45 protein-coding genes (1 of these 45 running past the window's edge) are annotated in these 57,671 nt (G+C 46.8%); 8 read left to right on the top strand and 37 right to left on the bottom strand.

The features are described from left to right. Positions 1-133: 133 nt before the first annotated feature. On the bottom strand, positions 134-913 hold the full coding sequence (gene pdaA / locus BMW94_RS21675; protein ID WP_091000996.1) for a delta-lactam-biosynthetic de-N-acetylase: 780 nt from the start codon (positions 911-913) through the stop codon (positions 134-136). Positions 914-1,069: 156 nt separating this feature from the next. Further along, positions 1,070-1,468 (bottom strand): hypothetical protein, encoded by a 399-nt coding sequence (locus BMW94_RS21680; protein ID WP_091000997.1) that lies wholly within the window; start codon positions 1,466-1,468, stop codon positions 1,070-1,072. A gap of 148 nt (positions 1,469-1,616) precedes the next feature. Here BMW94_RS21680 and cysC point away from each other — a divergent pair, with 148 nt between their 5' ends. After that, a complete protein-coding gene (gene cysC, locus BMW94_RS21685; protein WP_091000998.1) occupies positions 1,617-2,255 on the top strand; it encodes an adenylyl-sulfate kinase in 639 nt (212 codons plus the stop codon). 109 nt (positions 2,256-2,364) lie between these two features. On the opposite strand, the gene BMW94_RS21690 is transcribed toward cysC, so the two are convergent. From BMW94_RS21690 to BMW94_RS21725, 9 genes are all read right to left on the bottom strand, one after another. Then, a complete protein-coding gene (locus BMW94_RS21690) occupies positions 2,365-4,266 on the bottom strand; it encodes an ABC transporter ATP-binding protein (protein ID WP_091000999.1) in 1,902 nt (633 codons plus the stop codon). Between the two features lie 3 nt (positions 4,267-4,269). Continuing rightward, positions 4,270-5,460 (bottom strand): nucleotidyltransferase domain-containing protein, encoded by a 1,191-nt coding sequence (locus tag BMW94_RS21695; RefSeq protein ID WP_091001000.1) that lies wholly within the window; start codon positions 5,458-5,460, stop codon positions 4,270-4,272. Continuing rightward, positions 5,450-5,932, bottom strand: coding sequence for a lasso peptide biosynthesis B2 protein (locus BMW94_RS21700; RefSeq protein ID WP_091001001.1), 483 nt, complete (start codon positions 5,930-5,932; stop codon positions 5,450-5,452). The genes BMW94_RS21695 and BMW94_RS21700 overlap by 11 nt, the downstream gene beginning before the upstream one ends. Before the next feature lie 4 nt (positions 5,933-5,936). Continuing rightward, positions 5,937-6,236: a lasso peptide biosynthesis PqqD family chaperone gene (locus BMW94_RS21705; RefSeq protein ID WP_091001002.1), complete on the bottom strand. Its 300-nt coding sequence runs from the start codon at positions 6,234-6,236 to the stop codon at positions 5,937-5,939. After that, positions 6,223-7,179, bottom strand: a complete 957-nt coding sequence (locus BMW94_RS21710) for an HPr kinase/phosphorylase (protein ID WP_091001003.1) — start codon at positions 7,177-7,179, stop codon at positions 6,223-6,225. Before BMW94_RS21710 ends, BMW94_RS21705 begins: the two co-directional genes overlap by 14 nt. Positions 7,180-7,323: 144 nt before the next feature. Further along, positions 7,324-7,464 (bottom strand): paeninodin family lasso peptide, encoded by a 141-nt coding sequence (locus tag BMW94_RS30255; RefSeq protein ID WP_175480803.1) that lies wholly within the window; start codon positions 7,462-7,464, stop codon positions 7,324-7,326. A gap of 37 nt (positions 7,465-7,501) precedes the next feature. Then, positions 7,502-9,433 carry an asparagine synthase-related protein gene (locus BMW94_RS21715; RefSeq protein ID WP_091001004.1) on the bottom strand — a complete coding sequence of 644 codons (1,932 nt, stop codon included), beginning with the start codon at positions 9,431-9,433 and terminating at the stop codon, positions 7,502-7,504. Beyond that, positions 9,430-10,698: a sulfotransferase family protein gene (locus BMW94_RS21720; protein ID WP_091001005.1), complete on the bottom strand. Its 1,269-nt coding sequence runs from the start codon at positions 10,696-10,698 to the stop codon at positions 9,430-9,432. The genes BMW94_RS21715 and BMW94_RS21720 overlap by 4 nt, the downstream gene beginning before the upstream one ends. 395 nt (positions 10,699-11,093) lie before the next feature. Then, positions 11,094-12,434, bottom strand: a complete 1,341-nt coding sequence (locus tag BMW94_RS21725) for an MFS transporter (RefSeq protein WP_091001006.1) — start codon at positions 12,432-12,434, stop codon at positions 11,094-11,096. Between the two features lie 262 nt (positions 12,435-12,696). On the opposite strand from BMW94_RS21725, the gene yhbH reads away from it, so the two are divergent. Both yhbH and BMW94_RS21735 read left to right on the top strand, forming a co-directional pair. Further along, the gene (gene yhbH, locus BMW94_RS21730) at positions 12,697-13,863 is read left to right on the top strand and encodes a sporulation protein YhbH (RefSeq protein WP_091001007.1); all 1,167 of its coding nucleotides are present in this window, start codon (positions 12,697-12,699) and stop codon (positions 13,861-13,863) included. Next, positions 13,860-15,299, top strand: coding sequence for a SpoVR family protein (locus BMW94_RS21735; RefSeq protein WP_091001008.1), 1,440 nt, complete (start codon positions 13,860-13,862; stop codon positions 15,297-15,299). Before yhbH ends, BMW94_RS21735 begins: the two co-directional genes overlap by 4 nt. A gap of 64 nt (positions 15,300-15,363) precedes the next feature. On the opposite strand, the gene BMW94_RS21740 is transcribed toward BMW94_RS21735, so the two are convergent. The 7 genes from BMW94_RS21740 to BMW94_RS21770 all read right to left on the bottom strand — a co-directional run bounded on the left by BMW94_RS21740 (position 15,364) and on the right by BMW94_RS21770 (position 27,852). Next, positions 15,364-17,835, bottom strand: a complete 2,472-nt coding sequence (locus tag BMW94_RS21740) for a bifunctional diguanylate cyclase/phosphodiesterase (RefSeq protein WP_091001009.1) — start codon at positions 17,833-17,835, stop codon at positions 15,364-15,366. A gap of 297 nt (positions 17,836-18,132) precedes the next feature. After that, positions 18,133-19,800, bottom strand: a complete 1,668-nt coding sequence (locus BMW94_RS21745; RefSeq protein WP_091001121.1) for an ABC transporter substrate-binding protein — start codon at positions 19,798-19,800, stop codon at positions 18,133-18,135. 116 nt (positions 19,801-19,916) lie between these two features. Continuing rightward, the gene (locus BMW94_RS21750) at positions 19,917-21,686 is read right to left on the bottom strand and encodes a sensor histidine kinase (protein ID WP_368086928.1); all 1,770 of its coding nucleotides are present in this window, start codon (positions 21,684-21,686) and stop codon (positions 19,917-19,919) included. Between the two features lie 12 nt (positions 21,687-21,698). After that, positions 21,699-23,315 (bottom strand): response regulator, encoded by a 1,617-nt coding sequence (locus tag BMW94_RS21755; protein ID WP_175480804.1) that lies wholly within the window; start codon positions 23,313-23,315, stop codon positions 21,699-21,701. Positions 23,316-23,573: 258 nt separating this feature from the next. After that, positions 23,574-24,578, bottom strand: a complete 1,005-nt coding sequence (locus BMW94_RS21760; protein WP_091001011.1) for a LacI family DNA-binding transcriptional regulator — start codon at positions 24,576-24,578, stop codon at positions 23,574-23,576. 129 nt (positions 24,579-24,707) lie between these two features. After that, on the bottom strand, positions 24,708-25,712 hold the full coding sequence (locus tag BMW94_RS21765; protein ID WP_091001012.1) for a globin-coupled sensor protein: 1,005 nt from the start codon (positions 25,710-25,712) through the stop codon (positions 24,708-24,710). Between the two features lie 244 nt (positions 25,713-25,956). Then, on the bottom strand, positions 25,957-27,852 hold the full coding sequence (locus BMW94_RS21770; protein WP_091001013.1) for a PrkA family serine protein kinase: 1,896 nt from the start codon (positions 27,850-27,852) through the stop codon (positions 25,957-25,959). A gap of 361 nt (positions 27,853-28,213) precedes the next feature. On the opposite strand from BMW94_RS21770, the gene BMW94_RS21775 reads away from it, so the two are divergent. Next, entirely contained in the window at positions 28,214-29,059 is an 846-nt protein-coding gene (locus BMW94_RS21775) for a DUF2161 domain-containing phosphodiesterase (protein WP_091001014.1), read from the top strand. A 100-nt stretch (positions 29,060-29,159) separates the two neighbouring features. Here the strand turns inward: BMW94_RS21775 and BMW94_RS21780 are convergent, their stop codons facing one another. The 3 genes from BMW94_RS21780 to BMW94_RS21790 form a co-directional block, all read right to left on the bottom strand. Further along, positions 29,160-29,786: an FMN-dependent NADH-azoreductase gene (locus BMW94_RS21780; protein ID WP_091001015.1), complete on the bottom strand. Its 627-nt coding sequence runs from the start codon at positions 29,784-29,786 to the stop codon at positions 29,160-29,162. A gap of 239 nt (positions 29,787-30,025) precedes the next feature. Continuing rightward, complete coding sequence (locus BMW94_RS21785) at positions 30,026-31,249, bottom strand: aminotransferase-like domain-containing protein (RefSeq protein WP_091001016.1); 1,224 nt, start codon at positions 31,247-31,249, stop codon at positions 30,026-30,028. 141 nt (positions 31,250-31,390) lie between these two features. After that, positions 31,391-32,047, bottom strand: a complete 657-nt coding sequence (locus BMW94_RS21790) for a response regulator transcription factor (protein WP_091001017.1) — start codon at positions 32,045-32,047, stop codon at positions 31,391-31,393. A gap of 442 nt (positions 32,048-32,489) precedes the next feature. On the opposite strand from BMW94_RS21790, the gene BMW94_RS21795 reads away from it, so the two are divergent. Together BMW94_RS21795 and BMW94_RS21800 are read left to right on the top strand one after the other, a co-directional pair. Continuing rightward, positions 32,490-32,900, top strand: coding sequence for a hypothetical protein (locus BMW94_RS21795; RefSeq protein WP_091001018.1), 411 nt, complete (start codon positions 32,490-32,492; stop codon positions 32,898-32,900). Beyond that, entirely contained in the window at positions 32,897-33,961 is a 1,065-nt protein-coding gene (locus BMW94_RS21800; RefSeq protein WP_091001019.1) for a phosphodiester glycosidase family protein, read from the top strand. The genes BMW94_RS21795 and BMW94_RS21800 overlap by 4 nt, the downstream gene beginning before the upstream one ends. A gap of 345 nt (positions 33,962-34,306) precedes the next feature. On the opposite strand, the gene BMW94_RS21805 is transcribed toward BMW94_RS21800, so the two are convergent. The 7 genes from BMW94_RS21805 to BMW94_RS21835 all read right to left on the bottom strand — a co-directional run bounded on the left by BMW94_RS21805 (position 34,307) and on the right by BMW94_RS21835 (position 45,438). Then, the gene (locus tag BMW94_RS21805; protein ID WP_091001020.1) at positions 34,307-35,323 is read right to left on the bottom strand and encodes a LacI family DNA-binding transcriptional regulator; all 1,017 of its coding nucleotides are present in this window, start codon (positions 35,321-35,323) and stop codon (positions 34,307-34,309) included. 99 nt (positions 35,324-35,422) lie between these two features. Beyond that, positions 35,423-38,794, bottom strand: coding sequence for a GH36-type glycosyl hydrolase domain-containing protein (locus BMW94_RS21810; RefSeq protein WP_091001021.1), 3,372 nt, complete (start codon positions 38,792-38,794; stop codon positions 35,423-35,425). Between the two features lie 35 nt (positions 38,795-38,829). Further along, the gene (locus BMW94_RS21815; protein WP_091001022.1) at positions 38,830-40,995 is read right to left on the bottom strand and encodes a glycoside hydrolase family 3 N-terminal domain-containing protein; all 2,166 of its coding nucleotides are present in this window, start codon (positions 40,993-40,995) and stop codon (positions 38,830-38,832) included. Positions 40,996-41,129: 134 nt separating this feature from the next. Further along, complete coding sequence (locus BMW94_RS21820; protein WP_091001023.1) at positions 41,130-42,728, bottom strand: type 2 periplasmic-binding domain-containing protein; 1,599 nt, start codon at positions 42,726-42,728, stop codon at positions 41,130-41,132. Between the two features lie 53 nt (positions 42,729-42,781). Further along, positions 42,782-43,684, bottom strand: a complete 903-nt coding sequence (locus BMW94_RS21825; protein ID WP_024629050.1) for a carbohydrate ABC transporter permease — start codon at positions 43,682-43,684, stop codon at positions 42,782-42,784. An 18-nt stretch (positions 43,685-43,702) separates the two neighbouring features. Then, positions 43,703-44,662: an ABC transporter permease gene (locus tag BMW94_RS21830; protein WP_063564249.1), complete on the bottom strand. Its 960-nt coding sequence runs from the start codon at positions 44,660-44,662 to the stop codon at positions 43,703-43,705. Positions 44,663-44,673: 11 nt separating this feature from the next. Further along, the gene (locus BMW94_RS21835) at positions 44,674-45,438 is read right to left on the bottom strand and encodes an alpha/beta hydrolase (protein ID WP_091001024.1); all 765 of its coding nucleotides are present in this window, start codon (positions 45,436-45,438) and stop codon (positions 44,674-44,676) included. A gap of 466 nt (positions 45,439-45,904) precedes the next feature. Here BMW94_RS21835 and BMW94_RS21840 point away from each other — a divergent pair, with 466 nt between their 5' ends. Then, on the top strand, positions 45,905-46,822 hold the full coding sequence (locus tag BMW94_RS21840; RefSeq protein WP_091001025.1) for a serine hydrolase domain-containing protein: 918 nt from the start codon (positions 45,905-45,907) through the stop codon (positions 46,820-46,822). Further along, positions 46,819-47,250 carry a GNAT family N-acetyltransferase gene (locus BMW94_RS21845; protein ID WP_091001026.1) on the top strand — a complete coding sequence of 144 codons (432 nt, stop codon included), beginning with the start codon at positions 46,819-46,821 and terminating at the stop codon, positions 47,248-47,250. The genes BMW94_RS21840 and BMW94_RS21845 overlap by 4 nt, the downstream gene beginning before the upstream one ends. Positions 47,251-47,344: 94 nt before the next feature. On the opposite strand, the gene BMW94_RS21850 is transcribed toward BMW94_RS21845, so the two are convergent. From BMW94_RS21850 to BMW94_RS21890, 9 genes are all read right to left on the bottom strand, one after another. After that, positions 47,345-47,599, bottom strand: a complete 255-nt coding sequence (locus BMW94_RS21850; protein ID WP_024629045.1) for an AbrB/MazE/SpoVT family DNA-binding domain-containing protein — start codon at positions 47,597-47,599, stop codon at positions 47,345-47,347. Positions 47,600-47,769: 170 nt separating this feature from the next. Then, a complete protein-coding gene (gene trmL / locus BMW94_RS21855; RefSeq protein WP_091001027.1) occupies positions 47,770-48,234 on the bottom strand; it encodes a tRNA (uridine(34)/cytosine(34)/5-carboxymethylaminomethyluridine(34)-2'-O)-methyltransferase TrmL in 465 nt (154 codons plus the stop codon). A 137-nt stretch (positions 48,235-48,371) separates the two neighbouring features. Beyond that, a complete protein-coding gene (gene serC / locus BMW94_RS21860) occupies positions 48,372-49,460 on the bottom strand; it encodes a 3-phosphoserine/phosphohydroxythreonine transaminase (RefSeq protein WP_091001028.1) in 1,089 nt (362 codons plus the stop codon). 233 nt (positions 49,461-49,693) lie between these two features. Further along, a complete protein-coding gene (glnA, locus tag BMW94_RS21865) occupies positions 49,694-51,118 on the bottom strand; it encodes a type I glutamate--ammonia ligase (protein ID WP_091001029.1) in 1,425 nt (474 codons plus the stop codon). Between the two features lie 414 nt (positions 51,119-51,532). Further along, a complete protein-coding gene (gene aroF, locus BMW94_RS21870) occupies positions 51,533-52,597 on the bottom strand; it encodes a 3-deoxy-7-phosphoheptulonate synthase (RefSeq protein ID WP_063564242.1) in 1,065 nt (354 codons plus the stop codon). A gap of 231 nt (positions 52,598-52,828) precedes the next feature. Continuing rightward, a complete protein-coding gene (locus BMW94_RS21875) occupies positions 52,829-53,782 on the bottom strand; it encodes a 4-hydroxy-3-methylbut-2-enyl diphosphate reductase (RefSeq protein ID WP_091001030.1) in 954 nt (317 codons plus the stop codon). A 68-nt stretch (positions 53,783-53,850) separates the two neighbouring features. Beyond that, positions 53,851-55,311 carry a sensor histidine kinase gene (locus BMW94_RS21880; RefSeq protein ID WP_063564240.1) on the bottom strand — a complete coding sequence of 487 codons (1,461 nt, stop codon included), beginning with the start codon at positions 55,309-55,311 and terminating at the stop codon, positions 53,851-53,853. A gap of 1 nt (position 55,312) precedes the next feature. Beyond that, positions 55,313-56,002, bottom strand: a complete 690-nt coding sequence (locus BMW94_RS21885) for a response regulator transcription factor (RefSeq protein ID WP_091001031.1) — start codon at positions 56,000-56,002, stop codon at positions 55,313-55,315. Between the two features lie 195 nt (positions 56,003-56,197). After that, positions 56,198-57,671: the 3' portion of a S1C family serine protease gene (locus BMW94_RS21890; RefSeq protein ID WP_091001032.1), read on the bottom strand. 227 nt of this gene lie beyond the right edge of the window; 1,474 of the gene's 1,701 nt are visible here — the last part of the coding sequence; its start codon lies off the right edge, out of view — the gene reads right to left on this strand; its stop codon occupies positions 56,198-56,200.

A 57,671-nucleotide genomic window follows, 5' to 3' on the forward strand; every position in this document is an offset into this window, starting at 1 on the left:
TGGAATTTGAAAAAGCTACCGCCTGCAAAATACAGACAGCAGCTTGAAGTTGCCTAACCTTTTTTAAATTGTCCTTTACAAGGGGTACATTTTATAGCTAAGGATGCCCTTTTTTTAGTGTAAACATGTAACATTAATAACTTTTTGTTTTCAGGTCATTCAAACTTTTGAACGCATAGCCTTGCTTACGTGCCTCATCAATGATGGAGGCGAGCGCCTCCGTGTTATCCTTCGACACAGAGTGAAGCAGAATGACTGCTCCCGGATGAAGCTGTTTCAGGACTTGCTGACGTGCATACTCTGTACCACGTTGCACTTTGGTATCCCAATCTTTATAGGCAACGGACCAAAACACATTAATGTAACCTTGGGCGTGGCTCTCTGCGAGCGTCCGGTTGTTGAAAATGCCACGTGGTGGACGCAAGAAGGTCGCTTGCTGTCCAGTTAACCGATTGACCTCAGATCGTACCTGCTCAAGCTCTGTTCTTATTTTTTCATTGGAAACCCGGGTCATATCGGGATGGCTCCAGGAGTGGTTTCCCACAATATGGCCTTCTGCCGACATTCGCTTTACCAATTCAGGCTGGTCTTTCAGATAATGTCCGGTGACAAAAAAAGCAGCTGGCACTTTTTTGTCGCGCAGAACATCCAATATAGCTGGCGTAAACCCATTTTCATAGCCGTTATCAAACGTAAGATACAGCTCTTTCTGTTTCGTATCCCCCAGGAAAATGGCATCGTTATGCTGCAATATCTCCTTGAATCCTTCCTGATCAATGGAAGGCAACTGGCCGTTTTGGCTTTTTTTGAAGCCAAAGTGATAAGCTCCATTTATTGGCGATGCTTCAGTATGTGCCGGTAGTACACCGAACGTTAATATAGCCAGCAGCATGTAAAGAACCATTCGCTTCATTGCTATCCGCTCCTGTTCCTGAAAATTCGGTTTGTCGTTTCCTATCACGAACACCTTCAGGTAATATGCCACAGGAACAGCTAATGTATGTAATTTTTTGATTACAGATCACTTCACCTACATACACCAATGGGGCCACACTTCTCATTTTTCCATTCAAAACCGTTTATTGTCTCGCTCGGGATGTTGAAACAATTCAAGTAATGTCTGAGGTTTCCCACTGGAAGCCAGCCACTCTTTAACCATTTCTATCGCACGTGTCTGACCGTCACCACTATCCCGCCAGGTTAGCAGTTCAATAACTTTAATAATGAGGGCAGACATATTATGGTTATCATGTTCAGAGCGATCTGCCCGCAATTTATGATATAGAGCCTCCTGTTCCCAATCAAGCAAAATCTCGTCACCAATGGTAGGCTTCATCAAGGTGTATGCCCTGCCACATCCTGAACAGCGAACCGCACTGATCTGCTCTTGAGCAAAGATGACCTGGATATCCTGATCGCAATCCGCGCACTGGAAATAAACCTGTATGTTGTGTATGTTATTGTTCATGTTGGTGTTCCTCCTGCTATGTATGTACTACATCTATACCCGAATTGTCGTTGGTTCACGCTACATTCCGTCAAATTCAGAAGGTGCTATAATTTTGTAAATATGTTAAAATATTATACATAACATAACTAGGAAGAGGCGGATATTCATGTCAAAGGAAGAGCGTAACATTACCTGGCAGCAATCCAGCTTAAACAGGCAGGACAGGGAGAAGCATAACGGTCATCGCAGTCGTGCCTTATGGTTTACCGGCTTATCCGGTGCAGGAAAATCCTCGCTTGCATTTGCCCTGGAGCAGTACCTGTATGAAAAAGGGGTTCATTGTTACGTACTTGATGGGGATAACGTACGTCATGGACTGAATCGGGATCTTGGGTTCACGGCCGAGGATCGGCAAGAAAATCTGCGCCGGATTGGTGAAGTATCCAAGCTGATGGTAGATGCCGGGTTATTTGTTCTTTCCGCCTTTATCTCGCCAGATGCACAAGACCGGAGTAGGGTTAGACAGCTGTTTGATGCTGATGATTTCATTGAAATTTATGTTCGTTGTTCGATCGAAGAATGCGAACGCCGTGATCCGAAGGGACTTTACAAAAAGGCCCGCAGCGGCGCTATTCCACATTTCACAGGGATTTCGGCCCCTTATGATATTCCGGAAGATCCTACACTGATTATTGATACCGAAGAGCTATCCATCGAAGAAGCCGTGCATGAAATTGTGCAGCATCTGGAACGTGTGGGTGCTTTTCAGCTGCCGCAACCTGTTAGCAATACGATCGTTCATTAATTGAAGATGGCAATCAGATTGAATTACTTTCCTGCTACATATAGATCAAAGGCGCTGCCTCTAATGGCGCGCCTTTTTGATTTGTTTATTTCCGGATTTACCGAGAGCTTCATTGCCCCACGACACCCGCCTGCATATTCAACAGTTTGCTGAACGTTCCCACCGGATCAGTAGACAATTGCTGATAACCCCCTTGTTGAATAACCCGGCCCTCATCCAATACAATCACTCGATCCGCTGTTCGAATGGTGGATAATCGGTGGGCAATAACAATAACGGTAACATGCCCTTTCAGACGCTCGAGGGCCTCGTGAATATGCTGTTCGTTCTCACTATCCAGCGCACTCGTCGCCTCATCCAATACCAATACAGAAGGGTTCCGAAGCATGGCGCGGGCAAGCACCAAACGCTGACGTTCACCGCCAGATAAGCGAATGCCCCGATCTCCAATGATGGTATCCAGTCCTTGCGGAAGTTTGCGGACAAACGCTGCAGACGAAGAAAACTGTAATGCCTGCCACATCTGTTCCTCACTGGCATTTGGATCAACCAGGCGCAAATTTTCACGAATGCTCGTATGAAACAGAAAAGGGTCCTGAGAGACATAACCGATTGAACTCCTCCAGGCTAACAATCGATTCTCGGTTAACGGCAACCCATCCACCAAAATCTGACCGCTCTCCGGACGAATGAGGCCCATAATTAGATCAATCATCGTGCTCTTCCCAGCTCCCGACTTGCCTACAATAGCCGTCATACCTCTCGCAGGGATGGATGCATACGCTTCGAATAATGAGTAGGAATCACTGCCTTCGTAGCGATAATTGACTTGCTGACACTCGATGGACTCCTTAAGCACCAAGGGTTCAATAGGCGGCACATCGCCATCTTCCTGCTCATTCGGCTTGACCTGGGCCTTCATTCTAACTGATCGTGGACCGGGAACCGTTAGCTCCTGATCATATGGTTCACCAGCATTAACCGTTTGCTCGCTAATCTCACGGCTTTTCTCGGTCTCTGTCTGTAACTCTCTCACAATCTGAAACGCGGGCAGCATGGAACTCATATACTCCAGATTGGATTGAATGGAAGTGAATCGTGGCCACAACCGTGAAAAGATCAGAATGATGAGCAATAAACTTGCCGGAGGGACAGCGAGCACATGTAGAGATAAATAGATAAAAGCAGCAATAATGACCGCCGCCGATATTCGATGAATCAATTGTGTACCACTGTTCAACTGGCTGAACTGAATCACGTTACGCTCAATCCGCCCACACATACGTTCAAACCAGTGAATATGTGATTTTTCGAGCATATTGCTCTTAATATCCTTGATTCCGTTAAAGTGCTCTGTAATACCGTTATAATAGCTCTGGGAATATTCCGACGTCTGATCACCAATCTGTTTTGCCCGTTTCACGAATTTTCTCAAGACCACAAATAACACCAATCCGCAGACCAAGACAAGGGTAGTTAACTTGGCAGACAACCAGAAGGCCAGACCGATTTGAATACCGGTAAAGATCAAGGAAGCCGCCATTTGCAGCATAATATTCGTTCCCTGACTGACACGGGCAAGTTCGGTCGTTAATATATGATTAAAATCGGATTTTCGTTTTTGGAGAAAAAAAGACCACTGCGCCATAATGATGGCACGATAGGTTTCCATGCGCAGCGTTCGAACAAATTGCTGCTGAATGCGAGTGTTGCGAATCGTCTGAAGACGTTGTAGCCACGCCTGTCCAGAGACAATAAGGACAAAGGTCAGCAGCACCAGAAGCAGCCGGCCATTTTCCGGAAAACGATTTAAAAATTCTGATATCCAGGGTAAATGCAGACCTGTTGAACCCATTTCAAAAATACCAATAAGACTTAACATGGGAACGAGCATATATATGCCGATTCCTTCCATCAGACTGATGCAGATCATGCCCAGCAGGTTCCAATACAACACTGGGCCCGTTACACGATGCAGCTTGCGCATAAAAAATTGCAGTTCCGAAATCATACGTTATCCCCTCTCCGTCATCGTGTTCCTTTTGATTCGCCGCCAGAACCAGAGAAACGGACGTAACGGAAAATACAAAAAATGTAGTGAACGCGGAAGCGGTAGTTGATCTACATCCCAGGTACTCGGATACAAACGTTCGATGAAGAAAAACAGCTTCTGCCTTGTGCTTCGCAGTGCAAACAAATAAGAACGATAACTCTTTACATCTGCCGGACTCTCAATCATCTCATTCATGAACATTACGCCACGTCTGGCTAATTTCTCTCCCGCACGTTCGTGAGCAGACAACAAAGCAAGATAATTGGCATCCAGAGGAGTGTTCATTAATACCGAAGCCAGATGAAGAGCTTGTGCACCGATAGATAATCTGCCTTCTGCTTTCAGGCGTCGCTCCACTTTTTTGACATCCAGTGGCATATTGCGAATCATCTGGTCGATGTCCAGTAACCAGCGCAGTCTGAACCATCCATGTCTTGCGCCGTGTGTGACCAAATATGCCCACAGATCCTCCCTTTCCAGCATACGGACAGGCGTCTGGGTATAAGTGCTGAATCGGCTGCGTTTCCACAGTAATTCAAAATCGGTTTCTCTTCCGGAATCCGGGTTAAGCCGCCAATGGATCTCGACTTGGGTTCTTTTCACCGGGTGTTTGTAACAGATGTGATGTTCCCGCCATTTCCAGCTGACAACGGTTGGTGTTCTCTTACCTTCCTTCGATTCATAACCAAGTGATTCAAGGATCTCTTCCGCGCTCTCCACATCATCAAACGGAATGAGAATGTCCAGATCTTTAGAGGTCCGCAAAGAAATATCTCCGTATAGATCATGTGCCAGCGCAGGCCCCTTGAGCGTAATATTTCGAATGCCTCGTTCACGAAAAGCGCCACACACCTGCTCCATCTCTGCTGTCAGATGTAACATGCGGAACGTATTGGCTGTATATTGCTGCCTCAGGTTTTCCACTACAAAAGCGGGAATAAGCGCTGAATCCAACTCTTTTATGTTCAGATAGAGAACAGAGTACAGTCGATGATGATGGGCGAGCTGCAAAAAGAGCTGCCAGTCCATCCCCTTCATCCCTATTTGGGCGTCCTCAGAGGTTGTTGCTGTTAGATCGCCTTTAATCATGCTCAAAATCAGCTTAAGCTCCTGCGGAAAATCCGCTGTATATGGTTCCCACTCATGTATCATAGACAATCTCCCCAGCTCCCTTCTCAGGACACCGCTTGCCAAACACGCCGACAACCGTATATTGGTCCATTGTATCTGCTCCGGTCACAATTAATTTCCCACTTCTCAGCCATGCGTGTGCCATCATTTGGCCTTGTTCATTCCGTGCAGTACCCATATATAGAGTACTCTCCACTTTACGGCGTTCCAGCATCTTCATCGCAGCAATAGCCATCACCAGACAACGGCTTTCCCATAATGTATACCTGCTGGCAATGAGTATGGCTTTGGAGATATTTCGTATCGTCGTCACATCACTTCGATCGAGTCCCGTCATCGGCGTTTCGTACATCGGTGTACCGAGACCAGGAGCAATCTTGGCAAAAGGCATCGCCTTAAGTATGCGTGCCCATCCAAGATGGATGTAAGCCTCCCACACCAATCCACGAATTTCACGTGGCAACGAGAAATAAGCTTTTATTTTACGTAACATGGCTCTATTCTCCGCGGGTAACTTCAATTAAACCTTCTTGTGTCAGATGATCAAGAAATTGCACAACCTGATCTTGGCATATGTCTGATTCGATCTCATATTCTGAAGCTAATACTTCAACCAATTCGGTTAATGTTCGTTCTTCACTCAGCAGATCCCAGATGCGTCCACCCGTGCTGCCGAGGTTATAGTACTTTCCGGTATGAATGCTCATCATGACTTTCTCTCCGCCCATATCACTGACTAGGTTGCCTTCCTTACGCATTACACGATCTTCGCCATTCATTGGTTTAATTGTTGTCATTTCCTGTATACACTCCTTTACGTACATGATCGATAATCCGGTCTGCCATCTCAAACGCAGTAAAATCAGGTCCTGATCTTGTGATTCTGAAGACTTCGATACTTGCGGACAGCCGTGAAACCGTCTCGAACAGCCATTGTGCCAGACCCTGCCTGTAAACAAGTCCACTACGAAATGTATGAGAGCACAGCATGTGAAGGCGTTCCAATCCAGAAACCTCCATCAGTTGAACAGGTATTTGTACTTCCTCCGGCTTTGGATCAAGCTCAAATACAGCAGCAAGCGGAACAGATCTATCATGAAAATAGTGCTGGACAGGAATCGCATATTTCGTAATCTCCGCATGCACGGTTGCATAATCCTGCTCCTTCATCCCGAATCCGTCCAGGCTGGGCTGCCACAACTTTTGCTGCGGATACCCGGGCGATACAATCGCTCTACCACCTGCATCCCACGTCAGTGCCACAACATCATCCGTCAAGAGCGGATAACCACGCGAAGCAAGTGCTGCGGACAAAGTGGATTTGCCTGCACCTGAATGTCCTACAAATGCATATGCCCAGCCATCAATGACCACTGCGCTCCCATGTAGAGGCAAAATGCTGCGTTGCATCATAATGACGGCCATACATGTGCCCAAAATAAATAATCGCACCTTTTTATTGTCAGCTCCTGGTTCAGGAGATACTATGATTCTGTTTCCCTGTTCCATAAAAAAAAGACCGATATCCTCAATTCGAAAAAAAAGACTTCCATCCCGGGCAACAAAGTTGTCTCTCCCCACGTCCCACTCGTTCCAACGTGTTTTCAAATCAGCTACCTGGATGTATACATCAACAGTGGAGGTATCTAAATCTGCACCGCCTTGTACGATTTGGAGTTCGGGCAATGGAAACTGGCTCACCCAACGCAAGCCATAAGCTTCATACTGCACAGGCAACAATGAATGATTCCTCCTTTGCAAATCTTCATGTAAATAAAAAAGCCCATATATTCATAATGCTCAAATATAAGGGCGGAGGCGAAAAGATGAATTTGTTTCCTTTCCGCCCTTTAAGTATAATGGCACAGGTTAAAGCTTAATAACTTAGGAAGTAGACGGATTGTAAAGGTCAGCATCGTGGACAGTTACCCAGTCGATCTCTCTGTAACCTATGCCTGCCATCGTTTGGTTCACTTCCAATACTTCCAGTGCTGGTGCTTGCCATTCCTTTTTTTCCATTTGCATCGTGTTCACCTCCTCTCATGAGTCAACTGACGCTGCATCAGAACTTTCGGATGAATCGATACACGATCAGGCTATGCATCATCAACCGCAAGTCAGGGTGGGAAGCCAGCTCCGGCCGAGGGCTTGGAAAATTCGCAAGTGCGGACTTGATGCGCTCTGTGTTCAATATGCCAGCGACCCGGCTGTCAGAACATAACGCACGCAATTCGGCAGTAAAATCGCCCCAATTGGGAATCATGCGGTGCAACCAATCCGCTGGCTGAACTCCGCGCACTCGCTGGTTTAACCTCACTTTGTCAGGTAATTCAGGTGATGTAGCCCGCCGAATCAAGGCACGGTCCGTCCCTTGATTAACATATTGTTCAATCGGTACCGACAGACAGAAACGGATCACTCTGGCGTCACTCGTAGGATCACGCTCCCATGCCCGATAACGAAGAGAACATTTGGTGGCGACAGCACCATTTTTGTTTGCAATGGCCAGGTTGTTGAATTTCTCTGCCCGTACTTTGAGCGCATCTGCCTGAGCACCGCCTTGCAGAACGATAATGGATTTGAGCCGTTCCAATACGCCTGTTCGCCTAGCAAACTCCGGGTGGATTAATTGCACCGATGCGGCTTGGGCAGCGCCCTTTGACATGGATTTGAACAATTCCGGATACGCTTTACGGCCCGTAATTTTGGCAATTCGTGAGAATTTCATCCCGGTACGTTCACTGTACTGCTGCATTTCCCGGATCCACCGGAACCAGCGTCCGCTTTTTAGTAAGCTGGCGTAATAATCAAGTGCTGGGCCCCAGGAGACCGTGAAGTTGCCCCGTGCTCCCGTCAACAGAATGCCTGCATCCTGCTGGCTCGCTTTTTCATAGAAACCACGAATCCAGAAGGAGTTCTCAAAGTATTTATAAGGCATTTCCATAATATCAAGCCAGGTGTCTACCTCACTAAGTGGGCTTCTTCCCTCAAAATCAAGATAATTCTCCGAGATATTGCCGACATGATTAACCGTAGACTGGATAAACGGCCGTTCATCTGCTAACAGTGTTTTTGATGTATAATCCGTAAAATCAGACACTGGAACATAGCTGTACGCATTTAACATTTTCCCTTGTCTCCGCAGTGTTCCTGAAGCAAATCCAACCACAGCTCCAGAATCCAGCCCTCCGCTTAAAGCAGCAGCCACCTGTCGATGCGTTCGCAAACGTGATCCAACAGCTTGACCAAATACCTCCCGGAATGCCTCTACATATTCCCCGTCGGACTTGAGTTTTAAAGGCTCCACTTCGTCCCAGCGATGATATTGTTTCTGTTCCAGCCTTCCATCCCTGAAGCTAAGCGTATGGGCAGGGGGCAGCTGACTCACTCCACGATAGACCGTAGAATGGATATCTGCTGAGTCATGCATGTCGGGAATGGCAAGAAATTCGGACAACCAGGTTTCATCCAGTTCTTTATGTACACCTTCCAACTGCAGCAACGGATTCATTAAAGTACAGAAGGCAAACCGCTCACCATCATGCCGAAAATAAAAGGATCTCATGCCCGTAATATCTCTGGCAGCGAAGAGTCTGCGCTTGCGATCATCCCAGATTGCGAAGGCGAAATCGCCAAGCAGCTTCTCGGCCATATGTTCATCCCAACGCTGATAGGCTCGCAGGATCAGTTCACTATCCGACAATCCGGCTAACTCCGCTCTTGATATGGACAGTTGATCTGCCAGCTGCTCCCGATTATCCAAAATGGCATCCGACGTGATGGTCAGACCGCTCACTTCATCATATAAGGGTAATTGCTCGCTGACCGACTCCGGCGTAATCCACTGGGCGTGGCAGCTCAGGAAGGCTTCATTGCCTTTCCAGACACCTGTTGTATCCGCCGGAACGTGGCCCAGACTGGCATATAAGCGCCAACTGTCCTCCCATAACGCTTGCTGACCATCGGTATGAACAATTCCTGCTATAGCGCTCATGACTTTCCTCCCCGGAGTATCTTGCGCTGTGAAGCCCAGGCGCTTATCTGGTTACCAAACGGAATCAAGGATTTGATACGCTGAATCTTGCTGTGAGCAGAGGCAAGCTGTACCTTCAATCGTTCCCGCTCGTTGTACCCTCGCTCCAGCCGATTATCGGCTGCACGTAATGCAGCTTCCAACTGCCTGATCGTTGCCAGTGCGGCCAGTGTCGGGTCAATCGCATCGGGTTCATTCGCTGCCCGACTATCCCTGTTTCCATCTGGAGTATTACCCGTTAGCTCTACAGGCTGCATCCGATAACCTTCCTGCCAGCTGCTGCCCGTTGCTTCGGAGAATTGATGCGTTAGCTTGGAAATGACTTCCTTGTCGGGGGCAGCTTCGTAACGTACACGCGTCCATCGCTCCGCTTCTTCGAGCTGTTCACTGTAGCCCATCCGATGGAACAGATCTGCACCGATCACCCGGCAATACAATTCAATTTCCTGTGGATCGAGTATTTTTTTCCAGTTGTTAACAGAATCTTGATGAGCTTCCTGATGCGAGGACAGAAACGGATCACCGACACCCATACTATAGAACATATTCGACTTTGTACTATCCACAAAGCGTCCATATTGTTCTATTCCCTCTTCATATCCGATGCCAAGGAAACCGCAGAGCTTTTCCATTTCGTCCCGAGGATTGGAGACAAGTTGTTCGTACTGAACTTCATAGGCATTTGTGTGTTTGTCCGCAAAATAATCGTTCAAACGGAGCACACCCAATGTAAGATCAACTGCTTTCATATTAAGGTTCGGACTTTGCAAGCTGCCAATCAGCTCGAATCCTTCTCCTGTATGGCGGTTTACCTTTTTGTAGGAAGCAGCTATGGCAAGGGGGTTACGCTGGAGATGAATGCGCTTGGACTGTGGAAACAGGCGATCAAGCCATTCCAGCATATAATAGTAACGAGGAGATTTATCTACGATGAAGTCTGCCCCGCTCCCCTCCAGAAATCCGTTATAGATTTCAAGAGCAAAGCTTCTGCACGCCTTCTCAAAGCCTTTGTCTGATACCATAGCGCTGTAAAATTGACGGATGATTGCACTTCCACCATAGGGGCGGGAGTCAGCCTTCTGCAAATCTACAAGATTCATCAGAAACCACATCTCCTGTGTAGCAAATACACGGCTGTGATTTTGCAGCATCACGGTGGATAGCGAACTTCCACTGCGAGGTACACATAGGAGTAAGACAAGTCCGTTACCATGAACATCTACCAATGGCAGCCTCTCCTCTGTAAAATTAAAATAAGCATGCAGTTGGTATAGGTCTTTATATCAATATCCGCTAATATTCCCATCTGGGAATAGGTAAAATGGATGATGTACTTTCGACAATCTTTAGATACGATATGTATTCATACTTTTACTCTATGATACAAAATGTATCATGTCAATCTTTTATTTTCACCTTTTCATAATATCTTTCTATCTACTCTATTCTGTTCTCTGTCGTTTAAGCACTTATACTTGTTCTATGAGCCTCACCATCTATAACTGTTGCATAAACATGAAAAAGCTCCCGAGCCGTTTACGAATAAACAGGCCCACGGAGCTACTATTAATAATGATGAACATTAGCTATAGAACATTAGCTATAAAACGTTAATAACCACTCATCCAGTCGATCTAGCCTCTGAGCCTTTCCCCGAAATGGGATGGTACCTCCAGTCTTGTCCTTCTTCCTGATCCGCCTGAATCGCATCCAACACACCCTGCTGCACTTTAACCGTTAATAACATTGCAATCCCAGCGGCGAAAAAGAAAATTAGAGACAGAATCCCCCAACGGGTTGACCCTGTTAATTGGCCTACCCACCCAAATACAAACGGCCCAAAAATGGAAGAGAATTTGCCTGTAATATTCACAAATCCAAAATATTCTCCGGTTCTGCCAGCAGGCATCAAGTTACTGAATAAGGAGCGCGCTGTCGATTGACTTACGCCCTGCACTACGCCAACCAGCCCGGCGAGCAGATAAAAATGGATGGCTGATGTCATGAAATACCCCAAGATGACGATGCATATGTATATGGACAAGCTTACCATCAACACCTGCTTCGCGCCCCAGCGCTGTGCCCATGCCCCCAGCAGCAATGTGCAAGGGAACCCGATAAACTGGGTCAGCAGCAAGGCCAGCATCAGATCTGCTGTCCCGATCCCAATGCTTGTTCCATAAATTGTTGCCATCAGGATAATCGTATTAATGCCGTCATTGAAAAACCAGAAAGCAACCAGCATGCGCATCAGCTGCGGAAAACGCCGGATCTGGCGAAAAGTTTGGCCAAGTCTGCGCACGCCCACACCGACATATGCTTTCCATGACTTGGGCATGTCCGGTGCTGCAGGACGGCGTGGTGCATGGCGGAATAACGGAATGGAAAATACCAACCACCACAACGCTACGGAGATAAAAGCAAGTCTCGTTCCCGCAAGTGTGCTCGCCATCCCAAACCGCCCAGGCTGCTGAATCATGAGCATATTGATCGCAAGCAGCAATCCTCCACCAATATAACCATAAGCATAGCCTTTAGAGGAGACCATATCTCTTCGGTCCGCTGACACCAGATCAGGCAGCATCGCATCATAGAACGTGTTACCACCCGCAAAACCGATCGTCGAAATGACCAGCAGCGCAGAAGCGAGCAGCCAGTCTCCCTCCCCAATGATGCTGAATCCGAGTGTTGCGATAATACCTATGATGGAGAATACTCGCAGAAAATCACCTTTGCGTCCCGATAAATCCGCTAATGTCCCCAGCAATGGTGTTAACAGCGCTACGCATAACATGCCGATGGAATGGGTGTACGCCAGATAAGATGCTGCGGTATCTGCAGCCAGTGTAGCTGCAGCCACGGAAGCGTAGAAGACGGGAAGAACGGCTGCAAGTACCGTCGTCGCATAGGCCGAGTTGGCCCAATCATACATAATCCATGCCTTAACTGCCCGTTTATCCAAATGGTATCCTTCCTTTGCACACATCCCTCTGAGGGATGCCAAGTAAACACCTGTCCCTATTGTAATGGAAGTTCGACACACTTGTTCATCGTTTCTGTAAAAAAGTTAAGGACGATCTGTACAATTTTAGTTGATCACATAAGGGAAACTCGCGTAATTGTATCATTTTATCTACTCACGCATCACATATCGTCCCCGCCCGTGAATATACTTAATTACCGACAGGCCAAACTGTGCCGCGTAATCAATGGGGGGTGCCTACATGTCAAATTCACACCAGCCTTACTCGTTCGTCGTATCCCGGGAAGATTGGTCGCTTCACCGCAAAGGGTACCAGGACCAGCAACGCCATCAGCAAAAGGTTAAAGATGTCATCAAGCAGAATCTGCCTGATTTGATTACTGAAGAAAACATCATTATGTCCGATGGACAACAAATCATCAAGGTACCAATCCGCAGTCTGGATGAGTACCGTTTTGTGTATAACTACCAAAAGCAAAAACATGTGGGGCAGGGAGACGGTGACAGTCAGGTCGGGGATGTCATCGGTCGTGATCCCGCTTCGAAGAAGCCAGGCAAAGGTGAAAAAGCCGGAGATCAGCCCGGGCATGACATCGTTGAAGCCGAGGTAAGCATTGAGGAATTGGAAGATATGCTTTTTTCAGAACTGGAGCTTCCGGATCTGAAGCAAAAAGACAAGGATCAGATTGAGACACATACGGTGGTATTCAACGATATTCGCAAAAAAGGCATGCAGTCCAATATTGACAAGAAACGTACTATATTGGAGAACTTGCGCCGCAACGCCACGACCGGCAATCCGGGTATTCACCATATCAGTCCGGATGATCTGCGTTACAAGACGTGGGAAGACAAAATCATTCCACAGTCCAATGCGGTCATTATTGCCATGATGGACACTTCCGGGTCTATGGGCTCCTTTGAGAAATATTGCGCACGCAGCTTTTTCTTCTGGATGACCCGTTTCCTCCGCCGTCAGTATGAGAAGGTCGAGATTGTTTTCCTCGCCCATCATACCGAAGCCAAGGAAGTGACCGAGGAGGAATTTTTCACCCGCGGCGAAAGTGGAGGCACCATCTGCTCCTCTGTATATATGAAGGCACTGGAAATTATTGATAGTCGTTATCCGCCTTCCAGCTACAACATCTACCCTTTTCACTTCTCGGACGGGGATAACCTGACCTCGGATAATGAGCGGTGTGTCAAACTGATTGGGGAACTGATGAAGCGCAGCAACATGTTTGGTTATGGCGAGGTGAACCAGTACAACCGCAGCAGCACACTCATGTCCGCTTATCGTCATATCAAGATCGACCAGTTCATGTATTATGTGATCAAAGAAAAAGGCGAAGTGTACAAAGCTTTGCGCAGCTTTTTCCAGAAACGGGAAGGAGGCAGCGTAAGATGACAGACGAAATCCGCGACCTTGAATACGCCATTGCCGAGATTATGGAAGTGGCCGATGGATTCGGCCTGGATTATTATCCGATGCGTTATGAAATATGCCCTGCTGATATCATCTATACCTTTGGAGCGTACGGTATGCCGACCCGGTTCAGTCACTGGAGCTTCGGGAAGACTTTTCATAAAATGAAGATGCAATATGATTTTGGACTCAGTAAAATTTATGAGCTCGTGATCAATTCCAACCCTTGTTACGCCTTCCTGCTGGACGGCAACTCGCTGATTCAGAACAAGCTCATTGTCGCACACGTGCTGGCTCACTGCGATTTTTTCAAAAACAATGCCCGCTTCTCCAAGTCCAATCGCAATATGGTGGAGAGCATGGCAGCGACGGCAGACCGGATTAGCAACTATGAGATGGAATACGGTACAGAGGCTGTTGAAGCATTCATTGATGCCGTTATTGCGATTCAGGAACATGTCGATCCACAGTTGATCAAACCCCGCCATTTGGACAAACAACGTTATATGGAGATGAAAATGCGGGAGCAGCGTGGGGAGAAAACGCCACGGCCGGAAGGTCGCTATGATGACTTGTGGTCCCTTGATGATATCCAGACCGAAGAACCACCTTCGGAGGGAATACAGGTACATCACTTCCCGCCAGAACCGGAGAAGGATATCATGTGGTTTATCCAGGAATTTTCCGAAGTGTTAACGGATTGGCAACGGGATATTATGAGTATGATGCGTGAGGAAATGCTCTATTTCTGGCCGCAGATGGAAACGAAGATTATGAATGAAGGCTGGGCCTCCTACTGGCATCAACGTATTATACGGGAGCTGGACCTGAACAGTGAGGATACGATTGAATTTGCCAAACTGAACTCTTCCGTTGTGCAGCCATCCAAGCAAAGTTTGAATCCCTACTATTTAGGGCTGAAAATATTCGAGGATATTGAACGTCGCTGGGATAACCCGTCCCGGGAAGAACGAGAACGTTTTGGGCGTCAACCTGGGCAGGGTCGTGCCAAAATGTTTGAGGTGCGCGAATTCGATTCCGATACCTCCTTTATCCGCAATTACATGACCAAACAATTAACCGAAGACCTCGACCTCTATGTATTCGAGAAAAAGGGTCCGGACTGGAAAATTACCGACAAGTCCTGGCAAAACATACGGGATCAGCTTGTATTTTCACGCATCAACGGTGGTTCTCCATATCTCGTCGTCCAGGACGCCGATTACCTGCGCACAGGTGAACTCGTGCTCAAGCATCAATATGAGGGCATTGAGCTGGATCTAAAATATATGGAACGGACCCTGCCTTATCTGTACCGCCTTTGGGGGCGTACCGTCCATGTGGAAACACGGGTGGAAGATAAACCGATCTGGTTCACATACGATGGCAAGAAGCACCACCGCAAGTTTTTATCATAAGAACACAAAAAAGCGACAAGTCCCTGACATATGGCGGGGACTTGCCGCTTGGCATTTCGTGAATTCAGAGAATCGACGGAGCTCCATGCAGCCGCAGCGGCACAAAAAAGTCATGCTCCACTTCGCTTGCCGGCAATGGACGGCTGAAATAATATCCCTGAATTTCGCGGCAATCATTTTGCATCAGAATATCCAGCTGTCCTTTCGTCTCGATCCCTTCCGCGATCACTTCCATCTTCAGATTCTGAGCCATCGATATAATTGTGGCCACAATTGCCTGGTCACTTCGGCTCTCCGTAATATCCGTCACGAACGAACGGTCAATCTTCAGCTTATGAATTGGAAAATGCTTCAAATAACTTAGCGAGCTATATCCTGTACCGAAATCATCCAGGCTGATTTTGACCCCAAGCGCTGTAAGTTCATTTAGAATACCTGTGGATACAGTTGCATCCATCATCATGCTCTCTGTAATCTCCAATTCAAGATAGCGGGCATCAAGGCCCGTCTCCGTGAGTGCATTTTTGACCTGCTCCACCAGGTTGGATTGATGAAACTGCTGACTCGACAAGTTCACGGATACCGGAATGAGCGGTCCGCCACTGGCATGCCAAAGCTTCATCTGTCTGCACGCTTCGCGCAGTGTCCAGTTCCCGATCTCATAGATCAGGCCTGTCTCCTCAGCTAGTGGAATGAACACATTTGGAGACAGAACACCTTTGTCTGGATGATTCCAGCGAATCAAAGCCTCCACGCCGATCATGCGGCTGTCTTCTGTACGTATCTGGGGTTGATAATACAAGACCAGCTCATCTCGTTCCAGTGCTTTGCGCAAATACCCTTCCAGTTCAATTCGTTCATACAGCTCCGAATCCAGTTGGGCCGTGTAAAACTGAAAACCGTTCTTGCCGTTTTTCTTGACCTCATACATGGCAGAGTCTGCATGCTTCAACAACGCATCCGCTCCTGTTCCATGATACGGATACATCGCAATCCCAATGCTGGCTGTAACGTAAAAATCATTTTCCTTTAAACGATAAGGTAGCTGAATCGCTCTAACAATCCGTTCGGCCAGTTCGGCCACCCGCTCCTCATTCCCCTGCTCATTCGTAACAACCAGTGTGAATTCATCGCCCCCCATACGAGCAAGCATGACATTATCCGTCGCGTTCGGGTCTGAATCCTGAATTGCACTCATAATTCTGCTGCTCACTTCTCGAAGAAAAACATCTCCAATGGAATGTCCCAGGGAGTCATTAATCATTTTGAAACGGTCAATATCCATCACCATAACCGCAAATGAACTTCCTGTTGCCTCAGAAGTCTCGATCGTGCTCTCCAGCACATCATCCAGCTTGCGTCGATTGGGAAGCCCGGTCAGCGGATCATGCAGAGCCTGATGGCGAATGCTTTCCTGAGCCTGCTTCTCCTCGGTAACGTCTTTGATCAGAATGTGGCTTCCCTGATGTTTGCCATCAATCAGTACAGGCACCACAGCAATACTTAGGTCAAGAAGATTCCCTTGAACGTTTTTCATTTTCCCCATGAAATGCTGCTGCTCACGGCTATCATCATCCCATTCCACATGCTGCATTTCACTTGCCCAATGAATATCAACATGCTGTGAAATCTCATCAATAGAATGATGAATAATCTCGCTTTCCTGGTACCCAGTAATTCGTGTGACTGCAGCATTAATCCCTTTGATAGCCCCTTGCTTATCTACCGAAATAATGGCATCGGAGTGGTTTTCGTAGAGGGCCTGATACCACTGTTCATTTTCATGAATCCGGCGATCCTTCTGAGATAGGCGCTGATTAATAAAGATACCGAACAAGGTCAATCCCAAGGCAATAAAAGTACCCGCTGCGATCAGATACGCGAGAAGTGAAGGCTCAATCTGCATCCCCGAACCAGCCATTGCATCATGTGCATGATGAAATTGTGCAGCTGACATCCCCGTATAATGCATGCCTGAGATGCCCATCCCCATAATGAGTCCGCTGCCCATCTTGTACACCCATGTATAACGTGACTGATGCTGCCGGAAGAAAAACATGAGCCATAAGGCAGCAAATGAAGCTAATGCTGCGATCAGGATGGATAACACCACTCTGCCTGGTTCATACGTGATGGTAACCGACATGGCCGCCATTCCGATGTAATGCATGCTGCTGATACCTGCTGTCATGAGCACTCCTGCGATCAGGAGCTTGCTTATTTTACCTGACTGCTGACCTGCAATATTTAACGCTACACCAGATGCAATGATTGCAAGCAGAACGGATAGAAAGACCTCACCTGTCGAATACGACACATGCATGGGAAGAACAAAGGCCAGCATGCCCACAAAATGCATGGACCAGATGCCCAAACCCATGGAAACTGCGCCGCAGGTAAGCCAGACATTTCGGGACATGCCCTTAGCCAGACTTACCCGGCCTGCAAGATCAAGCGCTGCATAAGAAGCCAACGCTGCAATAATGTAAGATAAAATAACCAGTTCTAGGTTGTACGTTCCATGTAGGTGATCCACTCACTTTGTCCTTTCAACCGGGAAATGCCTTGTATGTATGCAAAATGTAAAAAAAGCGAGTGCGCTGTCTGGATGACAGGCACTCCCTCCACATCATTTGTCTGGAGACCACCGACTTGTTATAAAGCCAAAGTCATACATCTCTAACCCGTTAATATGATGTATATAGTCTAAACGTCCTAGGCGTGAATATCAACACTTTTTTCCAGATAAAACGAATGTTTAATGTTGTCGAATTCCCATCCACCACGCGCCTTGCAGGCGTTTATCCCTCCGTGCCATCCTTTCCTCGCCACCTTATTCGCCTTGGACCAATTTTGCCTTCTTGCGAACTTCTTTGGTCATCGTCTGTTCATAGCCCTTCACATCGAGCTTGTTGAATTCCTTCACATATTCATCCCAGACCCTGTTAAAGTCAGCCCGACTGGAGAGGACCAGTTTGGGCACATATTTTTTTTGCAAATCCGTACGTTTCTGCCCATAGATATGGGCTGGGGAACCTTGATCAAAAGCAATGCTCCAAGCCGGGTACCATGGACGTTCATCCGGCGCAGCGAACAGTTGGGAGAACGTCTTCACGCCATACTCCTTCAGAATGAGCTTATCTCCATCCGTATAGGAGAATTGGGCAACTTCGGGTTGTCGTTCTACACCGACAGAATTTCCGTCAGGCAGAGTCGATCCATTACCGTAACGTGGCCAGCTGTACTCAAAATATTTGAATCCGAACGATTGACGGAACTCGTCTGAATCCGTTTTTCGGATCATTTCTGCTGAGCGCGTAAACCGCCCCTTGTCATTCACTTCATAGGTCTCTCCTTCGATCCCCCAGTTGGACAGAATCTGATTCTCATCCGTTAACAGATTATCGAAGAATTGGATGATACGAACTGGATCTTCCGCGCTTACGGTAATGCCAACCCCCCTGTTATTAACAAAGCTCGGTGGATCAGTATACTGATCCTTGGTGTCTGCATCGTATACAATAGGCAGTGCTATATAACGCAAATCGTCGTTGCCGTCTTCCTTCAAATAGTTCATCTCCTGCCCTACCTGCCAGGCATAATCAAAGAATCCAAGCACTTTTCCACGGGTCACTTTCGCAAGATACTGGTCATAATTATCGACAAAGGAGGACTTATCGAACAGTCCCAATGAATTCATTTCATTCAGCTTCTGCATCCAGCGTTTGGTCTCTTCGGTCAGCCCATAGTCCTTGGCTTCCTGTGTCTGCATATCCACCATAATGGCTCCATCATTCGGATATCCTGCAAGATGTATGGCCGGGTTAGTGATCGTAAAAAATTTATCATCATACGTCAATGACAGGAATCCAGTTAATCCTTCGTCTTTGTGTTTGTCAGCGTATTGTTTAATCAGATCCATGTATTCATCCAGCGTGGTGATCTTTGGATATCCTGCCTCCTTCAATACACGCCGCTGGATCCAGAAAGCCCCTTGATCCACATTCGGATTAGGCAGATAGTCTCCAACCACTGCGCTCATAGGGAGAAAATAAATATTGCCGTCTTCCTCTTTCATCAAATTATAGTACGGTTCATACACCCTTTTAATGTTTGGGCCATACTGATCGATCAGATCGTTGAGTGGAATAAATGCACCCGCATCCACGATTTTGTCAATAGCCCCGTCCGGTACCATCACATCCGGGTATTTGTTGCTCGCAATCATCGTTCCAATTTTGGTATTAATATCACCCACAAGGTATTCAATTTTGAAATTGACACCGGTCTGTTCCTCCAACTTTTTGCCGATTGTAGTTTCGTTTGTATTGATGTCCTTGCCGGAACCCGCTTTAAAATACGAGAATGTAACGTTCTTTGTGCTTTCTTTGCCGTTTCCGTCTCCCCCTGCACCGGCCTCCGGTTTAATCTCGCTTCCTCCCCAGGAACAAGCCGTCACCATGGTTAAAGCTAATACAGCTGGCAGCCAGCGCTTCAGCATGTGATTAACCAATATGAACGCACCCTCTTTCTCCCCACTTATGTAAGCACTCTCATTATAAGGTTGATGACAAACTTTGTTTACCGGATAAACTATAGGTTTATGCCATAGAATGTTTAATGCTTTGGCGGATTTGCTGAATCTTCAAGGGGCAAACCAATTTCCACACGTGTGCCTGCTCTGAGAGCGCTATCGATCTGAATATGGAACCGGCTATCGTAGATCAGCTTCAGGCGATAGATGACATTCTGTACACCTACCCGATCACCCATTGCGTCTTCCGTTTCCACGTAAGAGAGCAGCAGATTTCTTTTGTCCTCTGTCATGCCTGCCCCGGAATCCTCCACCACACAGATCAGTTCTGAACCTGTTCGCCGAATACGAAGCCGAATTTCCCCACCTTCCTTCAGTGGTTCGATACCATGAATGCTGGCATTCTCAACAAAAGGCAACAATGTCATCTTGGGAATGGAACAATCCGCAGCCTCTGGGTCTAAATCAATCGTATAATTCAGCTTGTGACCGAAACGATATTGCTGGATTTCAAGAAAACAGGTCACATACTCCAATTCTTCCTGTATGCTGACTTTATCCCGATTCCAGGTTAGGGCATTTCGAAAAATTTTAGCCATATGATAAATAATTCGCGCCGTCTCATCCTCATCTTTCATGAGGCTGCGCATGCGGATGGTCTCCAGCGCGTTGAACAGAAAATGCGGATTAATCTGGCTCTGCAATGCATTTAATTGGGCATGACGTCGCTGTAACTCCAAATTTTTATGTTGAATATCTGCCACGTAGACGTCGTTAATCAAACGATGGATCGTCATCGTCATGCGATTGAATTCGGCTGTCAGCTGCCCAATCTCGTCCGACGATTCCGGCTGTCTGATCGGTTCAAATCGCTGATGCTTTACTTTTTCCATGTGTTTCAGGATTCGTGCCAGCCTCACGTGGATTGTGCGTGTCATCCAGATAATGATCCAGGTCGGCAGAATCAGATTGATACAGGCCAGTACAACGACGAGGGGACTGGGTTTGCCCAGTTCCTTGTAAATCTCGGATTCATTGAACACCCCATTGATTTTCCATCCCTTCATTTCACCGGACAACGGAAAGGCCATTTCGAACTCTTTTTTACTTTGTTGATCCATGACATCACTATAATTCACGAGTTGACTAGACCATGGGATACCCGAATCCGTCGAGTAGTCTATTTGTCCAGCCGGATTAATCAGATACAGATTGCCCTGTACGTTAAGGTTCGTGAAAATCTGGCGAATCGTCGATGGCTTCAGATCCAGTCGTACGAACTTTTCCTTCCATCCGGGCAGAGCTTCATAATAATTCAGTTTGCGTAAAATGCTGAACGTCTGCCGATTCCCTTCAGGGCCGGATCTCATTAGAAGGGGGGCGGAGTGTTCACTGTTTGCCAGCAGCCTGTATGGCTCGGACTGTCGCACCTCTTCGGTCAGAAACTCCACTCCCCCGGAAGGTAGTACACTTTCGTTATCCACATAGATCGTCAAGCCTTGGAGGGAGCGATAGCCGGAGTAATAGGTATTCAGGATTTTGCGAAGATAGGAATCGTAGGCTTCGATATACTGAACCGGATTGGTGTAATTCACATCCAGCATGTCATTTAATATACTGTCCGTATAAAAGCTTGAGGAGAAATCGGCCGCATTGCGAATTTCCCCCATAAATTGACTTCGAATCTGTTCCATTCCTTTGGAGAGATCGGCCATTCGCTGGGACTTTACGTTCGCTATAGTCACCTGATAGAAAATAACATTAGTCAGGATAACGGGTACGAGTACAAAGAAGAGATATAAAATCAGCATCTTATCCCGTAGCCGAATATTATTAAAAAAGTTGAGCTTCACGGTGTCATCTCCCTACCCTTCATCCAAGATGCGATTTCGGTATTCCGTAGGTGCGCATGATTCCGTCTTCTCAAATTGAGTCGCGAAATAATCACTGCTTCCGAACCCAACCTTCTCGGCGATTTCATATACTCGCATATCTGTCTGACGCAGCAGCTTCTTGGCTTCCTCCATCCGAAGCTGGAGCAGAAAATCGTTGAAATACACGCCATACACCTTGCGGAAGCGTTGACCCAAATAGACCGGATTCATGTAAAATTCGGAGGCAATACTTCTCAAACTAATATTGCTGCTGTAGTTGGCTTCAATATAATGTTTGATTTTCGTCAAGGCTCCCCGGTGATTGTACTGACGCTGTTCCGCCAGTTTACGCGCTGAATCCAGCATGAAAACCGTCATCAACTGCCTGGCCTCAGCCAATGTCCCCCGCTCCGCTTGCCATGCCAGAATGGGTTTGAACGAAGGGATCTCTTTCACATTCACCTCAGCCGATTTCAGAATGGATAGTACAGCTGAGATTAGTTGGTGAATTGCCGATGTTACTGCAATAGGAGCGTAATGCGCCGTTCTCATGCCGGTGAACCATTCACCCACTGCATGCTCCAACGCGTGAATCCGTTGTTCCTCCATGAGTGTCAAGAGTTCCTGCTCCTTTTCATGATCGGTATGCACCCACTGTACAGGCTCATGCTGCATGTCATCATACAGGACGATCCCGCTCTTCTCTGAAATAAATTTATAGGAAATGGCCTTCAGTGCGGTCTGATAGGCATGTCCAATGAGTAAAGGTTCATAACAAACCTTACCGATATATATACTTACAGCGTCATGGCTCATTTCGGCGAAGCAGGATTGCATTTGTTTGGCAACCTCATGAAGATTCATTGAATAGGGGCGCAGATATTCCGAAGTTAACAGAACCCCGACACGTTCGTTATGCTCTTTTACATGCAGATATGAGCGATTTGGATACATCCTCCCAAGAACAGACTGCACGATTCGGCCAAAATTCTCTCCTTTCCCAGCTTCCAGCTCTTCCTCTTGAGTCGTATCGGAAACCCGCAAATGTGGCGTATTATTCTCAAACAGCAGATATGCCAGTGGGTCGTCAGCACGTGTACCCGTTAGTTCAGTCCACTGTTCAACCGTTTCCAAATCCGATTCGCCATAGATGAACTGTTCAAGTAATCTGACGTATTCCTGCTCAAGTCTGATTTGTTCAGCATGTTTGTGACGGTTCAACTCCTGCGCCAGCTTGCATAAAGTCCCTTCCAGTTCAATCTCATCAATCGGCTTCAAAATGTAATCCTGTACCCCGTATCTCACGGCCTGCTGAGCGTAAGCAAAATCATTATATCCGCTCACAATGATAAAATAGGGCTGTTTACCCTTTGTGAGAACCTGCCCATCACGTTCAACCGTGCGCCGGATCAATTCCAGTCCATCCGTCTCCGGCATGCGTATATCCGTAATGACAACGTCGGGCTGTAGCTGTTCGATCCGGGTACAAGCCTCATCCCCATCATTCGCCTCTCCAGCCACTTCGAACCCGCAGGCTTCCCAGCGGATCAGTTTTCGGAGTCCTTTGCGTGCGTATACTTCATCATCAACCAGCAGTACCCGATGCATGCCCATCACCCTTCCCATTGAATGACACTTGTAGTGTCTTTATGTTCTTATATTCATCAGCAAAAAAGTAAGCGATTACATAAAATTCTGTATTATTATTCCTTTTATTGTTAAGGTCTGTTCTGCAAAAAGTCAACAGCTTTCCTGCCAGCTATATGCACAACAACTTCTGATATCCATTATTTCTTAAAATGAAATGCCATACCAAATGCCATACCAAAAAAGCACAACCCATAGGCTGTGCTGGTTTGAAGCTCTTTACGCTTTGGCAGGTGCAGTCGTTTGACGAATCACCAGATTGGATGGCTCCGTAATGACTGGGGGAGTATATGCAGGATTTTCAATCATGGCAATCAGATATTCAATGGATTTGATCCCAATGGAATGAATATTTTGATTAATGGTGGTCAACCCCGGTTTGAACACTTCCGCATAGTATGTGTTATCAAAGCCGACAACAGATACATCCTCCGGCACCCGTAAACCATGCTTCTCAATTTCGTGGATCGCTCCAAAGGCGGACATGTCTGAAGCACAGACAATCCCCGTAGGCTGGTCCCTCAATGCAAGCAACCGGCGAGCTGCCTTACTGCCGCCATCGAAAGAGTAGTCACAGACCTCCAAGTACACGGTTGAATATGGAATACCGCAGACACGCAAGCCTTCCCGATACCCATCCAGGCGAAGATTCGCTACGGCAGGTCCAAGTGTACCTGAAATATAGGCAATTTTCTGGTGACCCAGTTCATGCAAATGTTTGACACTCATAGCAATGGCATTTGCATTATCCGTCGTTATGTATCCTGCCCGCTTGCCAAACAAGTCGGTATCAATGAACATCGTCGGAATTTCCGCAGTAACCAATTCTTCAATACTTTTATTGTCTCTTCCTTCCCCGAATACAACAACGCCATCCACATTTCGGCTGCGGCAATGTTTAATAAACGAGTATGTTGGATCATCAAAACGTGTAGATAACCGAACAAGATCGTATCCGCTGTTTTCCAGCGCTGTTTTGATGCCTTCAAGCAACTCCGATACAAACGGATTGGTAAAAGGAACCGTCAACAATACACCTACCGTCCAAGAACGGCGTTTTACAAGTCCACGGGCAACCACATTCGGTTGATATTTCAATAGTTCGATGGCTATATTGACTTTTTTGCGAGTTTTGTCACTTACATCGGGATAATCGTTCAGCACTTTGGAAACGGTTGCAACAGATACGCCCGCCTCTTTGGCCACATCATGGATAGAAGCCACCTGATCACCTCAACCTCTTTCAAATACCCTGTCTCCGGCTGCATTCACTATAACATCGGCAGGTTTGTCTACCCATTATAGCTTAAAACAGCCAGAAACGGTATCACAGCTTCCGGCCGGTATTACCGCCTATTCCTGATGATCCAATGTCCTCAGATCAAGTGCCAGTTTCTCCATAGTGGTAGCAAAAACCGCAAGCTCTTCTGAACGGGATGCCTGACGCCTTGCTCCCGAAGCAGTGTGCTCCGACTCCTGTTGAACACTACCAAGCTTGTTCATGATCTGTGTCAAGTTCGACTGAATTTTCCCTTGAGCCTCTCGGGAACTAGCCGCAAGCTTGCGAACCTCACTGGCAACCACCTCAAATCCCCGGCCAAATTCTCCTGCATGTGCAGCTTCAATGGCGGCATTCAAACCCACGAGATGACTCTGATCCGAGATTTCACGAATGATCTCACCCATTTTGCCAATCTGATGAATTTCCTTAGTCAACTCTTCCAACAGTCCATTTGCCTGATCCTGAGAGGCTACCGTTTCCCTGGCCACATCAGAGATCGCCTGAGCATTTTCATTCAATTCACTAATCATGCCCGTCAACTGCTGGGTAATCTGCGTGATCGCCAGCAACGTATGCTGCTGATCTTCAGCGAGTTGATTTAATTTTTCCTTTTCCTTCTTCTCGTAAGCCTCTAATACAAGCTGTGAATCGAGGTTGAACATTTTACTAAGGGCCTGAATGACTACATGCCAGCGTTCAGGAATGACTTGCTGGAATATGCTTGTTGCAATATCGAGGTAAACCATATACGTGCCCAGATAATAATCTTCGGACAAGCCAATGCGGGAATGGACCAGTCCGATTGCAATGCGCTGATCAATGTATGCATCATCAACTACACCATCCGTCATGGATAACCAGTATAGCTTTTGTGTTTCCTTCAAACGATCAATGGAAGAGAAGCGGGCAATCAGATCGACCAAATTCGGATAATTGCCCACATGATTGTAGAAGTGGTCCACCACTTCGTCCACCACTTTCTCAAAAGCAGGTCGATGATCAGCCAGCAATTGCAGATCTCCGGCGGTCAATCCAATATAATCAAGTTGTTGTTGTCTTGCTGTAGCAATACTCATAACTAGTTCTGTCAGCTCCTTAATAACCACAAAAAAGTTTAAATTGTAAATATATGTATCGATTATAGACTAAATGACCTAATTTAACATATACCATAAGAACTAATTTGTCATGGAATTGACCTTCTTTGTCAGTTTATTAGTTTTAATTGTACATCTACCCATATAAAAAGGCCCCAGAACCTGCTGTGAAGGAGCCTCACAGCAGAAGTCAGGAGCCTGATCCGGAATGGTTCGTTGCAGATCAGCGATTCAATAGACTGCCCACATAACGGAGCAATTCATTCGCGCTGGCCGCGGTGTATCCATGTTCTTCAATTAACCGTTTAATCACTTCATTCATTCGTTTCAATTGTGTCGCATCAGGTGTCTTGGTTGAAGTTGTGATTTTTACAATGTCCTTCAAATCAGTGAACAGTTTCTTTTCAATCGCTTCACGCAGACGATCATGACTGCTGTATTCAAACTTCCGTTCCTTGCGGGAATACGCCGAGATTCGAATCAGTATCTCTTCCCTGAACGCCTTTTTGGCATTTTCGGAAATACCGATCTGCTCCTCAATCGAACGCATTAAGCGCTCATCCGGGTCCATCTCCTCATCCGTCAGTGGATCACGAATTTTGGACCAGTTGCAGAAGGCCTCGATATTATCGAGGTAATTTTCGAACAGTGTTCTGGCCGACTCTTCGAACGAGTAAACAAATGCTTTCTGTACTTCCTTCTTCGCCAGCTCATCATACTCTTTCCGAGCCAGCGCAATAAAGTTCAGATAACGCTCGCGTTCCTCTTTTGAAATCGATGCATGCTGATCCAGACCATCCTTGATCGCCCGGAGAATATCCAGCGCGTTAATGCACTGAAGATTTTGCTTAATCAAAGCACTGGATATCCGGTTGATGACATAACGTGGATCAATGCCCGACATGCCTTCATCCAAATATTCATTTTGCATCTCACGCAGATCGGCTTCCTTGTACCCTTCAACTTCTTCACCGTCATACATCCGCATTTTTTTGACCAGATCCATGCCTTGTTTCTTCGTTTCTTTCAGGCGGGTAAGTATGGAAAAAATGGCTGCAGTCCGCAGGGCATGCGGTGCAATATGGACATGCTTCATATCACTTTGCTGAATGAGCTTGCCATAAATCTTCTCTTCCTCGGAAACCTTCAGGTTGTAGGGGATCGGCATGACGATCATCCGGGATTGCAAGGCTTCATTCTTTTTGTTGGAAATAAATGATTTGTACTCGGATTCATTCGTATGCGCCACAATCATCTCATCCGCACTGATCAAGGCAAATCGGCCTGCTTTAAAATTACCTTCCTGCGTCAGGGATAACAGGTTCCACAGAAACTTCTCATCACATTTCAGCATCTCCTGAAATTCCATTAATCCACGGTTGGCCTTGTTTAATTCACCGTCAAAACGATAGGCGCGCGGATCGGATTCGGAGCCGAATTCGGTTATGGTTGAGAAGTCGATACTTCCGGTCAGATCGGCAATATCCTGGGATTTGGGATCAGATGGACTGAATGTTCCTATTCCTACCCGGTTATCCTCGGAAATGATGACCCGTTCTACCGGCACTTTGCTGATATCACCGCCATATTCGGTCCGAAGACGCATCTGGCAGGATGGGCAAAGATTGCCCTCAATGCGGACACCGATTTCCTTTTCCACTTCGGGACGAAGCTCCAGCGGAATCAGATGCAGGGGCTCCTCATGCATTGGGCATCCTTCAATGGCGTATACAGCACCCTTTTCTGTACGGGAGAATTGTTCTAGGCCACGTTTCAGCAGCGTTACCAGAGTGGACTTACCTCCGCTGACCGGTCCCATAAGCAGCAGTATCCGTTTGCGAACATCCAGGCGGCGTGCTGCCGAGTGAAAATATTCTTCCACCAGCTTTTCAATGGACCGATCCAGCCCAAAAATCTCCTGTTCAAAAAACTTGTACCGTTTGTGCCCCCCCACTTCTTCCACGCCAAACGATTCAATCATCTGGTACACTCGTGCGTGAGCCGTCATTGCCGGAGTCGGGTCCTCTCTCAGCAGTGCAATATAATCTTCAAATGTCCCGTTCCATGTCAAACGGTCACTTTCTGCCCGATGTTCCGCAACGCGTTCAAAAATATTCATGCTTGGTACCTCCCATGGCTCCTTTAGTGTGATTGTCAACCATTCCGAATGGTATGAAGAAATCAATAGAATTACGACTTGTGCTTGAATACCAATCTTGCGGTCCGGATTAGTCCCGCCACCCTCTGTCCAAACATCATGTATTGTTGTGAAAAGTGTATTACATACCTATGCGGCAAATCGGATAAGTTGACCTCTTTTTTTCAATCCGCGGGTCATAATTTGAGGCTTTCCCTGTTCTATCAGACATCTTGTGCGCTCAGAAAAAAAAGAACGGATATGATATAATGAAGGTTCTAAATTCGGAATACGGAACAATAGATGGCCAGAGACGAGCCACTTCAGGGAAGGAGCAGAAACGATGGCAGTCAAATACGAAACCGAGTTATATTCGCCTGTAAAGGCTTTTTTCGAACGACGCGGCTATGACGTGAAGGCTGAAGTCAAACATTGTGACCTGGTTGGGGTCAGATCAGATCAGAATGAACCACTCATTGTGGAGATGAAAAAAACATTTAATCTGTCTCTGCTGTTACAGGGAATGCAGCGCCTGAAGCTCAGTCCCTTCGTGTACCTGGCTGTTGAGCGGAACCGCAGCAAGCGTGGGGCGGTGAACCAGCGCTGGGGCGAATTGACCGCACTGTGCAGACAACTTGGGCTAGGGCTTATCACCGTTACGTTCTACAAAACCAAATCACCTCTGATTGATGTGCTGTGCGAACCTGCTGTCCAAGGTCATATGCCCGGTAGCAGCACCGGTGTACATAAGGGCGGTATCCGACGGCAACGATTGCTAAAGGAATTCGACGAGCGCAGTGGTGACTACAACACGGGAGGAAGCACACGCAGGCAGCTAGTCACCGCTTACAGGGAAAAAGCATTACGTGTAGCATCCGCCCTTCGCGCTCAGGGAGAAGCCTCCCCCGCCTTAATCAGTAAACAGACAAGTGTGGGTTCCGCTGCGGCCATTTTGCAAAAAAACTATTATGGCTGGTTCGAACGGCTATCCCGTGGACGATATGTGCTGACGGTTAAAGGTGTGCAGGCACTGACCGAGCATGCTCACATGCTTGAGGATAATGATATGATTGAACGGAGTATAAATGAACTAGAAATGGATTTTTCCTTGAATCAACATGAGAACAGTGAGCTGGAGCTTATTGCGGAAGTAGCGGAGCCCTACCTGATCCATGGAAAGAGTGACTGAGGCAACAGGTAACGTAGCTTCATGCAAAATGAAGATGCAGAAAAGCCCATCTTCTCCAATGGAGATGATGGGCTTTTTCGTGATTCTATAGATTAGGCTATTAGAAGCTTGCTGCTACTTCGGAAGCCAATTTCAGACCTGCTGCTACGATCTCTTGGGAACGGTCAGGTGAAGCATTGTGGCCTTCAACGATAACCAGTTCAGGGTTTTGGATACCCCAGAAGTTCAGTACATTTGTTACATATTTAACGGACATTTCAGCGGATGCCATAGGCTCTACGGAGTAAACTCCGCCACGTGCGTTCAGCAATGCCACTTTTTTGTCGCCTACCAGACCTACAGGGCCTTCAGCAGTGTATTTAAACATTTTGCCAGCTTGGCTCAGGTAGGAAATGTAGTTCACCAGTGGTGCTGGAACAGTGAAGTTCCACAGTGGGAATGCAAATACTACTTTGTCTGCTGCCAAGAATTGATCTTGCAATTGTGCTGCCAATGAAGCAGCTTTTTGCTCTTCAGCAGTTGCTTCGATACCATTAGCGGCTTTGTATCCACCTGTAATTACAGTGTTGCCGTAGTAAGGAATATCTGTATTGTAGAGATCCAGTTCGGTAACTGTGTCACCTGGGTGGGATTCTTTGTATGCGCTCAAAAATGCATCGTACAATTGTACGCTGACTGCTTGATCTGCAGGACGGTCGTTTGCTTTGACAAATAAAATGTTAGACATGTTCGTTCCCCCGTTAGTTAAAATATATGAGTGCTTCTCCTGAACTTGCAATGAATGCAGCTTATATAAAGAAAACAACAACTCATTAATACATATTATATATAAAAATGTTAGTGGATGCAATAACGTAATTACTTTGGGGGTAACCTATTTGCTTCCAAATCCAATGCCTGGAACTTCTGCTGTCCCAGGTTCCAGGCATGAATTTGACTATACATTCTTTCTTTTCTATATCCGGTTTAGCTCCGGGCTGTAAACTCTGTTATGGATTCACTGATCAGATTCATGCCAAGGAGCAATTCATCCCGGCCTGGATGGCTGAAGTTCAACCGGATGTACCGATGATCCTGTTCACCCGTGGAGCAGAGCGAACCTGGAAGAAAAGATACTCCTTTTAACAACGCTGCCTTGAGCAAAGCTCCGCTGTCCAATCCATCCGGCAGCTGCACCCACAGATACATCCCCCCCTCAGGAATCCTATACTGGCTTCCTTTCCAACCCGGACGCTTCAACAACTCGAGCATAAGCTTGAGCCTGGTCTTATACTCCCGGTTCAGCATGGAGAGATGGTCACTCCACTTAAAAGGAGAATGGGCAAGCAGTTGATACAACAACCGCTGATTCATGGGGCTGGACTGTCCGTCTGCTATCCGTTTCACGGAGGCCATAGCCTGGATCAAGGCCGGATGTCCGGCAGCCCAGCCTGTACGCAGGGCAGGTGCTACCGTTTTGCTAAACGAACCAATGTAGAGAACATGTCCACCCTGATCCGCTGTATCCAGCGCAAAGAGGGAAGGATACTTCCGGTAGAAGTCTCCAGGCTCCAATCCATCAAAATGAAGTTCACCATAGGAATCATCTTCCACGAGCAGCACACCATAACGTGAACACAGATCAAGCACAGCCTCACGCCGTTCCATACTCCACAGCACGCCGGTTGGATTGGAAAAACTGGGTGCAGCAAAAAGCAGCTTCGGTCTCACCTGCTGCATGTGATGCTCCAAAAGGTCAGGCAAAATGCCATCTCCATCGCCTGCGACGGGCACGATTTTGGCACCTTGCATCTCCAGAACCTCGAGACAGCCTGGAGAGGTAGGATGCTCGACCAGTACGGAATCTCCAGGCTCAAGCAGCAAACGCATCACAAGATCAATGGCCTGCTGGGTACCTGTGGTCAATAGAATCTGCTCTGGTACCGTCCGTATGCCCTTGCGAGCATTCCAATCTGTGTCCAGCCATTCTCTCAACGGTCTGTATCCTGCCAGCTCACCATACTGCAATGCGGAGGGTCCGGAACTAAATACAGACACCGCTGCTTCTTCCAGCAGTTTGAATGGAAACAGCTCCTCCGCAGGCAGTTCTTCTGCCAGAGAAATGAAATACTCCCGGCCAGACATCTCACGAAGGTCCCTCAGCGGTGAAGTCAAAAGCCTGTTTGTACGGGAGGCGAAGAAATATTTCATCGGTCCGTTCCCCTTTCATCCCTAATCCGAACTGTACTCGCAGTCCATAGCCCCTACAACCTATTCCTGTTGGACACTGAATATGACCAGACCGGACACTTGACGAGTCATCGTGCATAGAGATTCATGGAACCATGCTCGTCAGGATACGGTTTTGGTCTGTCTCGCATATAAAGCATAACGTTCAATCGCCTGTGCCCTGCTGCTTACATCCAGCTTCACGTATATTTTACGCAGGTAATTATCAATCGAACGTCTGCTAACGTTAATCTCACTGGCTATTTTATCATAGGTTACGCCCTGAACAATTCTTTCCATGATAAAAGTTTCGGTCTCTGTTAATTCAACAATAAGTTCTTCTGTCGGAGATTCCACAGGCTGTGCCCAATCCGAACTGGCTAACCAGGATAATGGAATGGATACACATCCCTCACGCAGCCCGGAAATCAGATGAATCAGCTGGCTAGGGGAAGCCTGTTTGGACAGCATACCACTTGCACCAAGACTGATTAGATGACGAAATAATTTTACATTGTCCTCGTCCGTTAGAATGATGATGTGACTATGTGCCGACAGATTTTTCATCTGGGCAATATACTGATCCGCCTGACCCTCAGGAAGCCGATAATCCATCAAAATCAGATCGGGCTGGTGAATGTTCACCAGGTCAAGACCTTCGGACCCGGTCGAAGTCATCCCCCGTACCAACAGATCCTGCTGTTCTTCCAAAATTAATTTTGTACCCAGCATGCTGGTGGGGTGGATATCTACGATGACCACCTGCCATACTTTTTTCATTGTTGTTCCCCCTGTTATGTATTGGACAAATTCCTTTTCTACCATCAGCCATAATAATGCCTCTATCCTTGCGACAGTCCGTGTATAGAAGAAGTAAAAGTCGGATAATGTCGAAAAATAGAAAAAACGGTTGATACAGCTGTAAAAACAGCTCTATTTCTACTGTATTTTGCTGTCGCCACATCGGGACTTTTGTCTTCCCAAGCGAAGAAAGATCAAAATATAGTATAAATTTCCTGCATTTCTATCTAAAAAAGTCGAAAAACTTGCCCAAAGTTCCTACTTATTGCATCTATAAGAAATTGTATCCTAGGACTTCCTTCCGATGCAATCTCTTTTTATCCTATTACTCAAAGAATTTCATTTTTGCGTAATCAATAGTGGCATGATAGAATGAGGACTGGAAAATTTTTTGTACCTATAAATAACCAGGAGTGATGATATGAAACCTTCTGTCCAACCCTCTGACATCCATCACACCCGGAGCGCCAAAGGTAAGGCCGGATCTTCAGTCAAGCTGTTTCTGGTCATGTGGATTGTTCTCATTGCACTTGGAGTACTCGGAACCTACTATTATAGTAACCACCTCCAGCAACAGATGATTAATCAGCTTCAGACCCATAATCAACAGCAGATTGCAGCGCTCAAAGCCGACTACGAAAAGCAGCTAACAACGATATCCAAGGAAGTAGCGGCCCTGCAGGGCCAGGTGCAGTCCTTTAATGAATTGCTGACTTTCACCAAGGATAATGCAAACGATAAAACCGACAACAGCAACAAATTGTATACCCAGCTGAGCGAAGTCAAAAAACAACTGGAGACACTCCAGAAAAAGATGGACCTGCTCAAATGATTACACCCGTAAAAAAGGTTAATCGTTTATTTATGCTTGCACTTGCTCCCTTTGTTGGATTGATGTTATGCATGCTGCTGATTCGTCCTCCGCTTGAACCCGGAGATTTCATTGATTCCGGTCTGGCTGAAGAGACCATTACACCCCGGACCCAGGCAATTAGCCAGGAGCTTGCAGGGGCAAAAGAAGCTGCTGTTCAGACTTCTTCTTCTATTAAAAGAACAACACAGCTGTACAATCAGACAACGAGTACGATGTCGACGCTTGTACAGAAGGCTACGGTTCAAGCCGCTCGCCCGGAAACGATCTATAATCAACGGATCTCATCCAAGCTGGGCGTTCCGTTTGAACGGATAGACAGTGATCGAATTACAATTGAACTCTATAGGGTCAATCCAGGCGCCTATAAGGGTTATGCGATGAAAATCAAGCTAAAAGACCCCACGGCCATGAAGATGGCTCTGGACAGCGAGCCAGGCCGATCTGAGACCACCATGCAGGCGGTCAAGCGCAGCGGTGCCATTGCCGGAATTAATGCCGGAGGATTCGCCGACAGCGGCGGCAAGCGGTATCCACTAAGTACAACCGTTATGGACGGCAAGTATGTGAATGGTTTTCAGGCCAGCTTTAAGGATCTGTTTTTTGTAGGTCTTGATCATGCCGGTAAGCTGGTAGGCGGTAAATTTTTCGACAAAAGCTCCCTGGATCGCCTACAACCCCAATTTGGAGCTACATTTGTACCCGTGCTCTTGCAGAATGGACAAAAAACGGTCATTCCGGCCAAATGGAAAGTGTCACCCAAGCGGGCGCCACGCACCGTAATTGGCAACTACAAGGACGATCAATTGTTGATTATCGTGGTTGACGGGTATAACGAAGCGGGCAGCTCAGGAGCCACCCTGGAAGAGCTGCAAGGACGTTTGTACAAGCTTGGCGTCGTGGACGCCTATAATCTGGATGGCGGCGGATCGTCCTCACTCGTCGTGAATAACCGGGTTGTGAATAACCCTTCGGACGGGAGCCTCAGACCGGTACCTACTCACTTTTTATTTTACAAATGATGGAGTGAAGCATTCCTTTTCTTCCTATAATGGTTATAATAGAAGTAAAGATTTTGCAGGAGGTGCTATGGTATGTCATTTTCACTGACATTTTGGATTATTGCAATTGTATTGGCTCTCTTCCTTACAGGCATTCTCACTTCATCCTACAACAATGACAAAACCAAGGGCCTTTAAGGGCCAAGCCTCTCCTGGTGAGAGGTTTTTTCATTTTATAGTGGGTCAAATAAACAAGCTAAACAAGAGACAAGGCTTAAAAGAATGCTTCAATTCTTCTAAGCCTTGTCTCTTGCTGTAAAGTCGTCAATTGACACAACATCCATGGATGAAGAAGGGGCAGTGTCGTCAATAGCTAACCGCCTTTTCACCCTGGGTTTGCGCCATATATTCTGACTGAACCTGGCTGTTTACCGACCCGCCCTCTACCAGCGTCACGTAGATGCGTTCATGATCGACAGGCTCTCCGGCAATAATCTTGATTAATTGCTCGGCTGCGAGTGCGCCCCATTTTCGTTTGGAATAATCAATCGTGACCAGTCTCGGCTGCACATATTTGCTAAGTTCAATATTGTCGAATCCGATAATATCAATCTCCTCACCAATGTTTAACTCGCTATCAGCGAGCCGGTCACACATCCCAATCGCCATCTCGTCATTAAGACAAAACACCCCAACCGGTTGAGTATATTCCTGAATAATACGTTCAGCTGCCCGTTCTCCGCCACTCTTCTCGAAATCTCCGGTGATCTCAATCCATTCCACATTCGCTGCCCGCTCCGATACTTGCCTCACGGCCTTTAACCGCTGAGCCGAGTCAAATGAGCCTTCCGGACCTGTCACGACATAGATCTTCGTGTGTCCCTGTTCAATTAAATGCTCCATTGCAAGGGTTGCTCCAGCCTTGTTATCCAGCAGAACCTGATTAATATTGGGGTGATCCAGTTCCCGGTCAAGCACAACAATCTTGTGTCCTCTGTCTGCATATTGCATTAGTTCCTTGCTTGCAAATGTATGATCCAGAATGACAGCACCATCAATCATTCGTTCTGGAAGCATTCGATGAGATTGTTTCCCGCTGCACACAATCAGGTCGTACCCTTGCGCGTTGCATACAGACTTCATACCACTAAGCAAGTCTCCATATACATCCCCGCTAAAATCCGTCAGAAATACACCCAGAATTTTGGACTCTCTCTTCTTCAATGTTCTGGCAGCAGCATTGGGAACATAGTTCAGCTCTTTGGCGATAGCCAAAATTTTGGAACGGGTCTCATCTGTCACTTTGTTGCTGCCGTTCAGAGCATATGACACGGTAGAGATCGAAACTCCCGCCTGTTTGGCGATATCCTTGATACTGACCACATTCTTCGCTCCCCTGTGATGTTCATCAGGCCCTTCGAAATCGAAGGACCTGACATCTTAGATATTTATACTTGATAAAAAGGACTACCGTTTACACGATTAACTGTAAATCTCAATCACGTTATTCTCGCTCAGGCTCTGTTCAAGAGCCGTGCGTGAAATACGCAGTCCACCAAGACGATAAGGTTGTTGCAATCTTGTCGCATGCAGCTCCTTGCCATTCAACACAATACGTTGTACGGCCTCTCCGTTGAGATGATAGACGAAGGTTACTTTTTTGCCGGCAAATTGGAAATCAAAATGCAAACCATCCAAGCTGACAGGCAGCACAGGGTCCAGAACCAGATCTACTTCCTCCTGACGAATGCCCAAGGCGTTCGAAATGAGCTGATTCATGTAGATTCCCGGTCCACTGGAGTAAATTCTCCAGCCGCCCTTCACCTGCACATCTCCGGTGCGAAGCTTATCGAATTGCTCCTGCGCTGCATAACGGTTGTTGAATTTTCCGTCAGAGCTGCTGAAGTAGGCATTACTTTGACGCAAATCCGCATTAGGAACAGCTTCCTGGATACCCACTGGATTGATAATGCCGAGGCCATTCCAGACCTCATCCGGGTTGCCCAGCTTCGCCATGGCTTCAATATAACGGATGTGAGCATGAACATATTGCAAGCCCACTTCACGTCCAAAGTTGGATGCCTGCTCTGCACGTTTGAAATGAGTGCTGACGCCGCCATCATACTGTGCTGGACGATTCATCAATCGGACACCATCCGGGCAGTACAGCTTGTCCTTGATCAGTTCATAATGGGATTGCGCTTGCTCAGGCTCCAGCAGCTCGGCAATCATGCTGCGTGTCATTGGCAGCAAACGGTACTGAATACCTGTCTCGCTGTCATCCGGATGCAGCATGCGCTTCGTTTGTGCCGGATCTTCCATATATACAAAGCCCGGAATCACATCGGTATCCAACATATACTTGCTGAAGTCCCTTTTCACACCCGCTGCCATATCGCTTAATTCCGAAGAAAGCTCCGGTTTCACAGGCGCAAGCGCTCTGGATAGCTGCTTCAACGTTTGATAGGTGAGCGCCACAGTCCAGCTGCTGACCATATATTGCTTCAATTGAGCATTGGCAGGCTGTAATGTATCGTCCCAGTCCCCGTCACCATATGAAGAGAGGAATGTATCATGCAGGAAATGACTGCGAATATACTCCAGTTCTTTCTGGGCATGCTCCAGCACGCTGGCTGTCTGATCAGTAAAGTCAAAACCATGTTTTACGGTATAAGGTACTTCCTCATTCAGAATCGAATAATCCTTGGTGGCAATCAGATAATCACTTAGCACTTTGAGAGGCCAAACAATAATGTCACCATGGCTTTCTTCCTGCTGAACTTTGAAATAACGATCGAACATAAACCATTGCGGCCAGTTGCCGTCATCCTCATACTGATGCGAATATACCGTCTTCAGAATGTCGCGAACCTGCTCATACTTTTGTGTAGCCATAAAGTATTCGACCGGACCCTGGCAGACATCCCGTGTTCCCCAAGCTGCACCGCCATATTGCTCCAGTCCGTGAGGAACAGAGTAATGCACCAGCATATTGTGGGTGTACCACCATGCAAGAGCATTCACTTTGAACAACTCGTCTGCTCCTTGCTTCTGAGGTTGGGACAAATGGAACCCATTCATCACTTCTGCATAGAAGGTACGATAAGCTGCCACTTCCTCTTCGAAGCTGCGTGTCGAGGATGCGATCTGTCCTCCTTCCAACAGCCCTTGAATGGTCAATGTCCATTCAGCGCTGCTGTCCAGTCGTAAAGTCGTCAGTGAGTCGTCGCCTGCGTTTACTCCACTAGCCAGTTCAGTCTCATCGCCAACCGTCACTCCTGCTCCGCTTACCCGCATGCGGTACTCAAGATTAGGATATACTTCGGCACTGAGGGAGCTGTGATCTGCCTTGAAGCTCAGTTCATCATTCTGCTCCGAAACATGAACAGGAAGTTCATATTCATTCACATTCATCGTAATCTGATTGGTAATCAGGTATCGATAAGCTATTCCTTTTTCCGACTTCACATGAAGATGTACTTCAGGCGTATCCAAAGTTGTATAATTCGTGATAATCAGCGTATCCTCAGCTGTTTTGTAATACCAGCGAACATAGTTGAAGCCCATTTCAAACAGGGAAGGCATCGTGAGTAGGTGGAAAATCCCCTCCATCTCAACGTAGATCCGCTGACCCGATGATTTGGGTATATTAAGTGCACTACGTGCGTTGCTCATCATTTTATTGAAGTTCGTATTACCCACAACCACATGGGAATTGAAAATACCATACATATAGGAAGACGTAGTGATTACGTTCTGACCCAGCTTCACATTGTTGCCACTCATCAGGATATGTCCATGCGGACGTTCCACACGCATTTCCTTTTCCTTGAGCACAATATGCTCATACGTATCGGTAAAGAACGCCAGCAATTCACCATCCGCGCGCTCTTCCTGATGTCTCTTCACAGCCGGGAAGCGGGAATTCACTTCTTCTTCGGTCATCGATAAAGTAGGCAAGGGTTCACCTATTACCGGATGAAGAGACACTTTTGGAAGCACGTTGGATACTGCCTGCACTGCGCTTGAAGACTCTTGACGCTTCGCTTCATACTCGTCCCAAGCCTGTTGGAGAACATCCTGGTATTCGAGTTCCTTCACCGCTTCAGGATGGTTGGCCTGAAAAAGTCCATAGAACACAAAACGAGCTTCGCCACTCAACACCACTTTTTCGGACTGCAGAGCTGTGTACGCAAATTCATACTGGTATACTTCATTCGCAAGTGTTGACTTGCTCAGACGTTCAGGGACATTCGTTTCCTTGTAACTCAAGCCAAAGAACTGAAATCCATCTGTGGAGTAGCCTGCTGCACGGGTTAATGAACCCTGTTGAAGATAAGGAAAAGCCCCGCCTTGTGGCTGATTCTGCCGTGAGGCTACGATATATCCCAGCTTCGCATCCTCAAATACGGCATGGTCAATATATTGCGACAAGTAAGCCTCATTGCTGCGTACCGCACCTGGATCGGCATTGCCGACATCCTGGCCATAGACCACGTCGACCTCTTCTCCATTACCATTTACGGTTACATCCCAGAACCATACACCTTGTGTTGTTGGAGCAAATACAACCTGATAGCCTACGCCCTCAGCAGTACCTGTCCATACCATACGACTGCCTTCGTTGCTCACCTGGCTGTCGGAGTGGATGCCAAGCATTGGCACAAAACGAATACCGGAATCACTATGAAACCGCAAGTATAGATTGTTCATGGAGCCGTCCACCGGACTAGCCATCCACTGATTAATCATCGTTGTTCCACTTACAGCCTTGAACAAATCACCGCTTTCCCAGAACGTAAAGCACAGGTCGCCGGATTGTACGTTGATTTGAGATTTATTCATGGTCTTCATATATCTATTCATATCCTCCTATCCACAATATCCCATTACACCAACTTGAACGTACTCTCCAATGTATCGCGGCTATTCGGCCCTACGAAAATGTGGAATGTTCCCTTATCACTGCGATGACTCAAATCGGAATGATGATAACGAAGCTGTTCTTCATTTAATGTAAATGTAGCCGTACCACTTTCACCCGGTGCGAGTGACAGCTTGACATAGCCTTTCAGCTCACGCATTGGACGCACAACTTCACCCGTGACATCACGTACGTACAACTGAACCGTCTCTACCCCAGCACGTTCGCCAGCATTGGTTACAAGCACTTGGATGGTCAGAGGTTGATCAGCAGTCATTTCATTGCTTGATACTTTCAGGTCACCATACTCAAACGAGGTGTATGACAAGCCGTAGCCAAACGGAAGCAGCGGATCATTCGGACTATCAATATATTTGGAGACATAACGCTCTTCCGTCTTTTGCGGATTGAGTGGACGTCCTGTATTAAAATGATTGTAATATACCGGTATCTGACCTACAGATTGCGGGAAGGACATCGTCAGACGCGCAGATGGATTCACCACACCTGTCAATACATCGGCAATGGCCGCTCCACCCTCACTGCCCGGGAACCACGCTTCAAGCACAGCATCGGATTCTTCAAATACACCATGTAAGTCCAGAGGGCGACCGTTGAAAATAACGCTCGCGATTGGTTTGCCGGCTGCTTTGAGCTGTTTAACCAATTCCAGTTGAGCTGCTGGCAAACGAATATCCGTACGCGATCCGCCTTCACCACTCATTTCAGAATCTTCACCAAGTGCAAGCACGATCAGATCAGCTTTGCTTGCTGCTTCAAGCGCTTCAGCAATCTGTTCAGCGGTGATCGTGTGAGCGTTGCTGCCTTGAGCCATATGAACTTTCCCGGCAGCAAGACGTTCCTGCAAAGCCGTTCCGAGTTTAACGGCATCCTCTTTGACACCTTCACAGGACCACCATCCGAGAATGTCTTCACTTTGGGCAAAAGGTCCAATTAACGCTACATTGGCTTCTGGCTTCAGCGGAAGCACGTCATTATCATTTTTCAGCAATACTGCCGATTGGGTTGCAAGCTCGTACGATACCTGACGATGTTCTTTCGAGAACACGATCTCGCGCTCACGCTCCGGATCCGCTGCACGCAGTGGATTATCGAACAATCCCAGCTTTTCTTTCAGTTGCAGAATACGCAGCACCGCTTCATCAATGAGCGTTTCTTCCACTTCTCCGTTCTTGATCAACTCTGGCAGATGATGAACATAACAAGGTGTCATCATCTCGATGTCCACTCCTGCACGAATGGCGCGGTATGCAGCTTCACGATCATCTTCAGCTGCGCCATGAGCAATCATCTCGCGAATGGAAGCCCAATCCGAGATCAACACACCATCAAAGCCCCACTCGTCACGCAAGATGTCACGCATGAGCTTCTCATTTCCGCTCGCTGGAATACCCTCTACGGTATTGAATGAAGCCATAACCATTTCGACGCCTGCATCCAGTGCTGCCTTGTAAGCCGGTAAATAGTACTCACGCAAGCTGCGCTCAGACATATCGACCGTGTTGTAATCACGACCACCTTCTGCTGCCCCATAGGCTGCAAAGTGTTTTACACAAGCCGCCAGACGATCCGGCTCATCCTTCAAACTGTCGCCCTGATATCCACGTACAAATGCCGCAGAGAACAGACTGTTCAAATAAGGATCTTCGCCTGTCGTCTCCATTACTCGACCCCAGCGCGGATCACGAACAAGATCGACCATCGGTGCAAACGTGACATGGAGGCCAGATACGGCGGATTCACGTGCTGCAATCTCAGCACTTTTCTCTGCCAGTTCGGTGTCCCATGAACAACCAATGGCAAGCGGGATGGGGAAAATAGTTTTAAACCCATGCACGACGTCCGCCATGAACAAGAGCGGAATGCCGAGACGGCTTTTTTTCAGGTAAGCTTGCTGTACATCAATAATGGCCTGTGCACCGGACAATCCCAGAATGGAGCCACTGGCATCCACGGACTGCTCCGTGATTCCCATCTCTTCCATTGGACCTGTGATCTGACCTTCAACACTGGTTCCTTCATAAAAGTTAGCGGTCAGCTGTAGCAGCTGGGCCGTTTTTTCTTCCAAGGTCATTTGCTTTACAAGGTCTAGCAACTGCTCGTTATTCATAGACATTATCCTCCACTACATGTTGTTGAACTAAAGAACCCGGCTGCGTTCGGGGAGAGACCGCGCACCGGGTTCGATTGGATGGGACCGACAGAACACACCTGTCATATCCCATCTTGTTAACTACTGAATGATTACTTGAATTCTTTGTTCAGTTCATCCAGATAAGGTTGAACCAGGGACATTTTGCTGTTTACCCATTCTTTCCAGTTCGCTTCCAGATCTCCACTTTTGAGGATCAAGTTGGCATACTCATTCTGGTAGTCGAATGAAGCCTGACTTTTAGCTTTGGAATCGTACAGGTTGACATCCCAGTCGTATGTTGCGAGTGATTGACCTTCTGTACCGAGTTTTGCTTTTTCCTCGAACAGCTTCACAGCTCTATCACGATAATCCTTTTTAATTGCAGGGTTTACAACACTGAAGTCGTCACCCAGAAGATACAGACCTTCGAAACGTGCTGGGTATTTATCTTCCAGAACAGTTCCTTCTGGCAGCAAGCTAACGAGTTCGTTGTTTTCGTCATACTTCCAATCTTTTCCTTCAAAGCCCATGTTGATCAGCAATTGTCCTTCTTTGGTAGTTGAGTAGTCGATCAGATCCATGATCCGTTCGAATTTCTCGTCACTGATGTTCGGATTGAAGATCAATGCAGACCAGAAGTTGGCTTGCTCCATGTTGCGGTATTTCCCGTCATCGCCCAATACGATTGCTGTGTGTACCAGATCATCACTATCCACACCCAGATTCTTTTTCATATCGGAATCCAGACCTTGTCTGTACGAAGCCAGTCCGCCCAGACTTGTTACTGCAGCTGTACCTGTTACTTTGAAGTTGTTTTGACCTTCATTGTTTTTCCATGTGTAGAACTCAGGATTGAGCAAGCCATCTTTGTAGGCTTTTTGCATCAATTTAAGTCCTGTCAGAGTTTCAGGATCTGCTGGTCCCCAGTGGAACTGGCCATCTTCTCCTTTATAGAACGGAGAGTCAGTCATGGCATGCACACTGTTCGGCATAATGATATTCGTCATAGCATCTGCCGCATTGTAAGACAGAGGTACAAGTTTGTTGCCCACTTTGCCTGGATCTTTTTCTTTCACAAGCTCAGCGTATTCATTCAATTCTGATGTTGTATATGCATCTTTCAGTTCGAAACCAACCGCTTCAGCCCAGTCTTTACGAAGCGCAATGACACCAATTTGGTTCGTCAATGGGTCAGCCGGTTTGTTCTCGAAATAGATTGGTCTTGGCAGGACGTATGTTCCACCTGTCAGTTCTTCCAGCTTGTCTCCAAGACCGGTCAACTTGTAGGCTGCTGCCACGTTAGGCCAGCGTTCTTTCCAGTCATCCGGGAATTTGTAGAACAGGCCTTGATCAATACTGTTCATGGCATCGCCATGCACGTAGTTCCATACGGCTACATCCGGCAAATCGCCAGAGTTGATCCACAGACGAAGCTTCTCGCCCCATGAATCCCAATCAATATAGTTGTAATCCCATGTTACATTGAACTTGTCTGTCCAGAACTTGTGGAAATCATTATCCAGGTTCCCGTTTTTAATTTCTGTCAGGTTAGCAACAGAGATGGTCAGGTTATCTTTGTAATTTCCCTCTGCATCTTTTTCGTTACCACCTGAAGCTCCTTGGCTGGAACAAGCGGTCACCATCAGCATAACTACACTAAGCGTGATGGCAAAGAGAGCTCTTACTGACAACTTTTTGTTCGTTTTCATGTTTTACCCCCATGTTTTTAGTAGAATTTTAATGCAAAATCCTATACGTATAATCAGGTCTTGATAGCCCCTGTCAATACCCCTTTGGCAAAGTGTTTTTGCAGCATTGGGAAGAAACACATAATTGGTACCATGGTTACAAATACTGCCGCCATCTTCATACCCATGGAGAAATTGCTTGCTTGGGCAGCATCCACACTGGATGCATTGGATGCGTTCGTCTGCGATGTGACGATAATGTTTCGGAGTACATTCTGGAGCGGTAACTGATCCGCTTTTCGAAGGAATATCATCGCATCGTACCAACTGTTCCAGTACGCCACGCCGTAGAACAACGTGATGGTAGCCATAATTGGTGTAGCCAGCGGAAGAACTACCGAGAACAGAATTCTCCACTCTCCTGCACCATCCAGTCTCGCTGATTCCATCAGCGATTCAGGCAGTGTGTAGAAGTAGTTCATCATCAGAATCATGTTAAATGCACTGAAACTTCCCGCCAGGATAACGGACCACAACGTACCTGTAAGGTGAAGTGATTTCATGATCAGGTACAGCGGTACGATACCACCATTAAAGATCATGGTGAACAGTACTAGGAAAAAGAGAAATTTCTTGAACGGAAATTTATTGCGACTAAGGCCATATGCCATGCTTGTTGTCAGGAACAAGCTGAGTGGCAAACCAATGACGAGCAAAATAATTGTATTTTTATAACCCGACAGAATCGTTCCGTCAGCGAACAACGCCTTATAGGAATCCAATGTCCATTCTTTAGGGAACATCAAAAATGGATTGTCAGCATATTCTTTTTGTGTTGCGAACGAGATCATGATGACATTCCAGAACGGAATCAGAATCATCAGGGCAAGCACAAGTAATATAGCGAAAATAATGTAATCGAGAAATGTCATTTTTTCAGTACCAATTCTCGGTTTTTTGTTAGCTCTCTTGCTCATTTCATTTTTCCTCCTCTCTTATCGGAACAAACCGTCTCCGCCAAGCCACTTGGCAAATCTGTCTGCGAGAAGCAGTAAGACCATATTCACGAGGGAACGGAACAAGCTGACCGCTGTCGAGAATGAGAAGTCCGTTGAAGACTGGAAAGTGATCCGATAGATGTATACATCCAATACTTCCGATACATTTTTGGTTGCGGCATTCGCCAAGTTGAAGATCTGGTCGAAACCGGAAGACATCAATCCACCAACCGACAGGATAAACATGACGGTGATTGTAGGAAGAATGTTTGGCAATGTAATCTTGAACATCTGCTGCATACGGGAAGCGCCGTCAATCTGCGCCGATTCATACTGATCCTGATCGATACCGGAAATGGCAGCCAGGAAGATAATCGCACCCCATCCGCTTGATTTCCAAATATCCGTCAACAGCAGCATCGGTACAAAGTTGGACTCGGAACCCAGGAAGTTAATGGTTGGCAATCCAAGCAAACCAAGTGCGCTGTTTACCAGTCCGTCATAAGCCAGCACGTTGATGACTACCCCGGAAACGATGATCCATGAAAGGAAGTGCGGGAACGTAAGAACCGTCTGGAACCACTTTTTCCCTCTGCGCATCCGCAACTCATTCAGCAACAGGGCCAGAATGATTGGGAACGGGAACTGAATAATCAGTTTCAGAATGTTGATGTACAGCGTCCGCCATACGGCGTCAATAAAGGTTGGATCCCGGAAAACGTATTTGAAATTCTCAAATCCGCTCCATGGGCTTCCCCAGATCCCCAGGTTTGCCTTGTAGTCTTTAAACGCAAGAGACAGGCCACCCATTGGCATGTAGGCAAACAGGATCAGCCAGACGAGCCCTGGAATAAGCAGGGTGTACGTCATTCTGTGCTTCCAGATTTCACTCCAGAGCGAATTGCCTTTCAAGTTTCCCTTCAGCTTTTTGCTAGGTCCTTCGGCTGCAGGTTTCAAATTGCATCTCCTCACTCTACTTTGGTCTTGTCGTTATACAGAAAATCAAACATGGTTCGCAGGTGTTGCTCCCAGAATCTCCATTCATGGGTACCCGGTGTTTCCACATACTGAAACTCAAAGTCCGTTTCCTGCATGTATTCCGCGAATTTGCGATTCATATCCACAAACGGATCGATGTCACCACAACAACTCAGAATATCCGGTAATTTTCCACCCTGCTTCAACAGCTTTGCAGACAGTGCGTACAGGTCCTGATCGGGTTTTACCTGTAACCGTTCTCCAAAAACCGCTTTCATTTCCTTGATCATGCCTGATGGCATCTCCGGATCATGAAGCCGGGTCTGAATATCAGTTACACCTGATAAGGACACCGCCTTGCGGTATCTCTCGGGAAATGTCAGTGCACATTTCAATGCACCATACCCACCCATGGATAGACCGGCGACGTAAGTCTTGGCCGGGTCTGTATTCAGATTGAGCTGACGCCTACAGAATTCAGGCAGCTCCTGAGTGATGTAATGGAAGTAATTCAGGCCGTATTCCATATCGGTATAATAGCTTCGGTTCGCTTCCGGCATAATGATGGTACAGCCATATTGTTGCGCATACATTTCAATTGTAGTCAAACGTTGCCATGTACTTGCATTATCACCTGCACCATGCAGCAAATATAGCGTACCGCCTGAAGTGTCTCCGGAGTCACTGGACACTACATGTATGCTTGTATTCATGCATAACGTAGGCGATCCGGTTTCGATCGTTATATGCGCCATATGTAACCCCTTTCATCGTCGGCTGCTGTCTGTAAACTTCTGTTTCTCTGCCTTTTTGTTGCAACTTCCAGTGATTCCCCCGTATTTCGCTTGGTTATCGAAACGATTTTCTCGAATCGTTTCAAAACATAGCCAACGTTGATTTACTTGGACTTGATTACAACACTTTTTACGTGGAAGCGATTTCTTCGAATCGTTTCGAATAAATCATAATCCCGAAGTGCAAACCCTGTCAATAACCTTTTTACAAATTTCGCGCTTTTTTCTCAAAAAACTGATTTTTCGTGATGAAATTTGCGTCAAAAGGCACTTTTAATGTAAAACAATATCCTTTAAGTAACCGTTTGCACATCTTCATTGACATTGAACCAAGTTTGTACTAACATAAGTTCTAATTTTTGATCCGGATTGCGGAAACGTTTCACCAATAACACAAATTCTTCTTTTTTTTAGAAAGGATGTTAAGATGTCGAGTATTATGGATTCTTTTGTTCATCATATAGATGAGCAGCAGTTAAACGTACATTCTGTTCGGGTATTGCAGAAAGGGGTTACAATCGGAGCGTGGGATCGTACCAGCGATATGCGCCGCTTGCAGCATTCCGTCAGTAAATCGTTTACCTGCATGGCGATTGGATTGGCTTTGGATGAAGGTACACTTACACTTGAATCCAGACTGGGGGACTATTTCACATCACCAACACCAGCTTCTAATTTAACAGCCTTCCCTCCTGCGGACCTCACCCTGTATGATTTGCTGCGGATGTCCTCGGGTCATGACGTACCCGTGTTATGGGCAGAAGAGCGAGCCACTCTCCCTGAGAAAGATTGGGCCAAATATTATATGTCTCTTCCTTTGGACAGAGTTCCTGGTGAAACGTTTACATATAGCAGTGCAGATACGTTTATGATCTCCGCCATGTTTCAGGCTGCCTCTGGTCAGACCGTGAAGGACTATCTGATTCCGCGGCTATTCGAGCCACTGGGCATTTCGCATGTAGAGTGGGAAACTTCTCCCTTGGGCATTACATTGGGCTGTGCGGGCCTGCAGCTAACCAACGAGGAATTAAGCAGGTTCGGTCAACTGTTGCTTCAGGAAGGCCGCTGGAACGGCGAGCAGCTCATTCCTGCGGAATGGATCCGATTAGCGACAACACAACAGATCCCTACACCTGGAGACGGCGACTGGGGACAAGGTTATGGATATCAATTCTGGAGATGTTCCCATAACGCTTACCGTGCTGATGGCGCCAATGGTCAACTATGTGTTGTCCTACCGGAGCTGGAGTCCGTTATTGCCATCAATAGTGATGAACAAAATATGCAAGCCATTCTTGATCATGTATGGTCAGATATATTGCCTATTCTGGAGGGAAACATTTGATTATACGAGCAGCCACTCAGGCAGATTATGCGGAGTTGAGAATCATCTATCTCGAGTCGCGACGTGCCCGGTTCCACTGGGCTAAGCCGGAAGAGCTGTCCCTACAGGATTTTGATACAGACACCGTTGAAGAATATATCCTCGTTGCTGAAAATGAAGAAGGACAGCTTCTCGGCTTCGCTTCGCTATATCTTCCCGAGAACTTTATCCACCTTTTGTTTATCCATCCCGGTTTTATCGGTGGGGGTACAGGCTCACGCTTACTTGATGCGTCAATTTCACTCATGCAGCAGCCTGTTCGATTGAAATGCGTATCTGATAATCATAAAGCAATTGGCTTTTACGAACGACAGGGGTGGAAAAAAGTCGTTGAAGAAGGTGCACCCGGGGAGAAATATTGGGTGATGGAATACAACACGAATAGCTGATCCCATTCGTTTGCTCCCGATAAACAAGAAGTGGACATGGTTTTTCCACAAAAAAAAAGTATCATGACCTTCAGAGGCCATGATACTTTTTATTTTACCCGTGCTGTGGAAGCTGGGTCATTTCATCTAAACATTGTGCGCATATGTAACGCTCTTTGAACTCATTGACTTCTTCCATTGATCCACAAAAAATACATTTTGGACGGTATCTCTCCAGAATGATATGGTCCCCTTGTACTAAGATCTCTACAGGATCTCCCTCATTCATTTGATACCTTTTACGCAAAGATTTAGGCAATACGATCCTACCCAATTGGTCAACTTTGCGAACGACTCCAGCTGGCTTCATAGCTACGGCACACCTCTCCTATCTTACTCTAAATTTCTAGGTACATTTGTACTATGTTTATTAATTCGCCAAGATTTTGTCGAATCCTGCTGGAAATAAACATTTTTTGTCCTTTTTTTTGAAAAATGTTTTTTTAGCGAATTCTAACCGTCACTTATACGCGAATTGGATTAATCCAGACCTGGGAAATTAAGTTGACGCAATGCCTCATACACAATGATTGCTGCTGAGTTTGACAAGTTCAATGATCTGACATCACCTGTCATTGGCATCTTCATACAAGTATCGGGATTGGCCGCAATTAATTCTGGAGGAAGACCTTTTGTCTCCTTACCGAATACCAGAAAATCTCCATCCTGAAACTTAAAATCACTATAACGGTTTTTCGCCTTCGTGGTTGCGTAGAAGAAACGCCCTTCCGGATACTGTTCCTGAACCTCGGCAAACGAATCATGATATTCAATATGAACGGCATGCCAGTAATCCAGACCCGCGCGTTTCAGCGTAGCGTCATCCGTACGGAATCCAAGTGGACGCACGAGATGCAAATGTGTACCGGTAGCCGCACATGTACGAGAAATATTGCCCGTATTTGCCGGAATCTCCGGTTCAACCAGAACGATATGTAAAGCCATATGTGTTCAATCTCCTTTTCATTTCATGTAAACGACAATTCTCTAATCTTAAAGAAAAGCCCTCCACACGTCAATGTGGAAGGCTCTGGTAAAGCACAAGTGTGAATGCTTGAATTCACAACTCGCTGCCAGTTTGTTTATCCATTGGTCTTCTGGAAGTGGCTCATGAAGTCCGTAATTGCTTTAACACTTTCATATGGAGCCGCATTGTAAATGGAAGCACGCAAGCCACCCACACTGCGATGCCCTTTCAGACCAACAAACCCTTCTTGCTCTGATGCCTTGATAAACTGTTTCTCCAGCTCCTCGTTAGCCAGGCGGAAGGTCACATTCATCAGGGAACGATCTGCCGGATCTACACAACCACGGTAGAAGTCTCCCGAGGAATCGATCGCATTATAAAGCAGATCTGCTTTCTTCACATTCTTCTGTTCAATTCCAGCCAATCCGCCTTGTTCCTCGATCCACTTCAGAACTTCATTCACCATGTATACGGAGAAGGACGGTGGTGTATTATACAGAGAATTGTTATCCACATGTGTACTATAACGAAGCATCGTCGGAATCGTTTTAGGAGATTCACTCACCAGCTCTTCGCGAGCAATAACAACCGTAATCCCTGATGGGCCCAGGTTCTTCTGTGCACCTGCATAGATCATGCCGAATTGATTAAGATCAAACGGTTTGCAGAAGATGTCACTCGACATGTCGGCAATAAGTGGAACTGAACCGGTATCCGGGAATGACTTGAATTGTGTTCCCTCAATTGTTTCGTTAGACGTCAAATGAACATAAGCTGTACGATCCGGGAAGCTAAGATTCGACACATCCGGCAATTTCATATATTTATCCGCTTCAGAAGATGCAGCGACCTGCGTCTCCCCAATCAGTTTCGCCTCAGACAGTGCCTTCTTGGCCCAGCTGCCTGTCATGACATAACTGGCTGTCTGCCCTTCCCCGAGCAGGTTCATCGGCAGCATGGCGAACTGAGTGCTTGCTCCGCCCTGCAGGAAGAGGACCTTGTATCCTTTGGGGTTGCCTAACAGAGACAACAAACGCTCTTGAGCTTCATTATGTACAGATTCGTACACGGCTCCACGGTGAGACATCTCCATAATCGACATCCCTGTATTCCGAAAATCAACAAATTCTGCCTGAGCACGCTCCAGAACCTCAAGTGGCAACGCCGCAGGTCCTGCATTAAAATTATACGCTCTCTTTGTCACAAAATCCCCCGCCCTTTCCATCCGTAGCTGACATATGAAGTGAATATTATCGCTATGATATCAGTATTCCTTATCTGCTTCAAGGGCAATAAGCACCGAAGCTGCGAATCAGGGTTATCAAATTCCTTTATCACCCTGCAAAGTTAATGCACTACATCGTTTCATTCAAGGAAAAGCCTCCGAGAGCGAGTCCCGGAGGCTTTACATTGGGAACAGCTTCTGTTCCGAACGAATTAGCAGTCGAAGTAGAGGCTGTACTCATGCGGATGAATGCGGATGGCTACTGCTTTCGCTTCGTCACGTTTGAGGTTGATATAGTTTTCGATGAATTCTTGTGTGAAGACGCCGCCTTCAGTCAAGAATTCATTGTCCGCTGCCAGAGCGTCAAGCGCTTCTTCCAGGGAAGCTGGCACACTGCGGATATTTTCTTTGTCTGCATCAGACAAATCGTAGATGTTTTTGTCGAGTGGACCATATCCAAGCTCAGTTGGGTTGATTTTGCGTTTGATACCATCCAGACCCGCCATCAGCATTGCAGCGAATGCCAGGTAAGGGTTAGCTGTGGAGTCCGGTGTACGGAACTCGATACGACAACCTTTTGGTGTCACAGCTGCAACCGGAATACGTACTGCTGCCGAACGGTTACCTTTGGAGTAAACCAGGTTAACCGGTGCTTCATAACCAGGTACGAGACGTTTGAATGAGTTCGTACTAGGGTTAGTCAAAGCAATCAGAGCTGGTGCGTGGTACAAAATGCCTCCGATGTAGTGCAGAGCCATTTCGCTCAGGTTTGCATATCCCGCTTTGTCATAGAACAATGGGGAATCGCCATCGAAGATGGATTGGTGAACGTGCATTCCGCTACCGTTGTCACCAAACAGTGGTTTTGGCATGAATGTTGCTACTTTACCATATTGACGTGCAGTGTTATGCACGATGTATTTGTATACAAGCAGGTTATCTGCTGTTTTCTTCAACGTATCAAAACGGAAGTTGATTTCGGCTTGACCTGCTGTGGCTACTTCGTGGTGGTGACGCTCGATCGACAGGCCCGCTTCTTCCAAAATGCGACACATTTCACTACGAATATCTTGTTGTGTATCTACTGGAGCTACAGGAACATATCCGCCTTTCGTGCGAACTTTGAAGCCCAGGTTACCGCCATCTTCCTTACGGTTGGTGTTCCAAGAAGCTTCTTCGGAATCTACGAAATAGGAAGAGCTGTTCGTGCCGCTCTCATAACGTACATCGTCGAAGATGAAGAATTCGGATTCAGGTGCGAAGAATGCTGCTGTACCTACTCCGCTTTCTTTCAGGAACTCTTCTGCTTTGACTGCGATACCGCGCGGGTCACGCTCATAACGCTCGCCATCCGGAGTGAAGATGTCACACATAACATTCAATGTAGGGTGTGCTGTGAACGGATCGACAAAAGTCGCTTCAGGATCTGGAATCATAACCATATCGGACTCTTCAATTCCGCGGAAACCTTGAATAGAAGAACCATCAAAGGCTACTCCATTTACAAAAGTATCTGCGTCAACTGCCGAAGCTGGTAACGAGATGTGGTGCGCACGACCGGATAAATCTACAAAACGAAAATCTACCCACTCGATGTTGTTCTCTTGAATTGATTTCAATACGTTTTCAACCGACATGTATTCGTCCTCCCAAATATTCCGAACATTAAACAACCCCGCTAAGAAAATGTCCATATTCGAATTTTTTTCTGTCGTCATTATAAAATCTCAAATGTGACATCGTCAATACTTATGTAAGGTATTTTTTGAAACTATGTAAGCTATGCTCACATTTTATAAACCTATAAATTTCATCTAACAACGTATATTAACTATATTTAACTGGTTTAATGCGGTAAAGCAGGGGTATATTTAACCTAAATTATGGAAATAACATTACATCATAAATGTTTCTTATCACCTATGATTAATAAATGCGTTCAAAGCTCCAAATAACACAAAAACCGGACATTTTGTCCTAGCTCCATTCTCATTGAACGGAGCTAGGACAGATGCCCGGATGATATATATTACCTATACTAAGAAGAACAGTTATACGCCAACTCGTGCCGGAAAGAACTCCGCCGGTTGTTTGGCTGTGTTGAATGTTTTACCCACGATTGGTGCCAATTTCTCCAGATCCTGAAGCAGGTTGGCAAATTGGTCAGGGAACAGAGATTGCACACCGTCACCCGTCATGGAGTTATCTGGGTCTGTATGCATTTCAATAATGAGGCCGTTAGCACCAGCAGCAACAGAAGCCTTCGTCATCGGTTCAACCAGCTCACGGCGACCCGTACCATGACTTGGGTCCGAAATGACTGGCAGATGACTGAGAGACTGCAGGACAGGGATGGCCGAGAGGTCGAGCGTATTGCGTGTGTAGGATTCGAATGTACGAATACCACGCTCACACAGCATTACATTGGGGTTGCCACCCGCAAGAATGTATTCAGCTGCATTCAACAGCTCATCATAAGTTGCACTGAAACCACGTTTCAGCAGTACCGGTTTGCCACACTCACCCAATTTGCGCAGCAAATCGAAGTTCTGCATGTTCCGTGTACCGACTTGCAGAATGTCTGCGTACTCGGCACAAATATCCACATATTCAGGCGTCATGACCTCTGTAATGGTCAACAGGTCATGTTTCTTGCCTGCTTCTGCCATCATGATCAGACCTTCAACACCCGTTCCCTGGAAGCTGTACGGACCTGTACGTGGCTTAAATGCACCACCACGCAGCACCTGTCCACCAGCAGCCTTAACCAGTCCGGCAATCTCATCAATCTGTGCAGCGGATTCAACCGCACAAGGTCCGCCCATAACGACGAGCTCCTTGCCGCCAATATCTACTCCTTTGATGGAGATTACGGTATCTTGAGGATGGAAGTCACGGCTTGCCAATTTGTAGGACTTCGAAATCTTGACGACATTCTCCACACCTTTCATTTGACGGAGATGCTCAGCCATTTTCGGCTCCACTTTACCAATCAAACCAATGATGGTGCGGTCCTCTCCACGCGAGATATGAACCTGAAGTCCTTCCTTTTCAATTGTAGCGACGATATCCTGAATATGTTCCTCCGGAGTAGCTTTACCTGCGATAACGATCATTATAAATCCCATCCTTCCTTGTATGAGAGCGCCTAAGCACGTCTGATTTAATCCTCAAAACTCTTCTTCGCTTAAACGCTTGTTCGCTTTTAAGCTTTTATCCACTAAAGTAAATATAACATATTCACCCTTTTCAGTCAAGCCAACTCTTATCCCCTTCAAAAAAAAGAATCCTGCAGTCAGTCACCGGATTTCGGCTCTGTACTGCAAGATTCTTATATTAGTGTTTGTTTACGTCGTACGCGTCTTTTCCCTTACAGGTGGTAACAGCTTGCTCATATTCACCGTACGTTTGATTTCCCATGTTTCTGGCTTGTCATGTTCATACTGCTCCAGATACAGGATAACTTCCTTCGTGATCGGTGTTGGCGTAGAAGCGCCTGAAGTCACCGCTACCTTATTCACACCTTTCAGCCATTCCTGCTGAATCTCAGCCACATCTGATACACGATATGCCGTTACACCCGCAATTTCCTCCGATACTTGTGCAAGTCGATTGGAGTTATTGCTGCGAGGATCCCCGACAACGATGACCAGATCCGCCTGCCCTGCCTGTTCCGCAACAGCTTCCTGGCGGACTTGGGTAGCCAAGCATATCTCATTATGAATCTCTGCACCTGGATACTTCTCCAGAAGACGGCTCATAATGTGTTTAATGTCCCATTGGCTCATCGTTGTCTGATTTGTAATCAGGATTTTGCCGGGAGGTACGTTCAGTCCGTCAATCTCCTCTTCCTTCTCGATCAGATGAACATGATTGGGTGCAACACCAACCGCACCTTCCGGCTCTGGATGGTTCTTTTTCCCAATATAGATAATGTCATATCCTTCAGCCGTCTTCTCCCGAATAAGGTCATGGGTTTTGGTTACATCCGGACAAGTTGCATCCACTGTAGTCAAACCTTTATCACGTGCCATCTTGCGCACTTCCGGAGATACACCATGGGCCGTAAAGATCACTGTTCCACTCTCGACCTGGCTCAAAATATCAACCCGGTTCGGTCCGTCCAGTGTAATAATGCCCTCATCTTCAAAAGAGTCCGTCACATGTTGGTTATGCACAATCATACCCAATATATAAATAGGCCGTGGTAGGTCCAGATTGCGTGCCGCCTGGCGCGCGAGCACCATCGCATCCACAACTCCGTAACAATATCCCCGCGGCGAAATTCGCAGTACTTCCACTTGGTTGCCACCCGCTTTCTTTCTCGGCAAAGATAGCCGATGTAATTGCAGTCCTGTCTATTATAACCTTATTCGATAGGCGGAGCAAAGACAACCGGCAACCAAATGATAAAGGTTGTTCCTTCTCCACGTCTGGTTACAACCTCGACAGACCCTTGGTGTTCCTCAATGATCCACTTGGCGATCGACAGTCCCAGACCTATGCCTGGTGTGGCACCGCGGGACTCATCCGCCCGATAGAACCGGTCAAAGATAAACGGAACCTCATCCCGATCCATTCCGATCCCCGTATCACTGATGCGCAGTCCTACCTGCCCTTTATAAAGGATCGCATCAAGCGTAACCGAGCCATCTGGAGTGTACTTGAAGGCATTTTCGATAAAAATAAACAGCATCTGCTGCAAATAGTCCTTGCTGCCGTTCACATATATGCCATTCAAAATCGATAGATCACCTGGACGCCAGTCTGCCTGATGATCAAGGAATTGCGATCTGCGAGCTACTTCCTGCACCAGAATCTGCAACGGGATCGGATTCAGTTCGATTTTCTGTCCTGTATCCGCTCTGGCCAAAGACAACATGTCGCTGATCAGCCTGCTCATGCGTTTGCCTTCATCCGCCATGTCCTCTATCGCTTCAAGCGACATTTGTTTCACCGTTTCTTCGTCCAGATTCGGTCGGTCCGTGCTCTCCTGGTCCCACAGCTTCTTAAGGAAGTCCACATTGCCACGGATCGTGGTCAGCGGTGTACGCAGCTCATGCGAGGCATCAGATACAAATCTGCGCTGAGCTTTATTTGTCTCCTCGAGGCCGCGGAATGACAGCTCTGTCCGTTCAAGCATATTATTGACGGTTTCAATCAGACGTCCAATCTCATCCTTGGGACCCGTGTATTGAATACGCACACTAAGGTCATCGCCGGATTGAATCTGATTGGCTGCATCAATCACATTGACGAGTGGACGCATGGATTTACGAGCCAGAATCAGACCCGAAGTAATGGCGAGTGCCATCGCGACAAGCCAGCCAAAGACCAGAATATTTCGCAGAGCCTCCAGCAATCGTTCCTGGGAACTAACATTGGCGCCGACTTGAAGGAGCCCCCTTATTTCATTAGTTCCCTGAAGAGACAGGGGCTGCTGATTCACCAAGAAAGGGGTCCCATTGACATAAATCTTGGATATCCCACGCTTTTTCTGGATCTCATTGGATTTCACAACGGGAAATTGAATCTGAAGCTTCTCCATATTGCCTGAGATTTTACCAGACCTGCTCTGGTAGTCCCACAACTGGATGTATATCTGAGCTTCCTGAAGCTGACTTTCCGTAAAAGGGTCCAGGTCCAGCGATTGTGAAAGCGGATTAACTCCAATCTGATTCGTAATTCGTTCACTTTTATCTTTCAGTTGCTGTTCCACTTCTTGATACGTATTAAAATAAACAAAAGCGTAGATCACAACTCCCCAAAAAATGAGCACGGCTGCCAAGATGCCTGAATACCACGCGGTTAATCTTAACCGAATGGACATGTCAGGAGTCACCTCTCAAAATATAGCCGGCTCCCCGGATGGTCTGGATCAAACGTTTGCCGCCGTATTCTTCGGTTTTTTGTCTGAGCATGGCAATATACACTTCGAGCACATTGGACTCACCACTGTAATCATAACCCCAGATTTTATCCATAATCAGATCACGGGACAGCACACGTTTCGGATTTTGCATGAACAGATTCAGCAATTCGAACTCCTTGGCAGTCAGTTCCAGACGCTGACCGTCACGCAACACCTCACGAGAATCATTATCCAGAATAATATCCTCATACATAAGTCGATTATCAGGCGTGTCGGATATATCTGCTTTACGACGCAGTAAAGCACGGACACGAGCCAACAATTCTTCAAGTGCAAACGGCTTCACCAGATAATCATCTGCACCTGTATCCAGACCGATTACCCGGCTCTGTACTTCATCTTTGGCAGTAAGCATCAGGACGGGCACTTTGCTCCCCGCTTCTCTAAGTCTTCGGCATACTTCAAACCCGTCAATTTGCGGCATCATGACATCAAGAACCACAATATCCGGCTCTTTATCCATCAGCTTGCTGAGGCCCTCCGCCCCATTCGAAGCTGTCTGTACATCATATCCTTCAAAAGCAAGTCCTCGCCGAAGCATGGACACGATTTTTTCATCATCATCGACAATCAGAATAGTTGAGCGCATGGTCTTTCTCCTTTATCCCTTAACGTTTTAATCTTATTGTAACAGCCAAAAGCGCAATCTGCATCTTCTCCAAATACCTTGTTGGTTTTCAAGCCCACCTTGATGGAGTACAAGCGTATATAGTGCAAAAAAAGCGGAAGGGCCCTCGAACCCTTCCGCTCTTCTAAACCTTATTCTATAACTCATAATTCGGCATTATGGTTGTTGTTGCTGTTGTTGATCCGTCGTTTGTGTAGTATCGTAATCGTTTTTGTTGCCGATTTTGATTTTTACATCCATTTTTTTGCCGTCCCGAACAACATTCAGTGTCACTTCACTGCCGATTTCCTGTTTCTTGATGAAATCAATCAAATCCTGACTTGTGCTGTATGCTGTGCCATTGGCACCTGTGATGATGTCATAAGCACGCAGGTCTGCTTGGTAAGCAGGGGATTGATAGATCGTGCTGGCTACAACTGAACCTTCCGTGATATCTGTTCCCATCTGTTTAGCCACTTCAGGCGTTAGGGCCATCAGAGATGCACCAATGAACGGTACGGGCTCTTTGGGTACTTCTTTGTTTTCTTTCAAATATTTAACCGCATCGGAGATTACACTCGAAGGAATGGCAAACCCAATGCCCTGTGCATCCGCGCTAACTGCAACGTTCATACCAATGACTTCACCATTGAGGTTAAGCAACGGTCCACCGGAGTTACCAGGGTTGATGGAAGCATCCGTTTGTAACAAGTGGCTGTACTCACGAGTTTTGCCGGTTTCTTCGTCCGGAATGCTGATCGTACGTTCTTTCGCACTCAATACACCTGCAGTAACTGTGTGTTCAAATCCTTCCGGGTTACCAATAGCTACAAGCCATTCACCCACTTGTGTGCTGTTGGAATCGCCCAGTGGAGCGACTGGGAAAGCATCATCGCCGCTGTTTTTCTCGATTTTCAATACAGCAAGGTCAAGGTCGAAGCTGCTTCCCAGCAATTTCGCTTCATACGGTTTGCTGTTGTTCTCCAGCGTTACCTGAATCACATCTGCACCCTGAATCACGTGTTGGTTCGTCAGGATGTAGCCTTCTTTGTCAAAAATAAATCCGGATCCAATGCCGAGAGGAACCAACTGATTGCTGCTTTGTTGCTGTTGCTGCTGATTATTTTGGCCTTGGTAGCTATCTGTTCCGCCATTGCTTCCACCAAAGAAGTACTGGTACAATGGATCGCTCATCGTTGAACCACCCTGGCTGCTGCTGCGTGTAGACTGCTTGGCAAGTGTTTCAATTTTGACGACAGCCGGACTTGTACTTGTTACTACAGAGGATACATCCTCTTTGCCCGTTGGCAGTAATGACGCTGTCACGTTATTGCTGCTGCCTGAGTTCGTAGGCGTAGATGACTGACTGGAGCTTTCATTGTCTGCACTTGTCAGCGCTTCCTGTGGTGTAAACATGTTTGTTCTGTCCGCTGTGTACATCAGCACTGTAATGACCAACATCCCGGCGATGAAAGAGAACAGGAGCGATCTTACGGAAGAACGTGGCCGACGGTTATTATAATTCCAATTGCCATTGTTCTTGCCGCCGTTCCCCTGGTCCCCTCCGTTGCCGCCTGAACCATTGCCGCCGCCCCCTCTGGAGGACGTATTGGCTTGATCAGATGATTCGTTGCTGTAATTACTGTAATAA

This window comes from Paenibacillus sp. OK003 (assembly GCF_900109515.1).
Classification (GTDB): domain Bacteria; phylum Bacillota; class Bacilli; order Paenibacillales; family Paenibacillaceae; genus Paenibacillus; species Paenibacillus marchantiae.

Excerpts from the sequence above, each read along its gene's own strand:
- pdaA (WP_091000996.1), bottom strand. The coding sequence starts at position 913 with ATGAAGCGAATGGTTCTTTACATGCTGCTGGCTATATTAACGTTCGGT.
- BMW94_RS21680 (WP_091000997.1), bottom strand. The coding sequence starts at position 1,468 with ATGAACAATAACATACACAACATACAGGTTTATTTCCAGTGCGCGGAT.
- cysC (WP_091000998.1), top strand. The coding sequence starts at position 1,617 with ATGTCAAAGGAAGAGCGTAACATTACCTGGCAGCAATCCAGCTTAAAC.
- BMW94_RS21690 (WP_091000999.1), bottom strand. The coding sequence starts at position 4,266 with ATGATTTCGGAACTGCAATTTTTTATGCGCAAGCTGCATCGTGTAACG.
- BMW94_RS21695 (WP_091001000.1), bottom strand. The coding sequence starts at position 5,460 with ATGATACATGAGTGGGAACCATATACAGCGGATTTTCCGCAGGAGCTT.
- BMW94_RS21700 (WP_091001001.1), bottom strand. The coding sequence starts at position 5,932 with ATGTTACGTAAAATAAAAGCTTATTTCTCGTTGCCACGTGAAATTCGT.
- BMW94_RS21705 (WP_091001002.1), bottom strand. The coding sequence starts at position 6,236 with ATGACAACAATTAAACCAATGAATGGCGAAGATCGTGTAATGCGTAAG.
- BMW94_RS30255 (WP_175480803.1), bottom strand. The coding sequence starts at position 7,464 with ATGCAAATGGAAAAAAAGGAATGGCAAGCACCAGCACTGGAAGTATTG.
- BMW94_RS21715 (WP_091001004.1), bottom strand. The coding sequence starts at position 9,433 with ATGAGCGCTATAGCAGGAATTGTTCATACCGATGGTCAGCAAGCGTTA.
- yhbH (WP_091001007.1), top strand. The coding sequence starts at position 12,697 with ATGTCAAATTCACACCAGCCTTACTCGTTCGTCGTATCCCGGGAAGAT.
- BMW94_RS21735 (WP_091001008.1), top strand. The coding sequence starts at position 13,860 with ATGACAGACGAAATCCGCGACCTTGAATACGCCATTGCCGAGATTATG.
- BMW94_RS21745 (WP_091001121.1), bottom strand. The coding sequence starts at position 19,800 with ATGCTGAAGCGCTGGCTGCCAGCTGTATTAGCTTTAACCATGGTGACG.
- BMW94_RS21755 (WP_175480804.1), bottom strand. The coding sequence starts at position 23,315 with ATGCATCGGGTACTGCTGGTTGATGATGAAGTATACGCACGCAAAGGA.
- BMW94_RS21765 (WP_091001012.1), bottom strand. The coding sequence starts at position 25,712 with ATGAGTATTGCTACAGCAAGACAACAACAACTTGATTATATTGGATTG.
- BMW94_RS21770 (WP_091001013.1), bottom strand. The coding sequence starts at position 27,852 with ATGAATATTTTTGAACGCGTTGCGGAACATCGGGCAGAAAGTGACCGT.
- BMW94_RS21775 (WP_091001014.1), top strand. The coding sequence starts at position 28,214 with ATGGCAGTCAAATACGAAACCGAGTTATATTCGCCTGTAAAGGCTTTT.
- BMW94_RS21780 (WP_091001015.1), bottom strand. The coding sequence starts at position 29,786 with ATGTCTAACATTTTATTTGTCAAAGCAAACGACCGTCCTGCAGATCAA.
- BMW94_RS21785 (WP_091001016.1), bottom strand. The coding sequence starts at position 31,249 with ATGAAATATTTCTTCGCCTCCCGTACAAACAGGCTTTTGACTTCACCG.
- BMW94_RS21790 (WP_091001017.1), bottom strand. The coding sequence starts at position 32,047 with ATGAAAAAAGTATGGCAGGTGGTCATCGTAGATATCCACCCCACCAGC.
- BMW94_RS21795 (WP_091001018.1), top strand. The coding sequence starts at position 32,490 with ATGAAACCTTCTGTCCAACCCTCTGACATCCATCACACCCGGAGCGCC.
- BMW94_RS21800 (WP_091001019.1), top strand. The coding sequence starts at position 32,897 with ATGATTACACCCGTAAAAAAGGTTAATCGTTTATTTATGCTTGCACTT.
- BMW94_RS21810 (WP_091001021.1), bottom strand. The coding sequence starts at position 38,794 with ATGAAGACCATGAATAAATCTCAAATCAACGTACAATCCGGCGACCTG.
- BMW94_RS21815 (WP_091001022.1), bottom strand. The coding sequence starts at position 40,995 with ATGAATAACGAGCAGTTGCTAGACCTTGTAAAGCAAATGACCTTGGAA.
- BMW94_RS21820 (WP_091001023.1), bottom strand. The coding sequence starts at position 42,728 with ATGAAAACGAACAAAAAGTTGTCAGTAAGAGCTCTCTTTGCCATCACG.
- BMW94_RS21825 (WP_024629050.1), bottom strand. The coding sequence starts at position 43,684 with ATGAGCAAGAGAGCTAACAAAAAACCGAGAATTGGTACTGAAAAAATG.
- BMW94_RS21835 (WP_091001024.1), bottom strand. The coding sequence starts at position 45,438 with ATGGCGCATATAACGATCGAAACCGGATCGCCTACGTTATGCATGAAT.
- BMW94_RS21840 (WP_091001025.1), top strand. The coding sequence starts at position 45,905 with ATGTCGAGTATTATGGATTCTTTTGTTCATCATATAGATGAGCAGCAG.
- BMW94_RS21850 (WP_024629045.1), bottom strand. The coding sequence starts at position 47,599 with ATGAAGCCAGCTGGAGTCGTTCGCAAAGTTGACCAATTGGGTAGGATC.
- trmL (WP_091001027.1), bottom strand. The coding sequence starts at position 48,234 with ATGGCTTTACATATCGTTCTGGTTGAACCGGAGATTCCGGCAAATACG.
- glnA (WP_091001029.1), bottom strand. The coding sequence starts at position 51,118 with ATGTCGGTTGAAAACGTATTGAAATCAATTCAAGAGAACAACATCGAG.
- aroF (WP_063564242.1), bottom strand. The coding sequence starts at position 52,597 with ATGATCGTTATCGCAGGTAAAGCTACTCCGGAGGAACATATTCAGGAT.
- BMW94_RS21880 (WP_063564240.1), bottom strand. The coding sequence starts at position 55,311 with ATGTCCATTCGGTTAAGATTAACCGCGTGGTATTCAGGCATCTTGGCA.
- BMW94_RS21885 (WP_091001031.1), bottom strand. The coding sequence starts at position 56,002 with ATGCGCTCAACTATTCTGATTGTCGATGATGATGAAAAAATCGTGTCC.